The following is a 54,904-nucleotide window of genomic DNA, read 5'->3' as shown; positions in this document are numbered from 1 at the left end:
CCGTGTTGGTCCAGAGCAAATCGCACGAATGCAGCGTGATAGACGGTTCACGACTCATTGATGAAAGCCCTCGTCCGCTCGACGTCCCGCGACCGCCGCTGCGCGCCTCGTCCCTGCGGTGCTTGCGGGGTCGGGGGACGGCCGAGGCGGCCTCGCCCTTTCTGAGTCCACCAGGGCGGTGATTAGCTCACCAAGCGACATAGCCGGCTGGACAGGTGGGTACGTAGCGGCCCGCCCCGCTCGCCGCTGCCGCCCTCCGCGTCGCTCGTGACCGACCATTCCGGGCGTGCGGGCGCTCTCCGCACCGCCCGCGCCCGTTCCGGGCTAAAGTGCATGTGCCCTCGGCGCCAGCGGGTAAGCGCGAGGGGTTGCGCGGCGTAGCTGCTCACCCCGATTGGAAGACGTCTTACTGAGATTATTAAAAAGTTGTCATAACTATTATTTCAACAGTAACCTAGGCGAATGCGCTGATTAGTAGGCGTCTGGATAAAACAACACCGTAACCATCTCGAATTGGCCCTATTTTTCTGGCCCAACGACTAGATATTCGTCGTTTTTTCGAAGGTTCTCAATATGCGAATTGAGCGAGCCATTGTTGCTAATCTCTTTCAATTCCGCGCGGTAGTCTTTCGCCTTTGATTGATAGAGAGACTTCTCCAGCCAAAATCTGTCTTTTTCATCTTGCTTGAATACGGTAAGTACCATCAAAATGTGCAACCCGTCTACTTCGATATACGTGGCGAAAGCTCGGGTTTCTCCCCTGCGCTTCTTAATATAATCAATATCGTCGGTTACACTCTTTTCAAAAACATCGGTAGCGTTCCAGGCTCGAAGGAACTTCTCAATACGCTTTCTTATTCGCTTTTCGAGAGAAGCATCAAGCTCAGCCAAATGCTCACAAGCTTCGTTCAGATAAATAACGTATCTGGGTCGGCCAGTCTGAGCACTCATCTAGGGTCGCCAGTTAGTGATCTCCTTTCAAGGCCTGTCTGAACTCGTCACGTGTCGGAAGCTGCTGACCAGGTCGGGAGTCAGCCTCTGGACTTCTAAACTGGTTACTATTTGGAAGAAGATCTGCAGCACGACATTCGGATTCAATACGCTCCATACGGATTGAAAACCCATTAACCAGTTGCTCGAGATCAGAAATAGAACCATACAGAAGGGCTTCCTGGTTGGGCCCATGCATAGTGTGTAATGAGATAACCTTCGTAACGAGGTTCCACGCCCTTTCGTGGTAAAACTCCTCAACCATGCTAAGCTGGTACGATAAGTCCCCGGAAAACTCGTCCAAATCTTGCTGGGATATAGTAAAGTAGATATCGTCAACGAGATCAAGAAAGTCAGTTAGTAAGTCTGCTGGGTTTTCGTCACTGGACAGGTCTATGTCATACTCATCAAGGTGATCAGGAGACAGTTCTGAATGACTGTAGAGTTCCCTTTCGAAGGCTTCGAGGGTCTCCGCAAATGCCATGTATGCCTCATTATCGAACTGGCCAAGGTCATCTTCCGCGTATAGATGTAGAACCTCCTGAATCCGGACGTTTATCAAATATAGATCAACCCAGTCTTCAATCTCCCCACTGTACTCTGTGTAGAACTCTTCAAGCAGTGTCGCTCGACTAGCTTCCAGAATCTCGTTCAGAGATTCTAGAGATCCAATCGATATGGTTTTAAAGAACTCTCGATAGTCACTCTCATCCCAGACTGTCTTTCTGGAGTTGTCACCAGATGGGCGAGGCTGTTGAGGTTGTTCCGTCTCAGGTAGATCATCAAGTTCTACCGGACCAACGGTCCGTGTGCTAGGCACTAGAGTTCCAAGGTCGCCCCCATATCGATGCCAGCTATGTTGCATCTCTTCGTGGAGACCACGCTCGGCCATAGCCACGTACATCAGTTTGTTCAACTTGATATGGCCGTCATCAAATTCATCGAAAGACTTCTCTATAGAAACATCTGCGAGCGCAGCTTTTAGCCCCTTCTGAATCGCTGTGGAATAATACTCCTCCCAGCGTTCAGAGAGGTTATTCCGGGCCATAAATTCTCTTTGTAATTCTTATTCAGGGAACCTCCTAACTCTTCTGGTCGCTGTGTATCGTAGTCATTGTCTGTAATCCCCAAGTAGAGGTTGTGAAATTCCTCTCCCTGATGACCGATACACCTCTGTACTTATTGCCCCGAGCCAAGTATGACAACTGTTCTACGGCATCCGATTCTGACTGTGTAGTACGGTAGTATTTTTGAGCGCCTACAAAGGGTGCAGGCGCGTTCGGTCGTGCCTGCACAGCACAGGTGATTCGAGATGTGTTACCGCCGCCAGCGACAGGTGCACCGTCTGATAGAGGCGCGATGATCGATGTCAGTCGAACTGAACGAGATTGAGGCAGCCGAAGTCGAACTGGAGGAGTGGTTAGTCGAACAGGCCGAGAACGGTGTTCCGGAAATCGTCCTGATCGGGCTCCTCCGAGACTACGCGGACGACATCGAACACCTCGGCTACGTGCCGCGGATGTGGGGCAAGGCCGAACGATGAGGCGGACCAACATCTTCGAGGTCGTTCCGCAATCGGAACAGGCCGACACCGTCCTTCGACGTCTCCTCGATGCGTCAGCAAGCCTCTGGAACCAGCTGACGTATGCTCGCCGGCAACAGTTCTTCGCCGGCGAGAGCGTCTGGGACTGTGACGGCTACTACGACGAGTACGTCGACGTGTTGGGGTCGGCGACGACACAACAGATCACCCGCGTCAACGACGCCGCCTGGCGATCGTTCTTCGAGGCGGTCGAGGAGGCCGACCAGGAGGTCAGTCCACCCGGCTACTGGGGGAACCAAGCCGACGGGCGCGACCTGCGGACCTACATCCGCAACGACGCCTATACGATCAGCTGGGGCGAGCGCTCCCGGCTTGAGATTCCCATCGGCAGCCAGCTCAAAGACGAGTACGGCTTCGGTCGGTTCGAACGGCTCCGGGTTGCCGTCCGTGGTGAACCACACTGGCAGGGCGAGCAGGGCCGCCTCCACCTCACCTACGACGACGTCGACGAGACGTACCGGGCTCACCAGCCAGTAACGGTCGCCGAGAGCGAGCAGGCGACGCCGACGGGGACAGACACCGCCGCGCTCGATATCGGCGCGAACGTCCTCGTGGCGTGTACGAAGACGGCCGGTGACCAGTACTGGTACAGCGGCCAAGAGCCGTTTCGGCAGTTCCGTGAGACGACCCAGCGCATCGCCGACGCCAAAGCGAAGCTGCCGGATGGACAGCAGACCAGCAATCGAATCCAGCGGCTCTATCGGAAGCGGTCTCGACGCCGCGACCACGCCGTGAACGCGCTGCTTCGTGATCTGGTTGAGCGACTCCACGACGACGGTATCGAAACCATCTATCACGGCGACCTCACCGGCGTCCTTGGCGAATACTGGTCGGTCGAGGCGAACCTCAAAGCGCGTACCTTCTGGGCGCATCGGCAGTGTCTCGATCAACTCGCGAACGTCTGTGAGGAGTACGGCATTGAGGTGGCCTCACTCTCGGAGGCGTGGACCTCTCAGACGTGTCCGGAGTGTGGGGAGCGCAGGCGAACCCGCCGGCATCGCGAGACGCTGCGGTGTCCGTGCGGCTTCGAGGGCCACACTGACCTCGTCGCGTCGCGGACGCTGCTCGAACAGGCGACGAACATCGCGGTCAGGCCGACGGCACGGCCCGTGCGGTTCCAGTGGGACGACCACCAGTGGTATCCCGTCGAGGGAGCCACAGTGGCTCCCAACGAATAGCGCACAGACCCGCAAGGTGCCGCCGTGGTGTCGCCGCGACGCCAGCGAGCGGACGCTCCGTGAACGCGGAGTGGATGTCGATCCGCTGGTCGCTCGCTTTTCCAGCTGCTAGCGCTTTCAGTACCGCTCTTCTTGGGCGTTGTTTGGCCAGAATTCAGCAGTTGACCGAACGACTCAGCTGCGGTTTATTGAGCCGGCATTAGTCTCTCTCGGCTGGCTGGTGTGGTACTCTACGGCTCGCACCGCTCGCCGCGTTCCGCCCTCCGCGTCGCTCGCGACCGACCATTCCGGGCGGTCTGCCTGCAGTAGCGGGCGGACTGCCGGGCTAAAGTGCATGTGCCCTCGACGCCAGCGGGAAAGCGCGGGGGATTGCGCAGCGTGGCTGCTCACCCCCCACGCTTTCTCCGCTGGTCGCTCGCTCCGGGCGGGTCGGCGCGCGGTGCTGGATGGGTAATCTCCTCGGGCGCGCTCTCGCTCGCGCCCGGTAGGGCGCTCGCGAAGGCGCGAGCGAGAGCGCGCAGATGGTTCTGTCGGTCGGTGTCGTCGGAAAACTGCGATGTAGCAGCATCGCGGTGTCGGCGCGTGAGCGCCTTCAGTGGTACCTTGGTGTGATACCAATGTCTAGTAACAACGCTAGCGGAAAGGTCGTTTCGGTCGATGAACAGGCATTCGAGAAAGCGGGCGAGCAGGCGGTCGATGAGGACGGCTTCCCGGTCGTCGACGAGACGCCGGAGTTCGAGGCGGCGGTCGAGCAGGAGACGCAGGCGAAGGTGGATGCGAACCACCCGGACGGGATCGCGGACACGAGCAACGAGCGGATTCACGGCGTCACCCTCGAACAGGAAGAGCGCATTCGGGCGCGGGAAGCCGAACTGGAGCGCATCAGTGCCTAGGCCGAGCTGGGCACGCAGGAGGGTCGCGAGCAGCGCACGCGGGAGGTCGCTGCCCAAGGGAGCAAGGAACGCCGGCGGAAGTTCCAGAAGCGTGCCGCGAGCGTGGACCCGATGGCCGACCCTGAACGGGATGATCCCCGGGCGGAGCTCTCCCAAGATGAACTGGCGACAGTGAACACGGAGGCAGACCGACTCGCGACGCGGGTGGATGGCTGGTCACGTGCGGCGGTCAGTCGACGCCTGGCCGACGCGGTCGTCGACGGCACGGACATGACGAGTGCGGTCGTGCGGGTGTTCGAGGAGTTGCAGACGGCCCCGGGGGGCACCGTTCCCATCGACGCTCTCGAGGATGTCGATCGCAAAGAAGTGAGTGTCGAAGGGCAAATCGAGGTGCTCTGGGAGAGTGACTCGCCAGCCATCGCTCAAGTCGGGCTCATCGCAGACGAAAGCGGGCAAACGAAGGTGACGATCTGGGAGAAATCAAATGCCCCCTGGATCGAAGAAGGTGAACGGGTGCGTATCCACGGAGCGGCGAAAAATTGGTACGATGGACGCGTCTCACTAGCCGTCACTGGCTGGTCAACCCTTCATTTCCCGGAGCGCGGCCGCTGGTGGGACGAATAGCCGGTCAGAGCAGCCTCTTTTTTGCTATGTGCCGGACCGACCCAGACCCCGCCGCCCCACCCTCCGCTCCGTGCTCGCTTCGCTGCGCGCGCAGCCACAACCTCGAGACCCGGTCTGAGATTTATCCCTGAAACCGAGGGAAACGGTGCGCGACCGGGCGTGTTTGTCCCACCCCACGAGGGGTGCGGGCGTGCCCAACGCTCGGAGCTACGCATGAAAGTCGAAGGAGACTACACGTGCGACATCTGCGGCGAATCGTTCGAAACGAACGTCGAGATTGCTGCCCACATAGCAGGCCACAAGCGGTCAATCACACCAGACCACATCATTGAGGAGCTCAGACGCGTCGCCGAACAAAAAGGCCGAACGCCGATGCAACCCGAGGTCGAGGAAGAGACAGAGTTCACAGCTGGTGCCGTCCAATCAACGTTTGGCAGTTGGGAAGAAGGACTACACGAGGCGGGGCTTGAACCACTCGATCATTCCTACTCAGAAACGGAGGTAATCGAGGAGTTACAGCGCGTGGCCGAGATACTCGGTCACTCTCCGTCAGTATCGGAAATGAAGGCACATGGGGAAGTATCCCCAGCTGTGGTGAAACGGCGATTCGGATCGTGGAATACCGGACTCGACGCTGCAGAGCTATCGACGACGAAATCGGCCAAGGTTACACCGAAAGAAGTAATCTCAGCGATCCAGACTCTCGGAGAGGACCTTGGGCGACCACCGACCGCCTACGAAATGGATGAACAAGGAGCGTACGCAACGAAAGTCGCCCAGCGGCGATTCGGGAGTTGGAACGCTGCACTTCAGGAGGCAGGTTTTGACCCACATACGCGGCGAAATATCCCGGACGAGGAGTTACTGACGGAGCTCACTCGGCTCCGCGATGAACTGGGGTATGTCCCCTCAACTGTGGATATGAGAAAACACGGGGAAATCACGATCTACCCGTACATCCGAAGGTATGGCTCATGGAAGCAGGCCGTGGAGGCGGCCGGGATGGAATATCGCGGCCAGCCGAGCGGCCCAGAGCATCCCACTTGGAAGGGCGGCTACGGAGACATTTCGTACGGACCAAACTGGTACAAGCAGCGCAAACGCGCCCTGGAACGGGACGGCTTCGAGTGCCAGATGCCGGGCTGTCCGATTGACCGCGAGACCCACCGGGAACGCTGGGACCGCGACCTGAACGTCCACCACATTACGCCGCTTGGCGCATTCATCGATGCCGATGGCGTTCTGGATTACGAACGGTCGAACCGGCTTGAGAACCTGATTACGCTGTGTCAGCGCCACCATACGATATGGGAGGAGTTTGCTCCGCTCCAGCCCGATATTCGCTAACCGACTCCGGTGGTGTTTCTCGCCCCCAACGATGGGTGGCGGGGACACCAGCTTCCCGTCTCACTATGATCGATGACACGACGCTCACGACCCGTGAACGGCTTCGCATTCACCTCCGCGAAGCCCGCCGCACGACCGACTCCCCGATTGTCGAAGGACAGTTAGCCGCCGCGCTGGACGCCTGGAACGACCTGCCGCCGACACCCCTACGGGAGTGTCCCGTGTGTGGAAGAGTCGGGCTGCCAGAACGAATCCAACAACACAGGTGTAAGCCAGAACGATAGATAGCTCATTTTTGCCAGATATTATATCAATGATTCAAAAACGATAGAAGAGTCAGTACTGACCAGAGTCAAGGATTTCTAACCTACTCAATTACCTCAGCGTCTCCTCGACGCAACTCATCTGTCCATTTCTGGTTCATAGCCGTGGCAGCTCTCCATGCTATGTCGACTTTGGATGCGACATCCTCGATTGAAGATAGAGTTACTCGCTCGTGAGGGTCGTGGACCAGTGAATTCCGCGTTCTTCTGGTTTCAGCCATCTGGCTTTTCAGCCCAGGATCAATGACCCCCTCGGTAAACAGTAAATTCTCTCTTGTCGATTGACTCAAATATTCACGATCATCGTTGAGGTTCTCCAATATTTCAGTTGTGTCTTCCTCAGGCTGGTACTCTTCAGAATTGAAACGGCTCCACAAGATGTTATTTGAGTACCGCTCGATGGTCGAATGGACTAGGGTGAAATAGAGAAGAAGATCGTTCCCCAGATCTTCGTCCACTATTTCTTCGAAATCCTGCTCCGCCGCCTCCATATTCCCGATATCACCTTCTACAACGTCTTTCAAGCGCTCTACTTCCCGAATCGGGTTCGGAACCCATTGTATCTGCCCACCTTTTTCGCTCTCTCCCGTCATTCTGAACTAAGCTGTTTGGTCGGCTCCAGCCGCAAGGCATGATTGCTGTCCAGCATCAAATTAGAGACGACGACTCGATACAGGAAGTCCACTTTCTCTCTGAAACTCTCAGTATCCTCTTCCTCATCCTCAACTATCTCGTCTCCGATGTAAACCATGAGCGGACGGTTCTCACTCAGGATGTCGAAGTTCGAGTTATAATTAAAGTTAGCCGGGTCTGGGGAGTCACCGAACCACTTCTGCACAAGGTCCAATCCCTCGCTGCTGAGGAGGTAACCGTACTCAATCCCGGAATCAAGAGGCACCCAGTGAATCTTCACGACGTTACGTCCGGAAATCGCTATCTCTCCCATATTTAGGGTGTAGTCGTTCCTCTGCCGCCACTCGAATACTGTGTTGTGGAACTCAGTATCGAGCGGTAGGAAGAGATGGTCGGGGTTCCGAACTTGGCCACACCATTCCTGGAAGTTCACATGAGTTGGCTCATCGAACGGGATAGTCTCAATCTCGTTTCTCTCAGCCTTCTCATCAAGTTGATTCAGAACGTAGTGACGCTCTCCCAAGCGCAGTCGTCGGACAAAGCTCTGGATGACATCCAGAGGTTGTTCTGAATGAAGGATTTCCACAGGTGTCATACTACGTTGTCCGATCTGATTGTACTCCAAGCCGGAGTGCCCATGGTTTTCTCTCCGGGAGGGAAAATCCCAGTTCCCAATTGTCCCGTACCTCTCTGAGAACTTTTCCTGATAGAGAGTGACCTCACAGATCTCAGGCAAAAGGGTCTCCTCCGAGTACTGGTAGTGGAAGAGACGGATGAAATCCCGGATTTTGTCGAAATTCAGTTGTTGAGTCATTGTTTTACAAATCCTCTTCTACCTTTGTGGGAGCGGTTCATCTTCTTTAGCGATATCAGCCGGGGGCTCGGGTTCCTGACTAGCTTCTGCTTGGTCGCTTTCTAACTGCTCAACTTCAGCTTCTTTGGATAGCACGTCAGCCCGTTTTTCTCTCTCAAGAAGATCTCGATACTCCGATTCGTGTTGATAATCTTGATACATCAAGAACATAGAGATGCCGAAGAAGACAACTCCAGCACCTGCGATCCACTTAATCCACCAGTCGTAAGGGTAGTTTAGGTAGACGTGGGTGGAGTAGTAGATAGAGGCCGCTGAAAGTATGAGAAACACTATCGAAGTCCTCGATTTTCTGGCTTCGTTAGCTAATGGTCCTCCACCTGCCATAAACTCAGCTTTTCTACCGCTTGCTTTAGGCGGCCGCCATATAAATCTCTGTGAACGATTAGCAGTTCTCCCCATCAATTACTCTGGTTCTTCGTGTTCGGGACCTCTTCGGTCGTAACCGCCTTCTACAAGCTCGAAGGTTTCGCCAACAGGAATGATATTCGAGTCTTCAAGAAAGTATGCACCTCGATCGAATCCGTCTTCTAGGAGTGGACCTCACTTTGATTTCCCGGTGATATCGTTCACCCCCTGTACCAGGACGTCCTTCTCGACACCGCCTCAATCTCGGTGATAGAGGGTGGTGAACTCGGTAGGCTGTTCGTTGGATTCCAGGCCTGAATCTTTCTTAGCGATTCGTTCGTTAGTTGCGAAGGTGTACTAGTAAAGTTCTTTCAGGGAGAACTGTTCCCGCATAGTACGAAATCCCCAAGAGCGGCGTATTTACAACGTTATTCTCCACTTCTATATTTCTCCGTGGTCGAGTCGAGGGTGTGTTTATACGGGTTCGTTTGTAAGATGTAGTCACCAAAGGTATGGGTCGTGAGATAAAGAGGCAGCACTTCGTTCCCCGGTTTTACCTGAACACGTTCTCCGAGAACACTGAGGAGCCGTACTACCTCTATTGCTATGATCTGCCGGAGGATAGGGTGTTTGGCGCTAACACGATGAATATTGCGCAGGGAGAGTATTTCTATGACCTCTCTGACGAGCAGTTTATCGAGAACAAGTTTGCGGATTTTGAAGGAATATTCTCCCAGGCTTATGATAAACTGGTGGATAATGCTGACGTCACCACTCTAATGCCTGAGGAGAGGCACGTCATCTCCCTCTTCCTTTCCCACCAGCATATCCGGACCCGGAAGTTCCGGGAAGTCGTGAAGCAGGCATCGGAGCACACGCTGGAGACTGTCGACGAGGATGACGTCGGAGATGGAGAGGCACGGAAGGCCGTGGAAGCAGGTACGACGGAGGAAGGGGCGAAGCAGTGGCAGGCACAGCTAACTGCGAACGCTCTCGAAGGCTTTGCAGACCTTTTGTACCGGATGAACTGGTTCCTGTTCGTGAATAAGACGGAGTATCCACTGTGGACCTCAGATCATCCGATAGCGATCTTCAACCCAATTAACCCGGAACCGGATCCGGAGAGAGGGATTAAGCAACCAGGATCCAAGGTTCACGTCCCCCTGAGTACTGATCTTGTTCTGGCGCTGTATGATCCGGGGCAGTATTTCGTGAAGTCGAAGCGTGAAGAGTTGACAGAGAAGAAGCACGTCGATTTCCAGAACAAGCTGCAGGTTGAGCACTCACACCGCCAGGTCTTCTCCCCCGTAGAGGATTTCCAGTTCGCTAGAGAGGTTATCAAGGAAAATCCAGAATACGCCGAACTGGATTACTCGGACAGGTTCGTCGGATAACGCTTTGCCAGTCGGATTTGACTTCTGAGGGAACACCTATTACACTCTCGTCTCACCGATGAACTAAGAATGCGGATCTCTCGCGAATTTACCTCAGACCAGTATTCGAATGAGGCGGATTTAGCGGATGAGGAGTACAGTTTTCGGGTTGAGACGATCCTGAAGCTGGATAGTGACGAGAAGAGTTTTGACATCAGCACTCACGAGCAGTATTCCAGTGATGGGACGCCGACTCAGTCATTCGGTGGGACCTTCGTTTTCTCGGAGTGGACCGATCTGCAGGATGTAGCTGAGTTGCTTCAGCGGTATATTCGTGAGCAGGATAATCAAACACGGTCGATTACGGTTCCTTTGGACTCAGGGACAGGCTTCAACAGTCGACTTGGAAGATACATCGAGGATATTGAGGAGGCCACGTTCACTGTGAATGATTACCGGCTGGAGGTTGACGCAAATGGGCACCGTGGTGAGATACGTCACTATCGAAGATCTGTAGATCATGAGCAGCAGGATAGGAGAGGAGCGATGGCCTTCCTGGACATGGTCGATGAACTGTTCCAGGATACAGATGAGGAACCGATCCTTCACCTGGAGCACCCAGATTTACGCAGTGATGCTGTCCCTGAATACGTAGATGGCCACTACCAGAGTTGTGTTCGGACGGCCTTCCGAGTGCTTGAAGAACGGATCCGTGAGGAAGGCGGCTTTTCACAGGACGATACGGGTATGGGGATGGCTCAGGACGCGTTTAGTGAGGACGGTGGACCACTGACGTTCGCGAGTGTCGCGGCGGAGAAGAGAGGCTGGATGTATCTGTACGCGGGAGGTTTCGGTGCCCTACGTAATCCGCCGAGCCACAGAGACGAGGAGTCGATTGATCAGCAGCGTGCAATGCAAGTCCTGCACTATGTGGATCTACTTCTTAACGTCCTCGAGAGTGAAGTTGCTGATAGTGCCGGTCCATAGCTAGATCTCACTATCCGAACTGTTCTCTAAAACAAGAGGTATTGGACCCCTCTTTGAAATTTGATTTCGGTAAAAGGCACCTCCTTGTTCGTCTAAGCCATTAGCTGGCTTAATCTACGTCCGTGCCCGATTGCGTTTATTTGCCCCTCAATGGGTGAGGGGCTCGCTGTACTGGCGAGTTCCCGAAACACGGTGAGAACGATGGCAACCAGAGACATCTACGAGAGCGGATTCGACGAAGACGTCCGAACGGAATCGAGTGCGAACCAGTGTCCCGAGTGCGACGGTCGAGTCACCACGAACGCGGTCGAAACGGTCTGCGAGGACTGTGGCCTGGTCATCGACGAACAGCGCATCGATCACGGGCCGGAGTGGCGGGCGTACGACGACGAGAAGCGCGAGCGAACGGGTGCTCCACTCACTGCGGCCCGCCACGATCGCGGCCTGTCGACGGAGATCGGTCGCGGTACCGACGCAAAGGGGAACGAGATCTCCGGACAGAAGCGACGGCGACTCGCGCGGATGCGCCGTGAGCAAACCCGTGGGCGCTGGCGGTCGAAAGCGGAACGGAATCTCGCACACGGGTTGGGCGAGGTGCGCCGGCTGGCGAGTGCCCTCGAGCTCTCCAATTCGGTTCGCGACCAGGCGTGTCAGCTCTTCCGGAGCGCCCAGAATGAGGATCTGCTTCGTGGCAGATCCATCGAGGCCATCGCCGCGGCCAGCGTCTACGGGGCCTGCCGGTGCAACGGCCGCTCGCGGTTAGTGGATGAGGTCAGCGAGCTGGCCCGCGTGGCGGAGTCACGAGTCACGAACGCGTACAAAACGCTGAACGAGGAGCTGGGCCTCCTCGCTGAGCCCGTCTCCCCCAGCATGTTCGTGCCGCGACTCGCCTCGGACCTCGAGTGTCCGGACGAGATCCGACAGAGGGCCCGAGCCCTCGCGGAACAGGCCGAGGAGCGCGGCGTCACGACGGGCGTCCATCCGGCTGGGTTCGCAGCGGCCTGTCTCTACAAGGCTGGTCGCGAAGAGGGCCGATGGCTGACGCAATCCGAGGCCGCGGAGGTGGCGAACACCTCAACAACAACGATTCGGAACCATCGAGACACACTACAACAGCTGGACGATGAGCATAGAGTGGGCACCAAGAGCGATACAGAGAAGCGAGCAGCATCTGCAAAAAGCAGGGGTTAGATAAGCGTCCTCACAGAGGTTACCGATGATGGACGAAGGCTCGGAGTCGATCAGCTATTTGTCGGCTGCTGATATCCGTGACATCCACGAGTTGATCGTGGAGTCAAATGCAGACACGACCGCGGGCATCTCTTCACCAGGTGATATCGAATATACCGTCGAACATATCCAGGAAGGCCATTTCGGCCAAGTTCCCGAGTCGCTCCATGAGAAGGCATTCCAGCTGCTGCGCCTTATCGCGGCGAATCATCCATTCGTCGATGGCAACAAGCGAACGGCGCTCATGTCGACCCGAATTTTCTACGCGTTGAATGGCCGCCGTTTTGACTACAATCGGGAGATCAAAGAGATCCTGAAGGCGCTCGCGACAGATGAGAGCAGTGTCGAAGCGGACGACGTGATCACGTATCTACGAGCACACACAGAGCCGCTTGCTCCGGAGTACGAGGCGACCATCAACCTGTGGCTGGCACGGATTGAGGGAACGGACCAACTACCCACGGAACACGACACAGTCGAGCAAGACACGTATGAACCGAACGATTATGACGACGACGCCCATAGTGGGGAGTAAGAATGGCCGCTGAAAGTGAACAACCCGAGATCCCCGATGAGCTGTCCCCCGAGGAGGCACGGCAGTATCTCATCCGGTTCCTCGGCCGACAGGACCTCGACGAGCACGAGGAAATCTACGACGAACTCGCGACCGAATAGACGGCGGCCGGCAGTCACTCAGTCTTCGCAACGGCCTGTTTAGTTTCTCCTAACACCGAAGTCAACAAGGACAGCGAAGAGTACAGTGGGTACAGTACCCGTTAGGGCAGGTACAGGTCCGCGAGATGCAGCAGGTCGTGGCCCGAAGGTCGGTTACAAAGTCAGTCACGACTCGAGCCGATGGGTGATTCCATCTGAGGCGGAGACGCGGCGAACTCGCCGGCGCCGACTGTCTGGGCGTATCGGGATATTATGAAAATATATTTTTCTCAGGAAGCTATTTGTTTCTCGACTGCGTAGCTCCCAGTATGACCGAAACGTGGGATGACATCAACGAGCAGGTCAAAGCCGACTGGAAAGCCGACACCACGCCGTTCGAGCGGGTGTACGAAATCATCGAACAGACCCACGATGGGCAATCGGCAGCCGAGATCGCCGAGCGGGCCCTCGTGAGCGAGCCGACGGCGCGTCGCCACTGCAAGTCGCTCGTGAACACTGGGTTCGCGGAGACGGAACAGGACGGCCAAACAACGCTGTACAAGCGCAACAGCGACCGGGTGTTGATGTCGCGGATCCGCGAGCTGCGTGAGGAAGTTACTCGACCCGAGTTGCTCGACAGCATCCAAGAGATGAAGGCCGAGATCCGGCGCTACGAGGACCGCTACGACGTGGTGTCACCGGAGGAACTCGCCCAGCAACTCGACGCCGACGAGACGGGCGGCTGGGACGACCTCACCGCCTGGCGGACAACGCGACAGAATCTCGCCGTCGCACAAGCCGCACTCGCCTACGACGAGGCCAGCCACCAGCTCGCTGTATGAACGGTAACGACCGCGCCGGCGAGTTCGGGCCGATCTATCTTCCGGCACTCCAGCGAATTCGTGACCTCTGGCTCGAACTCGAGCCGTTAGTCGACGAAACGGCGTATGATGATGTCGTCGCCCCTACGGAACTGCAGATCAGTCTCAGCGATGGATTGGGCGACGCCGAGAACGCTCGGCTCGATATCCAGTGGAGCGAACTGGGGCTGTATTCGTTCCACTACGTCGATAGCAACGACGTCAACTGGCGCTTCGATCGCCATCCGAACACACACTCCCCCGAGATCCATTTCCACCCGCCGACCGAGGCCACGACGACGGACGCCGAACCGTCCTGTATCGACGTGACCGAGGTGTCACTCGTGACGCGTGCCGTCCATGCAATGTGGCGAACAGCGTACGAGGATAATGCACTAGATCGGCTGAATAGTGCGTCAAACCCACCGTAAAGATGGATGTAACCGAGGACGCAGTCCGGGACATCTGCACGGACGCAGTCTTCGAACGCGGCGAACGATACCGTGAGGAGGGCCGTATCCACGGGATTCACCGCATCGACACCACTGTAACCGCAGTCGTGAGCGGTAGCCGTCAGTACGATGTCCGTGTTGACCTCGCCACCAACGGGTTTGCCCCGTGGTGCAACTGTCCGTACGACGGGCCGGGAGCATGCAAGCACGTCGTCGCCGTGTTGCTTCGGTGTGTCGACGACCTACCTGCAGACGAAGGCGATCGACTCGACGCCACACTTGACGGTGCCGACGCCGACGAACTCCGCGCATTCCTGCGTGACGAACTCGCGACCAATACGGATCTCCGCGATCAGTTTCTCGCCCGCGTCGGCAAGCCGACGAGACAGTCGGCTGACGAGCTTCGCACCGCGATCGACCGGCGGTTCGAAGAGACGAACCCTGAGTACCATGTCGTCTTCGAGCCCATCAACTTCACGCAGTGGTTCGATCTCGCGAGCGAGTACCGCGAGCAGGAGCGGGACGCGTCGGCGGCGACCGTCTACCGGGCACTCGTTGAGTCGCTCGACGACAACATGGAGCGCGTCGACGGCGCGTACGACCACTTCTCGCGTGCGTTCAGTCGGGCACTCGACGGGTATGTCGACTGTGTCACGACCGCAGAACGGGACGCTGATGCAATCACTGACGCCGTCGCATTCCTCGACGAGCGGGCGACATCGGGAACGCCGCTCCTCGCGGAACATTTCGAGAAGGCCGCGGTCGAGCTTCGAGAGAAGCTGGGCGAGCAGTCCGACGAATAGCTGTGTCGCCCTATGACGCCCGCAGGTTCGACGACCGCGAAAATTAGTTTGTGTCACGGTCAGCCACATCGACCATCTGTTCGCGAGGGGCTTCGACATCCGAGTAGAGTGCCAACGCGTGCTTGATGAGTCGGCGGTTTTCCTGGTACTCCTCCCAACGTCCAATAACGTCGCGGCGTTCGCGAAGCTCGCCACTTGCGAGGTCGCCGTCGTCGAGCGACTGTTCGAGCTCCTCCCACGTCTCGACGTCGTAGGTCGCCTGCCACCCCTCGATCTCCTCAGTAATCGCGGCCAATTCGTTGCGAAGTTCCTCGCGCGGGTTCTCCTCGATGAGCGTACGGATCTCCTCGAAGAGCAGTCGCGTGTAGTCCGGCTGGTAGCGCGTCGCCTCGCCGGCCTCGACGCGGCGCAGCAGCCCCTGCTCGACGAGCGCTTGGAGTTCCTCGTTGGTTCTGCTCCAGGTGGCGTCGGCCTGCTCGCTGATCCAGTTAACCGATCGCGGTTCACGAAGCGTCTCGGCAACCGCTCGAATGCGTTCGCGGGCGCTCATCGACTCAGTTCACGACTGGACGCCATTCCGTGGGGATTTGGACATACTTGACACATCTAGCTCTGACTACGATATGGGAGCGTTGTCACGTTGAGGGCATCGTAGTGCCGGTCGTAGGTGAGGATGTGATCGACCCCCAGCTCATCCATGTGTGCGGCGACGACAAAGTCTGTAAAAGATGCATCTAGGTCAGTCCACTCAACGAACGTCGCTTTCGCGTCATCGAAAACGTCCACGGAGACGGCCTCGAACTGGTAGAGCGTACTCTCATCGAGCGTCGTCAGGAACGACGCGGCGTTCCGAATCGACGCTTGCTTTTTCAGCCGCGTGGCCGCCTCATCGACGATGTGATCGTTGACGATGAGGCGACGATAGGGGAGGTCGCCGTCACGAACGAACGCCATAAACGCTCGCGAGACTGCGTGCATCTGATCTTGGGGGTTGAACAATGCGTAGAGGAACTTCGGACCGACGACGACCTGATGGCGGACGTGACCTGGGCGAAAATGCTCAGGTGTAACCGTGCCGATCGGGGTGTCAACTGGTTCAGCCATCCGAGTTCAGGATTGCGCAGACGGGTCGTCGGCGAGCGTGAACGGTTCGTCGCTCCCGTGCCACTCGTCGACGAGATCGTCTTCCTCGCTAGCGTCCGTCGCCGCCGACGCTGGGAGCGATTCGTCCTCGAGGTCGTCGAGGACGGTGAACGCCGGGTCGTTGGGATCGGCATGCTGTTGGCGTTCGATCCACTCGATCAGCGCCTCGTGCCCGGCTTCTTTGAGCGAGAGGCCGTGTTCTCTCGCGAACTCGCGGAAGCGTTCGTATTCGTCCTCGTTCAGTTCTGTTTGGACGTGCTTGGTGTCGTTACTGCTCATAGGGACCCCAGTTGCTACTCCCATCTACTTGCTCATGAAGTATAAGATGTACGCATGACTTAGTTTATGTTTCACACTCAAACTGGAGACGGAGCGGACACTGGCCCTGACGTTGAAATACGAATCCGGGACAAACCACACCAACCGATGCACAACCGATATACTGACTTTGCAGAACTGCGGCCGACTGGTGAGGCGTCCCACATTCCGGACACGAGGCTGGACGACGGGTGTGAGAGTGCCCCCCGACGGCAACGCGTCGCGACGAACTCTGATGGCTACCCTGATGCGCCGACGGAAACCGACGGCGAGTGTCGGTCCTGTGGGGCGTCAGTCCCAGACGGCCAGACGAAATGCCGGTTCTGTCTCAGCAACCATCTCGGGAGTGACGCCACTAGCACGAACGAGACAGCGTCGACGACGTGCCTCGGCATCGTCCACCTGGTCGTCGAGTCGACCACGTTCTACGGCGCCGTGGCGAAGGGCGGCGCGGCGGCGAACCTCCTCTCCGCCAACGACGCGGAGCCGGCCGTCGACGACTACACACTCCTCTACGACCTCGACGAGGCACCGGCGCGCCAACTGGCCGAACAATGGCCCTCACTTCCCGACGCGGTACAGGTGGCGTCAGCGGAGGGAGAGCGGCTTCTCAGTGTCGCCCGTGACCGGACTGGGTGGCACGGGCAGGAAGCGTCGGAGGATCCGGAGCAGGGCCCGACACGGCTCTACGACCAGCGTGGGGACGGCATCCGCGACGCGTCGCGTCTCGACGCGGTCCTCGACGACGCCGACGACGCGGTGTGGCTGGTTCCAGCGATGGGGCTGACCGAATCCACTGGCGAGGCTGCGGCTGATCGCCAGGTGTCGTCGGTACCGACGACCCAGGAACTCGACTGTCAAAACTGTGGACGGGCGACCGACCATCGGTTCAAGACTAACGAGTCGGTCCCGGATGAGGCGTGGACGGGGCAACCGATCTGGGTGTGCCAGGTGTGTGGCTCGGCTCGCTACGGCCCCAGTCTCGAGTAGGGCCAGTGCTGGGCGTCGATTAACCAACGACCTGCGAGTAGCGTCGAGGTTCGTTGGTTAAGCCTGTGATCTCCTGCAAGCCCGGCGCCAGTCTCGATGGGGAGTTTTTCCGCGCCGGCGAGCGGTGAGGCGCTTCCGATGGACCAACAGTTCAAGCAAGGCTACCGGATGCACCGTGTCCTCAGCAATCTCAACCGGCTCGATGTCGACCGGTTGGACGAGGCGGATCGAGAGCGAGTCGAGACCGCGAGAGATCTCTTGGAAGAGGTGAGCTTTCTCATGTGGCCGGGCGACGGAGCCGGGGCGGACGCCCACGCAGACTCCTAACTGGCGTCGCGAGAGCAGCTCACCGACATTTGCGTATCGGAACACCGAGCCGGCGCGCGAGCCGTCCTGCATCGAGCGCCGGACTCCGACCGGTACAAATGGCGTGGGGCAATCCTCGTCGACGGGAGAGAACGAAAAGATACCCGAAGACGAGCAGTACACCGATCGCAACAAGGGCGATGTTGGTTTCATCCGAGACCGTGATTTCGGACATCCATTGGCGAACAGAACGGACGAACTCAGTCAGCATTTTGCCTAGGAGTGAAAGCTTCGATATGACATCCTGCACGGGCACTATTCGCGTAATCGTTCGCCAATGGTATCTTCATTAAGCACGGTTTCGGATAGCGAAGCCCAGAGTCCCATTAACAAGGAACGGACTCAAAACCCAATCTGGGGCTCTGTTGAAATCCTCAGTCGCTGATAGTTTGTTGAGGACGTGCTGCATGGCGAGCGCGTATCTCGCACGAACCTACCGATTGCCCGTTGGCGGTTTCTGCCTTCGACTGCGAGTCCCAGCGTCAGTGATTCCATAGCTTGGGTTCTCTGGAAGATAATAAACAAGCCTCTCAGGGTGAGGCAGCACTGATAGGGAATCTCCACCCGGACTATGATTGATGACTAGTCCGACGAAGGCTACGGCTGATCTCGGCCGTGGCTACGCACAGGTACTCGCCACTCGACTCAGAGCAGTTCCCGTCCCCGCATGGATTGCCGCGGCTGTCGGCGGGTTCCTCGGGAGCGTCCCGCTTGGCCTGATGATGCAGTACGGGAACCCCGAACCCTTGATCGCGCTCGCCCTGCCGATGATGTACGGCCTCCCCGGGTCAGACCTGCTCGCTGGATGGGTGATTCACCAGTTCCACGGCGTCGCACTCGCAGTGATGTACGTCGCCGCCGTCCAATGGGAACCACTCACCGAGTACCCAAGGACGCTCCGTGGAGCCGTTGTCCTCGCAGTTGTCGTCGGCGCTGTTTCGACGGTGCTGCTCTCGGTGCTATTGATGCCGCTTTGGCTCGGTGCAGTCGGCTACCCGTTCACGCCGGCGTTCCCCGATCTTACGATGCCCGAGAAGCTCTGGAGTATCCTCGGTCATGTCATCTACGCGCTCCCAGCAACGGTCGGGTACGCGCTCGTCATGAGGCGGTGAGGCCCCTGTACTTGTTGAGGACATCTCCCTTTGGCCTCCTCTCCTCGCCGGATTTGCAGCGCTGTTCGCCGGTGTTGGCGCGTCCATGACGAAGATACGGCCGAGCGACACTCCTGGGGATGTCGACTGGGCCGCAATGGTGTTGCTCGTCGGCACTGGTATCGGTCTGAGTTCGCTTGGGACAACACAGTTCCTGTCTGGTGCGGGGTTTGGGACGGAGATGCTCGACCTCTCGGGGATTTCGTACGGATAGACATCGAGATTCTCTAGTTAGCTCTTTGAGCAATGTGTGGTTCTCGGGTGTCTAGATTGGTCAGTAGAACTTTCGAAAATACAGTCATCTGACAAGTGCAGAGAAAACACGTTGTTCGACTTTTCGGAGATGCTCGCTCACAGTCGTAGTTGCGACACCAATCTGAGTCGCAATCTTCTCGTGAGTGGTTCCTCTCGGTGTTTCGTAGTATCCCTCCTCAACTGCCAGAGTGAGTACCTCTACCTGGCGCTCAGTCAATAGTGAGATGATCTCATTCTCCCCTGGCTTACGCTCTCCCTTTCTGAGGAGGGTGAGTTCAATCTCTGATGGAATTTCCGAGATGACACGATGAAGCGTTTGTTCATCTCCGCTCATCGTGATCTTGAGTCCATTATCAGTATGTGTTATGGGTGTCTCGAACACGATTCCGTGTGACCGGGCAAGAGAGAAAAATTCACGAATCGGCTTGAGTGGGCGACCGTGGATGTACACAAGCCCATTTCCGTTCTCTGGCACATCACAGGTGATGACCTCTTCGTGGTCCGTAAGGTACGTTCTCACCTGAGCGAGGTCGCCTCGAAGATGGTAGAGCAAAATAATCGTCCCGTCTTCGAGAATAGTAACGTGGTGCAGCGATTCACGGATTATCGACGGATCCGCTGCGAGTAACTGATTCGCCGGGTGGAATCCGCCTTCGACTGAGATCTCCAGCGTAATCGACTTCATGAGATTACTCCGATTCCTTTGACTAATAAATCAGCCTGTCTGAGTGAGGCAGCATTGACATACAAATTCCACTCTAACGGTAGTTTGCCTCATGAAGAGACAAAGCCTTGGTTGGCGTCAGTTCCATATTAGACCGTTATGGAGAGCAGTATCTCCTCGCTCTGTAAGTAACAGTACGAGCGGAAAGATCTGAGATGGATGTTCGAATCAGCGAGTCCGAGAGCGTTCCCGCCACGTTGCGTAGCCGAGACGCAATTCTCCCTGGAGCGATGACGGTGATCTTGGTTGCGGCCTTTACCTATCTCTCCCCAGGATTATCACTGATCACTACGTTCGTTCCTGCTATTATTCTCGCATACGTGTGCTATCTATTAACGAGCTTTCAACGAATGCCTGATCCAAGTCGGGTGCTCCCCGTCTACTTGATCGCATTTGCTGTCCAGTTCTTGCACTTCGCCGAAGAGTTTTCGACTGAGTTCTACAGCCGCTGGCCGGTTGAGGTTTTCAACGCAGCCCCGTTCGAGCTCACGACGTTCGTTCAGATCAATATGGTCTCATACGCTGCGTTCGCTCTCGGTGCGGTCGCCATCCACCGTGGTATCAAGGGTCCAATGCTCATCGTCTGGTTTTTCACCCTTATGGGGGTCATCGGAAACGGCGTTCTACATCCCATCTATCCGATCCTCGCGACCGGCGAGTTCGGCTACTTTCCCGGACTCTATACGTCCGTCATCTATCTGATTTTAGGCCCGATCCTGTTTCATCGTCTGTGGGAAGTCCGAAGCGATAGTGGTAGTGCTGTGAACCATGACGTTGAGACGAACAGCAACACTGGGAGCAGTCAATGAGGCCTTTCAGCGACCAAGATACTGTAGAAACAATGAAACACCAAGCAGGAGTCGTATCCAATGTCGAACAAGGTAACTAGTATGAAGTTCGTCGACTTGAGTCACACGTTCGAAGACGGGATGCCCGGGTTCCGTCAAAAGAACGATGACGGGACACACACAGAGTACACTGCAGAAGTATATCCGTTCTTCACACACGAGGAGTCTCGGGAGAAGTACGAAGGCGAATCCGCGTTCGAGGTTACCGAAATGCGGTTCCAGACGTCCTTGGGGACGTATCTAGATTCACCGTATCATCGACATCCGAAGGGTCGTGACATTAGTGAGCTTGACATCGGCGAACTGGTACTTCCTGGGACAGTCGTCGATGCTCGAGGGCTTGCTGGCGACGAAGAATTGACTGTCGACGCACTTCCCCAAGAGTCTGCCCTCGCAGGTACCGCCGTCCTGTTCAATTTTGGATGGGATAAACACTGGGGTACAGAGCAGTACCGATCCTACCCATACATCTCTGAGGCCGTCATTGAGAGACTAATCGATGCAGATGTTTCTCTGGTTGGCGTAGACACGCTAAACGCCGACGACCACCAGAACCCCGCCCGCCCGGCCCACACTCGACTCCTTGACGAAGAGATCTTCATCGTCGAGAATCTCTGCAACCTCGATTCGCTCGGTGGTGAGTCATTCCGATTCTTCGCTGTGCCGATCAAAGCCAAAGACACTGCTGCAATGCCCATTCGTGCGTTTGCCGAAGTTGACTAGTGAGACGAGAAGACGGTATTCGCAATGTGTGGCAGAAGATACGGCCCGGATTAAGCGATTTAAACAGCACGTTTCCCCACTAGTTGTCTGTCACCCCAGCTACCCGTCTCGTAGTAGCAGTCAGGTGGTGAGTTCGCTGGTATACTGTTGTTCCCAGTCGTCACGGGCTTCGATTTCTCGGCGACCTCTGGCTGTGATCGCGTAGATGTTCGTTCGGCGGTCCTTTTCGCCCTTGTCGAGCAGTCCCTTCTCAACGAGTGTATCGAGATTGGGGTACAGCCGGCCGTGGTGGATCTCGTTTTCGTAGTAGTCCTCGAGTTGGTCTTTGATTGCGAGGCCGTGTGGCTCGTCCAAGCCGGCGGTGACGTACAGCAGGTCGCGTTGGAACCCGGTCAAGTCGTACATTTTGCTGTCCGCAGCTAGTTTAAGAATACATATACATTTGTTGGCCATCGGCCGGGTTTCAGAGTGACCTCGCTGGACGAACGTTTATATCCGAACGTACAGCCACGACGTGGTATGCCGCCCTCCCGTGACCCGGCCGCGGAACTTCGACTGAACGAAGACGCTCGTTGGTGAGGTGCAAGTAGCATTCGGCCACGTCCTGCTGCGATTGAAAACGGGCTTGAGACGAACTTTCCCACACGAGAGTTAAGCACCGCGTGAGATGGCGTTGAATACCGTCCAAAGAAAGGGTACGGACGAAGTCCTATCGCTAAAAAAGCTCAAAGCGGTGCTGAGTGTACGGAATCTGACTGTTGGGGGACGTCCCAAACGCTAAGCTTTAACATTGTTGGGATTATACCACAACATAGGAAAACGATGCCTGCAAGGGTTGTGTACCGGGACGAAAACGAGAAGCCAGATGGAAGTCGGTATGAGATGGTCGCGTGGCAGGTTCCCTCAAGCGAAGACTTCCCGCAGGGACTGAAATACAGCTTTCAGTACATGGACGCTGACGGCGACACACTCCTGCGGTATGATAACTCGCCGTACCACTTGGATGTTGGTCGACACCACCGACATACACCCGAGGGCGACATCACGAAGTTGGAGTTCACAGGGCTGTCCGACCTAGTCAACGATTTCCAAACCGAGGTGAACGAGATCTATGAGCAACGAACCAACTGATACTGAACCGACGCACGACGAATTCACTCCCGACCCGGACGAGGTCGAGTATCCTTCGACTCTCCGTATCACATCGCTCCCAGCAGAACAGGCACAGGCGGCGGCTCTTGAGCGGGCCGAACGGTGGGAGCAGGGTGAAGAGGTACCGCATGTCGTCAACTTCGAGGATCGGACGCGGCTCCGCCAACTGCTAACCGACCGGCGGATGGAACTCCTCGAAGAGGTGATGGAACGCCCGCCCGAGAGTATCCGCGCACTGGCTAGTCGCTTAGAGCGCGACGTCCACGATGTGCACGACGATCTACACCTACTAGCTGAGTACGATATCGTCCACTTTGAGAAGGATGGTCGCGCAAAGAAGCCGTACGTCCCCTACGATACGGTCCGGATTGAGGTTGAGTTCGGTCTGCCGCGTGATGAGGGGTCTTCGTCGCCCGCATCAGCGTAGCCGGAGATTCGCGGTTACGATTTTCTTGAACCTGTTGAAACCTTCTTGGTTCTCCCGGTGGTACGACGCTGCTGGGACGCAGATTACTGAGAACTCTCGTCGTGAGCAGTTGCTCTCGGACTCGGAGACGTGGGTTGTCCCAGCGATCGCGCTTCGGTGAGGGTCTCCTGACTCTTCACCATCACAGTCGTCGTCAACCTCGCTGACACGGCAATTGCTCCGCTGTCAGTCGTGTGGTAAGCAGACACCGCATCGGTTCGACTCACGCGACGACAGTCCGCCTGCAGCGTGGGCTGGTGAGCCGGTCTGGCGGTGTTCTGTGTGTCGAACACCGCGGTATGGGGGCGGACTGTTGGAGTAAGTCTCTTTGCAGAGGGTTGACGCACAGATTTATTATAAGCTGTTGCATAAAATCAGATAGTGTCCGAGAATACAGAACAAGGGATAAATGTCTGCGTGCCGGTTGATCCACGTGGCGACACGGGAGTGTTTCGGCTGCCTGCGGCCGATGACGTGGTACGTCATCTCATTGATGCACACCAGTCTGAGTTCACACTCAAAGAATTGAGTGAGATAACAGACCGGAGTCGGTCGACAGTTTGGCGAGCAGTTGAGTTCCTTGAAGCTCTTGATATCGTACAGGTTCGACAGACAACACAGCGTAAGTACGTCTCAATCAACCCCGCTCGACTGCAGAAAGACGACCCTGTTCTGGGGATTCCGCAAGTGGAGTATCACGCACCGGTTCGAGCGTTCGTTGAACGGGTCAACGCCGCAATCGAACAGACAGATGCAGTCACGAACGTACTCGGCATTCACGTCTTTGGCAGTGTCGCCCGTGGTGAAGCCGACCGTAAAAGCGATATTGACGTCTTTGTGCTCGTTGAGGGTGACCGAACTATCGCGCGACGCGTCATCTCGACGGTGGCCGCTGACTTGGGCGAAGAACGGTTCGACGGCGACCGCTACACGTTTGAACCGTTTGTCGAGTCCGAAGCCAGCGCACGTCGAGCGAGCGAGAAACTCCACGAGATCTTTCGCGACGGTGTCACCGTCTATGGTGACACGGAGTTCCAACATGTTCGAACGGCGGTGATGATCGATGAGTAGTACTCGAATCGAGACGCTCGTTGATGAAGTACAAGCCGCATTCGATCATCGTCCTAGTACGATTGAATCTGGACTTGAGACGACGAAGCAGATATCCTTCAGTTGCGGAAGTCATGTCGTCTCCTCGCTGGTGCGACGGTGCTTCTAGAACAGGGTTTCTACACACTCGTGATTGAGGCGTCGTTCGTCGCGATTGAGCGTGTGATTGAATTCAAACTGCTCGAGGGAGGTCTCGAACCTCGTGACCTCCCCGGTACACAATCCAGGTGTGTATACAGAAGCGGCGAGACGCGGTATTATCTCGCACCATGTCGCTGAGAATCTCCAGGACCTCTGGCGGAATCACCGCGCCAAAACCTACTATCAGGATGGACTTGCTTCAAAAAGCCGTGCGGAGAAACTGTTCGAACTCGCACGAGAGACACACGAATACGTAGTGAACCAATCCACAAAGAAATACGAGTGCATTTGCTAAGTAGGGGGATATCACCGGTTCAGGGATTCTGAGGGACGATTTCATAGACTCACGGGACACCCACCACCGTTTCAGTATTTCTCCGGAGTCATGGATGGGGCTGGAGCCAGAACACTACTCACAGTTGGTTAGTCTCGCTGACTGAGCGCGTATTTTATTGCGCCGGCGATGGGCGCCGGCGCAGGGGGTCGGACAGACATCGACTCCTGAGTCGGCGAGGTGACGACGAATGCACCAAGTAATCTACGCACTCGTGACTGCATCGACAACAGACGACGCCCTCTCGCGGGCCGCTGACGTATTCGACCAACTGGTGCGGGTCGCCCCGCACGCCGACGCGGTGTTCGACTATTATGTGACGTTCGATGACGACTCAACAACGGTCGCCGGCAGCGCCCGGTGGGGCGACCTCCCGGTTGCAGTGCCCGTTGGTTCGGAGGACGGCCAAGAACTGCTTGAGCGCGGCTGGCAGGCGACCACTCGTGAGTTTGAGCGGAATCTCGAACGTGTTCGAGAGGGTGTTGACGAGCTTGACGCTGCGGCGATCATGCGCGATGAGGACCTCGTCAGGCATGCGTGCCACAATCTCGGGGCGTCCCGTGGGCCGGCGGTGTACCTCTACGACGAGTTCGCTGACGGGGTTCGGCACCGCGAGCGGCTTGAGCAACTCGTCGGGTCGAACGACCATCTGTGGATCGTTCCCGCTGATGTCCATTACTAAGTCGACGCTGTGCCCAACGACGCTCCTTCGAGAGACGCTTCCTGATCGCGGTATCGCTGTTCGGATCATCGTCAGTTAATCACTTACTCTGCTTGCGGATGCGTGAATCGATGGATGCTTATCTTTTCACAACTTATGGCACTGTCTAGTTAAGCCAGTTTGAGGAACGAGCAGGTCGTTGAGTGTGTTTGGGATGAAGCTCGCAGACCTGCTCAGCGAGTGCTTTGCGGCGGATTACGAAGAAGCTTGGGAGCGTGAGCGGGGTAGTGTTCAGATAAGCTGATTCCATGCGAAGCTGAACGATCTGAGCCACTCGTCGGCGGTTTCTGCTTCGGCGTTGCTGAAACAGTTTGAGAAAGAGATAGTTCGTCGTTTTATCTCTCTGAATACACGTTCAATAGCGTTCCGATTTCCATGTTTCTCGTATCTGAAATCGAATCCGTGGCGTTGACATGCATTCTGTAATGAATGCGAGCCATCGACGAGAAACACGGCGTCGGAGACATCGTGTTTCTCGGAGTTCAGTGAGAAATGAACGAGCGAGAACCTTCGTAGTCGTCGGCTCAAGCGTTGTATGGAGTACTTCGTTTGTTTCAGGATCGACAGCGGCGTACAGCCAGTACTGCTCGTCGTTGAGTTGGATCACAGTCTCATCAACCGCGACGTGATCCGGACACCGACCAGATTCGGGCTGTATATCGGCCTTGTGAATCCAATTATGAACGGTGTATCGAGCACGTTCGACACCGAATACCTCAAGAATAGAAACAGTATTCGAAAGAGATAATCTAGTAAGATGCAGCTGAATACTGAGCTTCATCAACAATCGCGGTGTCGCTTCTGGTTCAACAAACTCTAAGTTGATCTCGTCTAAACAACCGGTGAGGCGGTCGTTTTTGGGTATAGATCACTCAGAAAACGAACCGCCTCACTCTTCATCCTTATCTGAACACCGCCCATTCGACCACGTCCTCGACCGCATTCACGGGGGAAACAAGTGACCCGCTCCTCATTGGGAGCACGGGCGTGTCCAGTTAGAGAGTGTTCAAAAGCCCTGTCTCACTAAGAAGATCGAAGTCACGGTGAGAACGAGCAGAACCGCCCATGAGTACTGGATAGGCGAAATGAACATCGCGCTGAATGGAATCACCCCAATGAAGAGTGCAGTAACAACGAACCGACCCCACACCCAGCGAGTAGAATTCGTTTCTGATTCGCCGTGGACCGAAACGTTGTGACGTTGGAGGAACTCTCGAAATTGCGGTTTTTTGTCTGGGGGAATCAGAAACGAACTCGGTTTGACGCTGAATGTTTTGTTGTAGTGTAACCGGACCATCGGCTGGCCAGCAAGTGAGAGGAATCGAGCGGATTCTACGTCTTCGAGCGAAACGGTTGCTTCCTGGTCACTCCGGAAGAGGGTAGGGTCGCCCATGTGGAACGTGGTCTCGATGCTTCCGTTATCGTGCTCAAATTCGATTGTCGTGTTGATGTACCGCTCAGACATCTGGACGAGGAACATCATCATGCCAGCACAGAAGAGATTGTACGGCTCTATGAGGCCGTCATCGAAGAATATGACTCCGGCGAAAAGGACCGCAGGGACGACGGCGAACAGAGACCACCACAACACACGGCCGAAATCGGCGACGTTGAACCAGAGGCGATGAGGGAACCTCTCAAATCCACTCAAGTCTGTCGTCCACGTTGTCACTGACGACTTCTGACCTTTGACGTCGTGTTCATCACTTTGGAGGGCAGACATCTCTAAGATACTCTCTCAACTTCGTTGAAATACTCTCGGATGTCCTGAAATGCGGTTTGCCACGCAGTCTAACTTCTCGACAGTGACTGTGCAACTCAGAAAATCCCAACAGAACGTTTCCGGTCAATGAGATAGAAAGCAGCGACGAGCCAGCACACACCGAGGAAACTGAGGGCCTCGACAGGAGCGTCCCATGCGTTAAACTCCGCTGCGTAATACCCGATGAAGAACGCGGCGAAGGGAGCGCCGACGTACGCGGCAACGTTTGGAATCCACGGAGAATGACTCTCATGGAGCTGTTCTGCATCCTTGTACACTGCAACGAGCAGAAGTATTGCTGCGATATACGTGATCACCAACAATACTATTGCAAAGAGTATGCTGACGATACTCTGCGGGCTGGTAGAAAAGTAAAATCCAGCAGCCACAGGCATGACTAAGACGTACAGAACCACGTATTTCGGCCATTTCGAGTTGCTCGTTCCTCGCCAGTCTTCGCTCGTCGTATCCTTCACTTCGGCGCGCCACGACCGCACAGCAGCAAGTCGATCGCCGATAAAGGCAGCCACACGCACAAAGAACACAACGATTACAACTCCGAGAACGGTCGCGATGGGAGTTCCAACCACTGTGAAGATTGTTGCTCTCAGGGAAGACGCGCTTAGGGTCGAGAACATGGTCGCGAGATACACGATGACGAGCCCAATGGAAGCAACAAGCCCGGTTCGTGTACTTGCTCGGCGTCGACTCGTTGGTCGACGATAGTAGAGGTACCCAACTAAAAAACCAGCGACGACGAACGCACCACCAGAGACGGTTCCACCGGCAACTAACGATTCGTCGGTTGCTGTTCGCCACGATAGTGGCACGGTGAGTAGTGCCGACACGAGCCCGATGGCTGTTGCGAGCCGAAGCTCCGGCTCAGTCAGCTCTCGGTAGATGCGTGTGTGGAGGGGCATTTTCCGAATAGATTACTAATTGCAACCATCAAGAGTGTTGTCAAGGAAATATTACAAAATAGACTTCCTGTCATTAAACTCTGACTCTCGATTTACGCGGTCTGTACACGCAAGTGTAACCAAGTGACGGGCAGGCCGACACAGTTTTTTATTTGTACACACAACGTATGTACATGAGCACAAAACGAGTCAACTTCCGACTGCCCGAGGAGTTGGTGGCACACGCCGACATTGCGGCTGAGGTCACTCACAAGAATCGAACAGAAATCCTCATCGAAGCCCTCCGACAGTATCTCGAAGAGAAAGAGTCTGATGAGAGCTTTCGTGAGGCCGTTGTCGAGCTGTATCTAGACGACCACATCGAGTTCGAGAAGCTTGTCGAGATTATCGGGCGGCAAGATGCCGAAGCCGTCCGCGCTTCGAAAGAGGTACTTGATCGTGGTGAAGAACTCGCAGACAAACTCGCAGACCTCTAAATGCTCGTTGTAGACACGAGCGCATTCATCTCTCTTTCAGTCGGCGAAGTTCTCGACGTCTTCGTCACCGAGTTTGACGTCGCAACCACAGAGGCAGTTCTTGAGGAACTCCAAAGAACTGCTGAGTACGATGACCGCCATGGCAAAGTCGCCACTGCCGTCCTCGATACGGCCGACGAGTTCACCGTTGTTGCTGTCGCTGGTGGTGAGTTTGTGACGAGCCGAATCGACGATGGTGAAGCCAGTTGCGTAGCTGCAGTCCGTGAGGTGGATGCAGCGTTCTTGATTACCGACGACTACAGAGCTCTTCCTGAACTTCGAAAACTAGTGAGTGCAGAAGTTGCGCTATCTCCGATCGTTCTCCGGGCGCTGGTCAAGCGCGATGCTCTCAGCGAGGAGGAAGCAAGAGTCACCTTCGAGGCAATGGCAGAAGGACGTGATTGGCTCGGTGCGCCGATCTACCGGTACGCTCGACAGCTCCTCGAAGGTACCTCAAAGTAAGGCATCTCTTCTCAAACTCTCCTTCTGACTCTACTGCTACAAGATGATTGGTACGGAACTAGTCCATCCTCTGAAACTGTGTGTCGACACATCCTCGGAGAGTGGATGTGTGTGGGCCTTCTCAAAGACGGTCTCGAGCTTAAATAAAATCTGATGGCGAGTTATCTGGCTCTGTTGAAATCCTTCAGCGTTGACATTGAAAAGAGCGACTCTTCCCACCGGCTTTCGTCGATCCGGTTAGAAACTAGCCTCTCCGCAAATCGCAAGACGTGAAGAGGATTTCAACAGAGCCACTGGGATGGTTCTGAACGAGATATCTACAGGCGAGCAGGCTTAATGGCTCGGGGGTTGAATTCGTGTTTAGCACTTACTACTCCGTGGACTCGTATCTAGACGGCATCTCCGACAAGACCGCAACTTACTGTCGGGTCTCGACCGGGAATAGAAACCATGGTTCGGAACGGACGGGTCTCCGTCAGTCTACGTATACGCTAAATTCGGTCGGAAAAGGACAGAGACGGTCCAGTCGTTCACTTATCCATATCGTGTGAGTTGATCAGCGCCAGGAGGTCTTGTTCCAGTTCACCGCCAACAAACTGGACGTGTCCCGCGTTAGTCTCGTAATCGACCATCTGAACCTCCGCCAGTTTCGGGAGATGAACGTGGTGAAGTGCGATCTGGACGCGTTGTCGGTGTTCGTCAGATTCTCGATCTGTGTTTTCGTCTCGAAGCATCTCTGCAACGCGGTCTACGAGCGTATCGTATTTCAGTCTCTTATTGGATGTGCTAGTCAGCGAGTTGAGAACGGCCCGCCGGTATTTGCTCGTTACTGCCGACAGAAGACTATCCAGAGAGATTGGTCTCTTTCGTTTCGCAGACCCGGAGACGCTATCGATATCCTGTAAATCAGGTTTCCCTCGCTCTTGCGTCTCATCCATACTCATGTACTGTTGCTCCACCCGCATGTGTCGATTCCATGGTGTACAATGGAGGCAGTCGAACCACCTACGTCTCAGGTTCGGGGGTGAGGAGTGCACGTCGAACGAACGCACCGATGGCCCGACGCAACCGTTCCGTCACTGCTTGGTCTGAAATTCCGAGTTCGCTCGCAAGCTCTTGGGTCGTACAGCCACGTGGGATATCGTAGTATCCCATCTGAACCGCAAGCGTAAGCGCTTCTCTTTGTGGCTCGCTCAGGCCGTACCACTGACTAACCCCGGGGTCCGTGGGATTGTACACTCTGATGACATCCAGGTTGATGTGCGCGTCTTCACAACACGTCCGAAATTCACTCAACGCCTCGCGCTGGGAGAACCGTATCTCGAAATCCCACCCTTCAGACGTTCCGGTCGCACTCGATATTTGTCCCCCTTGATCCAAGATGCATTGAAACAGATGGTCCTGGCTCGCATCCCAATCGAGCCTGAACAGGGTCCGGTTATCGAATACTTCCACCTCTGTTACATTGTCGACAGTCGGATAGCGTCGAACAGTCTCGAGAAAATGGTCTCTGACCGGTTCGTAGACCCAGAAGAGCGGCACAGTCACGTCACCACTCGGGACGAGCGTTTCGAGTTCGATAGCCGACGCCTCGTCCAACTCGAGTATCTGTCCGAGTTCGAAATCACCAGGCGATATTCGAACCTCCGTTATCACACTCATGCTCGTTTGTGAAACTATATTACTCAGAGCCACACAAAAGAAGAAGGCATGGTATACCATGTCTGAACGGGCGAAAAAAGGACCCTTCGGTTGAAGAACAGACGATACTGGTCACCTGTGGAGTTTTGTCTGATCTCGAAGCCATGGTACACCATCCACGCCGATTATGCTCCTGTCGGCCGAAAGCTTCCGCATGGCGACCGTGATGGAATTTACAGGTCCAGTCGAGGAGTTTCCGCTAGGAAGTGTCTTCGGGAGCTTGCCGGGGGTAGAGGTCGAACTGGAACGACTTATTCCACACGAGAAGCTGATTATTCCGTATTTCTGGGTGCGTGGAGTGGAAACCGAAGACATCGAAGCAGCGTTCAAATCACACGTTGGCGTGACGAACATCCGACTAGTCGATAGCGTCGAAGACGAGTATCTCATGCGTGCCGAGTGGGAACAAGAGTATTTCGGCGTTCTGAGTGCTCTTGCCCGGGCGAAGGTAGTCGTACTCTCCGGAATTGGAACGAAAGACGAGTGGCGATTTGAGGTGCGCGGCGAAAATCAGGAAGCACTCGCAGAGTTTCGAGACTACTGCCAGAAAAACGATATACCGATCACAATCACTGCGGTCCACGCCATGCTTCCTGTTCAGGGAGTTGGCTTCGATTTGACTGAAACTCAACGTGAGGCGCTGGTATTGGCTTACGAGCGTGGCTACTTCGACACCCCACGCAAGGCATCACTCGAAGAGATCGCTGACGAACTCGGCATCACACAGCAATCACTTTCGTCACGACTTCGACGCGGACATCGACGCCTCATCAGAGCGACCTTGGTCAGTGTGTCGTAGTCGTTCTAGCGAATACATTTTTAAATCCTCTGTATAATCAGTACCCCTATTCAACCGATTCAGGCCAATAGAATAGGTAGATATGGACGCAGTGGTGTCTGGAATTGGGGTGGAAGCAGTCGAGTATCATCTTGACTCCACGACTGTTCGTGCCCAGTTCAATCAGGAATACACTCCCGCAAGCATGGGCGTTATCGCGATGCTGGCGGAAGTGATAGTCGCTGATCCGGTTGAACTGGACCTGCTCCATTCGACGGTTGACCCAGACGCGTTAGATGCGCTCGTCCGTGACGGGCTGAACGGAGAAATCCACGTCACATTCACGCACGAGGGTCGTGCGATAACCGAGTACAGCTACGGTGTGGTCACTATTCCACCGACGAACGAATCAAAAGCGGGAAACTACAAGAGGAACCTTGGAAGATGACGTCTGAGAAGGGCTCTCTCACGTCGAAAGCGGAATTGAACACCGAGCTAAAGGGGCTCTTTCTCAGAGCCTACGAGAATGGAATCGATGTGGAAGGCGCATTCGAATGCCGAAATGGAGTCGAGTATCCGGACTGGGACGTAATTGTCACTGAAGTCGAAAAGAACGAGCATACGGACTGAAACCCGTTCATTCGGGCGTACTTGGCTCAGTGTCGACTCCCAAACCCGTCCCGCTGCACTATAGTAGCCGTTAGAACTTTTTGCACGGAGACTGTTGCAAGAGATAGTGAAGCATCTCGACGAGATCACCGTCGAGGAATTGCACGACGCCCTCGACAACGTGGACGGAAAGAAGCCGACACAACGGCTCTTAGCAGCTATCGCGTACAAGAACGGAGTCACACAGACTGAGCTAGCCGAGTGGTACGGCGTTCAGCGCCGGACAATCTACAGTTGGCTCAAGCGACTCGAGACTGACGAGTCGCTTGAGCAAGCCGTCTCTGATGATAAGCGAACCGGGAGAAAGCGAAAACTCTCAGAAACACAGCAAAAAGAATTCGAAGAAACTCTTCACGAACCACCCCAAGAAATCGGCATCGACGCGCCGGCGTGGACGCCGGCGCTTGTCCAAGATTTTCTTAAAGAAACCTACGGTGTCGAGTATTCAATCCCAAGCTGTCGGCGGTTGCTGAAAGAAGCGGGATTGAGCTATCAGAAACCACGCCGTACAGCCGCCGAAGCTGACGAAGACGACCAAGAAGCGTTCTACGAAGAACTCAAAAAAAGCGGCGGGAGATGGACGCCACCGTAGTTTGTATCGACCAAACCAAGAAATCCGTGCAAGTCGAGCCGCGTGCCGCGTGGTTTCCGCGCGGCACGCGGCCCTCGGTCAAACTCTCTGGTCAACGCGACTGGACGTGTCTGCTGGGCGCGATCACCGAGGACGGTGATCGCGGTGATCGCTTCTTCTCACGATTCGAAGAGTACGTTACCGCCGAACACGCGAAATATTTCATTTTAGCACTATGTAAAGAATTTGAAGATGACCTGCTCGTAGTGCTGGACGGAGCGCCGTATTTCCAGGCGTCGGCCGTCACGGACCTGCGGCCCGTGACGACCTCGCATTCGTGAGGCTTCCTTCGTACTCGCCGGAGCTAAACCCGGTTGAGGAGTGTTGGAGACAATTTCAAGCAGCTCTGAGTAACCGGTTCTTCGACTCACTTGACGAGCTAACAACAGCGATTGATACTGCCCTTGAGCAACTTTCAGTTCCAAACGTAAGTGATTACTTCTAATGACTACTATAGTGCGAGGTATCTGCGAGAGCAACTCGTATAGGATGTGTCTCGGGATAGATCACGGCCAACCCTCCGATAACTCCTCTCGGTGCTCGTTCATCAATCGTAGGAATGGTTCGATTTCTCCGAACCGAGAGCCACGTGCAAGCGTTTCTGTTTCGGGCGCCCAGTTGACGAATCCCTGGTCGTCTAACTTTGGAAGGTGAGAGTGGACGAGTTGAAGCCGAAGAACATCAGGTTCGCTATCTTCTCCCGGCCGTCGGTTCACTATGAAATTCTCCCCACCTCGTGACTCGTGGCCAGCGAGTGCCCAAAGGATGCGACGGTGGTACTCATGGCTGAGTACGGAGAAGATTTCGTTGAGTGGAGTGGCTGCGCCAGTTGTTTGCTCATCTGTCATTATCTTGGTGATCCATTTGCGGAACAAGTCGTTCGTAGATGCGTTCCACGCGACCACCGCGCGAAGAGAACTGGAATCTGTCGAACGGGGAATTCCCGTTCAAGTGACCCTTGTAATACTCGGAGTCGAACGCACAGCACCTGTTGTCCGTGGTAGAAATAACTGTTCGAGAGCGTAAGTAACTGTTGTCGGTCCTTCTTCAATTTCTGTCGCGTCGCTCAAGACGGTCTCACTGAAGAAAAGCATATAGAGTGTTAACTCTGTACGGGTCATACGCGGGTATGTCGTACTACAAGGCTTCTTTCAAGACCGAATCCGTGGTGGACTCGAATGCAACCCGGCGCATCTTAGCGCTGGCTACGACACGATTCGAGAAGAACCGCGCGCCGCCCGGGAGGGTTCGGAAGATGCAAGTAAACTCCTCGAATCGTTCAAAACGCTCCGAGGTCCAGCCAAGTCTCCATCACCTGGCATGCTGACCGTCACTTACCGAAGGTCCGACAAAGAGTTCGGTTCATCGACAACCCATGACTGAGGTTCGAGGCATCCGAATCACGCTCGTTTTTCTTCGAACTCGAACCGTTGTACACCAGTCGTCTCAAGTGATGTCTTGGGCTTCCGTCTCGAATCTGAGTGAACTGACAGGGCCGAACCAGTCGGACTCGGCTCCCCAGTGTGCTACGTCGTCAGCGAGACGGTGTGGATACCAGACCTTTTGCCTCGCAAGCGTCACCTGTCTGTATGCCCTTTTTTTTACCATCTCTGGTAAGCCAGTTCTTGGTTTCAACTTCTGTGACTGCCGAGATGCTTGTCGTCTTCATGCTCATTCTCCTCGCACTCGTTCTCTTCGCACTCGTTCTCTTCGCGACCGAGTGGTCCCCAATCGACGTCACTGCTATCTTGGTGATGGTACTGTTGATGGTTCTCGAACCGTGGACACAGATTTCCCCGCAAGCGGGCATCTCGAGGTTCGCCAACCCAGCCACAATTACTGTGCTGGCTATGCTCATTCTAAGTACAGGAATCAATCGAAACGGAATCGTCCAACTTATCGGCCGGAAGATGGCCGCATTCGCTGGGGCTGACCGGCGCAAGCAACTCGCTGCGACGGTCGGCATCACCGGCTCCGTCTCGGGGGTCATCAACAACACGCCGGTCGTCGCGATTCTGGTCCCGATCATCAACGACCTCGCACACAACGGCAAGACCTCACCCTCGAAACTGTTGATGCCGCTGTCGTTCGCGTCGATGCTCGGAGGGACGCTCACGCTCATCGGGACGTCGACGAATATCCTCGCGAGCGATATTGCGGCTCAAATCGGTGCAGAAACCCCGAGCTTGGTCTCCACGCATTCGGAATGTTCGAGTTCACCAAACTCGGGGTGATCGCCTTCGCGGTGGGTGCAGTCTATCTGATGACGGTCGGCGTTCGACTCCTCCCCGAACGAATCCCAGCCGATGAGGATCTCGTAGAGGAGTACGCTCTCCAAGAGTACCTCGCAGACGTCGCCGTTCCTGCGAACTCGCCGTTGATCGGACAGACAGTCTCAGAGGCACTGGGTGACGACGAACTCGATATCGACGTGTTACAACTAATCCGATACGGTGAGCGCTTCTCGGAACCGCTCGCCCGAAAGGAGATTCGCGAGAGTGACACACTTCGACTCAGGACGAACCGAGAGACGCTCGAACAGATCATGGACGCCGAAGGTCTCACACTCGCGGGTGGCCCTCGCTCCGAGGGTGACTTGCATCCGGGCGAGGAAGAACCGGTTCTCGTCGAGGTCGTCATCCCGTCGGGCGTTTCTCGTCGGTGAATCCCTTGCGAGCTCGACGTTCCGGCAACGCTACGATGCGAACGTCCTCGCCTTTCGAACACGGGGCGATGTCGTCCGAGACCGATTTGAAAACATCCGTATCCGTGTCGGAGACACACTCTTGGTGCAGGCACCGCCGGACAGTCTCACCCGCCTCGTCGAGAACGAGGATTTCATCGTTGCCCACGAGTTTGACGAGGTGACCTACCGCACGGAGAAGATTCCGTTTGCGGTGGCGATTATCATCGGTGTCGTCGCGCTGCCTGCCTTGAACATCTTCCCCATCGTCGTCTCGGCGCTTGCCGGTGTTGTTGTGATGGTCTTCTCCGGCGTCCTCAAGCCGACAGAACTCTATTCGTCTGTCGAGTGGAACGTCATCTTCCTCCTCGCGGGTGTCATCCCACTCGGTATCGCACTGCAGCAAACGGGTGCAGCGGCGCTACTAGGCAATGCTGTCGCTTCGACTGCGGCGTTCTTACCAGCGATCGGTGTCCTCTGGGTGTTCTACGTTGCGACTGGACTGCTGACGAGTGTCATTAGTAACAACGCGAGCGTCGTGTTGATGATTCCCGTAGCTGCCAGCGCCGCCCAGTCGATTGGCGCGAACGCGTTCGCGTTCGTTCTCGCCGTGACGTTCGCTGCCTCGACGGCGTTCATGACACCGGTCGGCTACCAGACGAACCTCTTCGTCTACGGGCCTGGTGGCTACAAGTTCTCGGACTTTCTGCGGGTTGGTGGGCCATTGCAGTTGCTGCTGTCGGTCGTCACTGTCCTTGGAATCGCGTTCTTCTGGGGGGTCCGTGTTTGACGCGAGTGTTTTAACTCAGCAGTGAGAGCATCCCCAAAGTAGTCGTGAATTTTGTGGACTCTGGGTCCAGAGCGTCTCTTGGCCGTGTGGTCTACTCGCCAATTGTGAAGTGTGGGTCGGTCATCTTTACTGTATAGACACGCTCTCTCGGAATGTACGTGTACTCGTCGTCACCGTGGTGAATTTGCTAGTGGTCCTCTCGGTAGTTCAGTTGCTCGTCGTCGATCTCTTCCGAAACAGTGTCGTCCTCGCCTTGATAGACAATCATCGCCATACACGACAGTATGCGGGCCGCGCGGATAACGTGGCGGGTCATCAAGAGGTACTAGATTATTTTTGACGCTGTCGTTTAATCTAGGTAACAACATGCGCATCGTACTCTCACTCGGCGGGAGCATCCTCGTGCCGACGCTTGACCTAGAGCAATTTCGAGAGTACGCAGCCGTCATCACAACACTCGCCGAGGAGCACGACGTCTGTGTCGTCACCGGAGGTGGGTCTCCTGCATGCGAATTCATCGATGTAGGGCGAGCTCTCGGTGCGAACGAAGTCGAACTCGATCAAATTGGTATCGGGGTTACTCGGGTGAGTGCCCGACTTCTCATCGCGGCGATCGGCGACGACGTCGTCTCGTCGCCATCAAAAGACTACGAAGCGGCGGGCAGAGCGCTCCGCGGCGGAGATATAGTCGTAATGGGTGGAACAGCACCCGGTCAAACTACTGACGCGGTGAGCGCACTCCTTGCTGAATACATCAACGCAGAACTTCTCATCTATGCGACGAACGTGACTGGTGTCTTTAGCGCGGATCCCCATACTCACCCAGACGCAGAACCATTCAACAAGTTACGCGCGAGCCAACTCGTTGAACTCATCCTCGATATCGACAGTACTGCCCGGGGTAGTGTTCCGATCGGCATACTCGCCGCGAAGATAATCCAACGTGCAAACTTCGAAACAGTAGTTATCGACGGAACCGATCCTGAGTACATCCTCTCCGTTGTGCGATCCGGTGAACTTGACGGGACGAGAATCACCTCAGACGGTGACGATGACACGCCGCCTGCTGAAACATGACTGCTGTTATCCTTGTGGAGAACGATATCTGCGTATGTCTCGTCACGTGGCTTCCTTCGAAATTGACTCACAAACTGATTCGTATGCCGCTCGACGCATCCTGGAGCGAGTATACGATACGATTCGAGAAGAGTCATCGAGCGGCCGGGAGGACTCACCCGACACGAGTGAACTCCTCGAATCGTTCAAAGCGCTTCGAGATGCAGCGAAACGTCCGACAGCAGGCAAGCTGACGATTACCTACGAACAATACGACGACGAGTTCGAGAACTGAACTCGCAGACCAACCGTTACCGAAAGCCGTACGTCTCAGTCGGCAACCCGCCAACGCCCCCAAGTGTCTCATGTTCGTAATCGTCGGCTAGGTGTCGAGTACACCGCCGCACTGACACACCCACCATCCGTAGATGTTGTACAAACGTTCATTCGCCTTGCACCCCTTCTAGAATCATGGCCGAGTTTCCAGACGAACGACAACTCGTACTCCGGGCGCGTTCCCAGTTAGACCAGTGGACGAGAAGTGCCCGGATGGAGGCGTACACTGAATTGTTCGAAAGTGACGACTCCATCCTCTCCCCCAAAGAGGTACAGCTGCTCGATGCGCTCGACTCCGAACTGGAGCGAGAGGGCGGCGATGGTGTCTGGGGAAGCGATCAGTACGGCATTCACACCGCAGGGACCTCGAGTTCGGATATCTCACTCGGCGTCGTCTGTGTGTACCACCCACAGATCACCAAAGACTCCGTCCTCCGTGGGGCCGACGAACTTGACGATGAGGCCGAAGAGCGACTCAACGCAGCACTCTGGCAATATAGTGAACGGGTTGCCACACTCATCGAAGAGAAACTCCACGAGTTCACCCGTCAAACGCAGAGTTAGGTCCCGGTCAGATCGACTTTCGAGTGATCGTACGTATCTATTGTATTTTGGCGAGATAATCCCGGCGTCGATAGTGCGAAGGATATCACCCGATTTCCGCTGACGAAAAGCACTGCCGAGAATCCCAATCGTCGGAGAATGTTCGTTACACCGGTTATGTCACTTATCACCTTCACGAGCGTAGTTGGTAACATGGCTCGTGAAATCAAGTTCAGCGACATTTCGACCTTGCTCGATGAGATTGATTATCCCATCGGACGGACTACAGCATCGGAAGAGCTCTCCGATGTTAGGTTGATATTGGCCGACGGTGAAACAAATCTCGGTAAATTGGTTTCAAAGACCTCTCGTGAGTCATTCGAATCGGCGGCCGATATTGAGTCCGAACTCCACAACGTACTTCCGCGGGAGGCGGTTGGGGAACCATATCAATCTGAGGGAGACGCATAACGACTCAGATTCCGGGACTATAAGATGGCGGATTTGCCCGGGTCCAGCGACTAACAGCCCTTTTGCATCCACTGTTATCCGACTCGGGCGCATTGGAAAGGATGCCAGACGACAACCGGAGCCGAGATGATAATACAGACGACGAAAAGCGACAACAGCCAGCGCGCGAGGTAGAGACGGTACGTGATCGCGCCCATGAAGCCCGAGCGATGAGCGGTGACCCTCGTGGAAGGCTTGGTGACCTCGATGAGGCACTCGAAACCCACAGCTATCCAACCTCGACAAACGAACTGGTCGAGGCCTATGACGACTACGAGATCGAAACGCAGGGCGGGACGGAATCCCTCGAAGAAGTGCTTGGCCCAACCGAGAATCAAACGTACGACTCCGCCGATGATGTTCGAAGTCGGTTGCTAGGACTGATACATCGGTGATCGCTGTTGTCTCGATATCCACTTCTCGGTTCACTCCTCGGCCACAGTCTCCACGTAGTCCTCGAACTGACGGCTGACATCGAGACGGTAGTTTTTCAGGATATCTCGGCCGAGCAGGAGTGGGTAGGTCATGTGAGTGCGGTCCTCGATATTCGCCGCGACAGTGTGCTGATGCCCACCGATTCCGATAACGAAGTCTACGACCGCTCGTGCTTTCGATTGATTCGAACTCGCCGAGCGCACACGCGAGACGGTGTGAATCGGTCCCGTTCCGATCTCCGCTGCGAGCCGGAGGTCGATACTAGTCCTGGCTGCCCCAGAGTCCGATTTGGCGGTAACGGTCTTTGTCCCGCTGGTTCCGCTAACCACGACCGACTCGGTCAATCCGATGGTAATCGGCTCCTCTGAGATGGCTCGGATCGGAGCCGGTTTGGAGGACGGCACCGAGTCGTCGAGCGTAGACGCTAGCTTCTCTACTCTGTCCGGATCGACCGATCCCCCTGCGCGCTCTATGGCTAGCCTCGCGATGTGCGGCGCTGGGCTTTGGCCTGTTGCACGATACAGGCCTCTGAACCCGGCCGTGGGATTGACCTCCAAGATGTACGTCGTCACCTTCGATGAGGTCGACGCCAGCGTAGTCGAGTTCGAGTGTCGACGTCGCCCGACAGGCAAGGTCGAACACCGCTTGCGGTGCTGCGTCGGTTGCATCCTCGACGCGTCCACCGAGCGCGACGTTCGTTCGCCAGTCGCCCTCGATGGCATACCGATACATGGCCCCGACCACCTGACCGTCGACGACGTACACTCGCAAGTCTCTGGGGGTCTCGCCTGTTCGTCCGACGAACTCCTGGATGAAGGCGCGCCGATTACCGACACTGGCAGCGAGCGAGTCGTCCACACGTACCTTCCAAGTTCCACCGCCGTGGGTGCCGATGGCCGTCTTGTAGACGGCCTCCTCGGCGAACTCGTCGCGAATCTGGTTGAGATGGTGGCTACTGAGCGAGAGGACGGTCTTCGGGACGGGGAGTCCGTCGTTGGATAAGGCGACCGCTGCGGCGGTTTTGTGTGTGGCCCGTGCGGTCGCATCTGGTGTGTTCAGCATCGGTTTAATCCCGGAGAGGGTCTGAGCCAGTCCCAGTTCCTCGAACGGTCGGTCGGTGTTTGAGAGGAGGTGTCGGTTGGCCACCACATCCACGTCTGGACTGAGCGTGGTCTCCCCACCTTCTAAGCGGACAATTATATTCTCCAACCGAAGCCACTCAGTCTCGTGACCCAGCGCCTCTACGGCGTTCAGGATAGCCTTGGTCTCCTTGCTGTCATGGAGACTCAAGACACCGACACGGACCGGACTCTCGTTCAGTGGTGTGCCTCCGTCCGGGAGCGAGGACGTTCGAACACCTGGTTCGAGCGGGCCATCTACATCTCTCGTCATAACCGTTGATACGGGATGGAGAGCGGAATAGTCCTCCGTGCTACCCAAGCGTGACTTCGACCAGGGACATCTCGTTCGCAGGAACGACACGTTCGAGGACTGTCTCGACCTCGACACACGTCTCTGGCCGGTAGCTATCGATTCCGAAGCTCTCGGCGAATCGCTCGAAGTCGGGGGTCGTCAGTTCGGTTCCGAAGTGTTCACCGGTGTGTGCCACTTGATTCTCCGAGATGAGGCCGTATTTTTGTGACAGACGATAGTGAATTCGCTTGCTTCGGAGAGTGACTCGTAGGGTGACCGAACCGGACCCATCGTCCTATATTTTAGCGGACAGGTGAAAGAAGAAGAGAGACATTTCACAGGAGCACGACCTGCGCCAGTCCAAGGAAAATAAAGAACCCGAGGACGTCAGTTGCGGTCGTGATGAAGATGGTCGCAGAGGTTGCCGGATCGTAGCCAAGTCGGTCCAGTACGAGCGGAACGAGCGCGCCGAAGAATCCGGCGATGACGAGGTTCAACACCATCGCGATGCCGAGGACCAGTCCCAACATGGGACTCTGGTTGAACAGGGTGGCGATGACGGCCACGATACTACCGGTAATCACGCCGTTTGCACCCCCCGCAAGCACCTCGTTGCCGATGGCACGTCCCCCTGACCGAAGCGAGATTTGCTCTAGTGCGATTCCGCGGACCATCACAGCCATCGACTGCGTGCCGGCATTCCCACCCATTCCAGCGACGACCGGCATGTAAATCGCCAGCAACGTCAACGCCGCGATTGTATCTTCGAATAATCCGACAGTCGCCGCAGCGAGAAAGGCGGTCCCGAGGTTGATGATGAGCCACTTGTACCGCCGGCGGATCTTCTCGAAGGAGCCATCGAGAACGCTCTCCTGCTCGTCGACACCGGTGAACTCATAGAGCGTCTGGCCGGCCGCTTCCTCGATGGCCTGCAAGAGGTCGTCCGCGTAGATGACTCCGAGAATGCTGTCGTCTTCGTCGAGGACGACGATTTTACTCTGAGGGTTGGCCCTGAACGCCTCGATGACCTCAGACTCGGGCTGTGCGTATCGAACCGTTGGGGTTGGGCGGAGATACTCGGTGATGACCGCCGACCCGTGACCAACTAGGGCAAGAGTATGGCCAGGTAACTCTCCCAACACCTGGTCGCCGTCGGTGACGAAGACAGTCGGGAAGCGCCCTGTTCGGGCCTCGTGGCGTCGGACGAGCCGTGCCACCTCCTCGAACCCTCGATCCTTGTCGACGGTGACGTAGCCGAGATCCATCATACCGGCGGCGCTGTCCGGACTGAACTTCAGGAGGAACTCGATCCGCTCTCGTCGGTCGGAATCGAGCTGACCGAGCACGGCCTCCTGAGTGTCTCCGTCGAGTAATCCAATCGCATCGGCCGCATCGTCGGGGTCGAGTCGACGGACGAATCGCCGTACCTCCTGGCGGTCCATGTCGTAGAGCAGGTCTCGCTGAATCGACTCGGGTAGCTGGAAGAACACGACTCGTTGTCGTGTCCAGGGCAGTGCTTGGAACTCCTCACCAGGAGTCTCCGAAGTGGCTATCTGCTGTTGGACGTCAATTGCGGAGTCTTGCATACGGTTACCTCACCTCGCGTCGCATAAATTCAGGAAACAGACGTGGCGTAGCGGAGTGTGGAGGATTCGAACCAATCTCGGGAGATACGTCGGGCATCACGCATCACTTTTTCTACCCACGGGACCGCTCGTGCTCCGGTGCGAGATTTAAAAATACGTCTTCCTCGGCTCCACACTCCGGACAAGTGTGGACGAAGTGGAGACCATCCTCATCGCGCTTTTCGATCCGCCACTCCGACTGGGCACGAGCTTCGTTCCCGCACACTGGACAGCGTTTGGGGTGGTCCTGGAGATATGTGCTCATGAAATCGATGAAGGACTTCGTCCCGTGATGGTGTGACCGCATTATCTTTGTGTGTACGGCGGCCACGCTATTAGTTATTATTTCTTGAGTTGACTGTTTGCACGCGAGAGAATGGTCGATACGTGTTGTAGAACTCGTCGAACAGGGTTCAGTATGACTCCCCGGCATCGATAGCCAAGATTCGACTCAAGGACTTGTTTTAGCTGAAAGTCTGTGTGGGAGTACGGACAGTATGTGTGTACTGTGAAAACAGACGACAGGGTGAACTGTCTCCCCAGTGTATACTACACAGGGAGATGAATGGGCCGTGTCGCCCCGCCTTCTCCTCTCTGCGTCCAGTACGCAAAGCCACCAACTATGACTGAACATACAAAGAAAACGATTGAAACGCGAACGATAGACGGCGTCGAAGCACTGGTCAACGTAGATCCGGAAGAGATCTTTATCGATCTCCCGGCGTCGAATCCACGGTATATCCGTGTTCAGGAAGGCGACCGCATCCAGGAAGGTGACGTCGGTACTCAGTCGACGGCTGAGATGGCCGGGCCGCTACTCACCCATTGGGTCGTCGAATCGATAACCGAAGAAACCGTGATAGGAAGGGATACCGAGACCAACGAGACACGGGAGTGGGACCGCGAACAGCTGGTTCAGCGCCTTGGGATCGGTGGACTCAGTGCAGAGCTTTCGACGTTCGATCGGGTAAGCGTCACCGAACTCGAAGAGTGGCGCGGGAGGCACACCTCCGAAGGTTCTGAAGAGGTTAAGCCGTATGTTGTCGTCATTGCGTACGGCAACAACGGGGGGAAGTTCACGCAACTGTATGCGGCAACCGAAGCCGGTGACTGGGATTCGCTAGAAGTAGTACAGCAGGATTCACACGTCCAGGCATTCAGCGACGAACTACGGACACACTTCGATGACGCCGTCCGCGAGGCGCTCGAAGTCGAGCAACGGTATCATTAGATTCAACATTGGTACAATCGGTCTCTCACAGACTACCAACCAATCGACGCACACCGTTTCTTTCGATCGGCTCCTTCCACCCTTCCCTGGGGGGAATGGAGTCCGTTACCCGACGAGCCACCATCCGTAGAGGTGCTCTTGAGCATCAGCGTCGGTTCGCTTCTTCGACTGACCGTAGGTCTTTCCCTTGAGAAGTTGGCGTTCGACGGCGTTCGCTGCGAGGCGGAGGGCGTGGGAGGCACCGTAGCCTTCTCCATCTGCCGTGAAGTAGCCACGGTCGGTAACTAGCCGAATTCGTGCCAACACGAGTGGGACGCCCCGGTTCTGTTCCTTGTGCTCCTGCAGTTCGATGCTGGCCTTGATGACGGTCATCTCACCGTACTTCGAGGTCATGTTCTCTATCAGTGCGGAAACATCGTCGTAGTCCATCCCCTCCAGCAAGTCGAGCCCAAACACTTGGACTGCGTTCCGGTCCTGGCGCTCCCAGGTGAGTGCCTCGATGACGTCTGTCTTGGTAATGATACCGACTGGGTCGTCAGTTTCGTCGGCTGTGACGACGAGCGATGAAATCTCATGCTCAAACATCGTCTCGACGATTTCGTCGAGCGTCGCGCTCCGCTTGACCGTCACGACTGTGTCGGACATCAGATTCCGCACCGGCAGGTCGAGCATCCGGTCTGAGTCTCCCTCACGGGCTCCGAATCCACCGTGGCTGCCCTCAGAGCGTCCCCGGCCACCAAAACTCCCCGGCGAACCACCCTGGCTCTTGCTCCCACCTCGCGTCGTAAACTCGATAACGTCGTACAGGCTCACCACCCCCACGAGTTCGTCTCCGTCGATAACGGGGAGGTGGGCGATACCGGATTCCCGAAGCATGTTGAGCGCTTTTCCGATTGTCGTGTCGGGGGTCGCGCTGACTAGCTTCGACGAATACGCGTCGTCGACGGTCACAGCGTCGAGAAACGGACGCACAGCCTCGAGAACAGCATCTGCAGTCACCACACCGACGGGATGGTCGCCATCCAGTACGGGAAGTGTTTTGGTGTCACTCCCGATCATGAGTCGTGCGACTTCGCGGACGTCCTCGGTACGTTTGACAGTCGGGACGTGCTGTACCTGTGAGCCGACCTTCGCAGATGGTTGGTTGGACGAGGACGCCAGCTGTCGGCGACTAACGATGCCGCGATACTCGTCGCCGTCTGTTACGACGACGGCATCGAGTTCTTGATTCTCGAATGCGCCGGCGACCTTCGAGAGCGGTGTCCCAATATCGAACTCGGTGAACTTCGTGGAGAGGATCTCTGAAATATCCATGAGTAACTCTCTAGCGGGAGGGGTGCAGGACGGTTATGTCTGTCTCACCCCTAAGTCGAGTAATAGAGACGTCCGAAGGGCTGTCATGGGAGAGGACGAGCGCCAGCAGTCCACTGAGGATGGGAATTGCGCCCCTGTCTTCTTGTAACTCAAGGTCGCATACGCGATGTATGGTCGTAGCAGGTATTCGAGAAACACGATAAGCCCGTAGACAACGAACATGGCATATCCGACAGCGACGAACCCAATTCAGCGATTACGTTCATCTTGCCACGCGAGGTAGCTGAGTGGGCTGAGGCCAGTGACGAAGACGAAGATGCCGAGACCGACGAGCTTTACAACCTCGGAGGATGGAAACTCCCCCCGCTTTTTGATTTTGTATAGCATTATACAATATATTGGATATTGCCTCCCTGGCAGCCACACTTTACTAATTGCGGTTGTGTGTAGACCACTCCTGCACAAGCCAAAGTATTAACTCAACAGGAGAAAGTCGGTGAGTAATGAAAATCACCGATTCAAAATCACCCCAACACGCAGCGAGCGGGTTACTCCCCGGTGAGAAAGCGTGAATCCGGAGGCTGACTCCCAGGGTTTGGAGGCTGAAGAGACAACCTCAGACGAGGGACCGAGAGAAAAACGCTACAAATGGTCCCAGATGAGCCTCGACGAACTCGTCGACGTCTACTGGCAAGACATCGCACCGAAGCGATATCGTGACGGGTTCGACGAAGACCGTGACGTTCCGACCTACGAGTGGCTCACTAAACACGGATACAGTGGTATCGCGTACGCGCTGCGCGAGCATCACGACCTCACGCCCAAGCAGTTCTTCGTCGACGTCGTCGGCCTCGAAGACGAAGGGTCTGAGGAGTGGGAGTGGAAGGTCGACCACGACGCTACTGTCAATTCTCTAGAAGTATACCTCAACTCGATACAAACTCGTGGTGGACGTGCAAAGAGTACAGTCGAGACTCACCGGACGCGACTAGCGAAGTGGGTTCGGACGTACCGAGAACTACACGAGACGGATGCATTGCTCGAACCACTGTCTGAGTTAGAACAGCAGCCGCGTGAAATCGAGCGATGTCTCGCCGTCCTCGACGTGTTCGACGAAGAGCTATCGACTGATCGGTCGAAGCTCGAGTACCTACACGTCGCAAGAGCGTGGTACGCGTTCGTGAAACGCCGGAAGTACGCGAAGTACAATCCACTCTCGGAGGCTGGCGAAGAGTTTGGCTGGGAGGCCAGTGGGCCAGACCCTCAGGCATTGTCGGCGTCGCAGGTGCGCCGCATCTACAGTGAAGTGGATTCGCCCGAAGCAGAGTTACTCGTGGTTGCGCTTGCTGGCTGGGGGTTACGACCTTCAGAGGTTGCCGCGTTGCACGTCGACCAGGTGGTCTTGAATTCTGAAGATCCACACCTGTCGTTCGGTGATGGTGAGCGGAAGAACGGCCCTGGTGAGGTGACGTTGCTGTACGGCGTGGATGTCGTCGCTGATCGGATTGACGCGCTGTCTGACCGTGAGAAGTGGAACGGGTATCTGTTCCCCTCCCGGTCTTCGTCGACGGGCCACGTGTCAGTTAGTACGATACGTCGTCGGTTCAAACATCTAGCTGATACTGCTGGCGTGGTTGTCGATGGAGATACGCCCACACCGAAGATGGGCCGGCGGTTCTGGTACTCGGCGTATCAGGAAGCAGTTGGTGAGGTTCTAGAGGGACTGGAGGGGGTTGCCGAAGATCAAGGGAGTTCGTCGACGGAGGTTGTGCTTCGTAACTACCTGTCGAGAGAACAAGAACGGAAGGCTCGGCGAAGAAGGATGTACGAGAAATTAGAAGCGGCATTTGAATCCTGAGTCCACTCCTCCCTTCGATTACGACAGATGGCCCACGTGGTTTGTTTAGGCGGATCACTGAGGAAAGCGGTGTGGAAGTCGAACACCCCAAGCACGAGTATCTCGCCCCTCACGGTGGCCTACTACTGATCTTGTTCACCTGATGCTGATGGAAGTCTCCCCCGCCGACCGATGGGGGATCAAATGCTGAGGGCTACTCTCCGCTTGGTATCGACAGTTTATCCCGGTAATCATGCCCCCAGAGCGGATCACGGCCCATCTCAAACAGAACCCGCTCAATAGCAGGAACAACCGCCTCCACATCCTCCTCGTCAGCTTCGGGAATCATCTCGACAACACTCTTCTCAAGCGCTCCTCGCACAGAAGCGACGTACATCTGGAGCACATCGTCCAGAAGACTGTGACCGTATTCATTGAGGAACTCTTGAACCGCTTCATCAGTGTACGCCTCTCCGACCAGACCGATAATCTTCGGCCCGACCAAGCTGCCATCGCCCACCTTTTCCACGTTCTCTGCCTCGGCCTGGAAGAAATTCGCTTTGTACCCCGTAGGCTGGCCCTCCGATGCAACCTCTACCGCACCGATTTCCTCCAATTCATCTATGTCGTTATACAGCGTCGACTGCGGGGTATCTCCGTCAAGATACTCCAGTAACTTGGAGACGGTGATCCCATCCCACAAGAACGGGTCGTTATCCGATTCATCAACCACGACGTTCCCCTCTACATGGAGGGTGAACCAAATATGGGCTAACCGAGGAGAATCAAGAAGCCGACCAATAGCCACCAAGTCGTCAACCGTATTCCCAAGCGAATCAACTGTCTCACGGCCAATTCCATCCATACAGCGTACTTTCCAAGTTTCTTATAAAATTATACCGCTTCACTGTCAAATGTGAGATCACTTTTTACTCAGAGTTGCCACCGACACCAATCAATCAGACAGATATAAACATTATCTCGCGAGATTATCTCAACGACCAGAAGGCACAGTTTCGGAGTTTGGGTTCTGTTGTATGGCTTATTTTCACGTAGATTAGATCTGATTAGGTTCTCACCTTGCGTTTGTCGAATTCATGATAGTGAGATTGTTCAGAAAAATTATTGAATGACATGAAATCAAAATCGATGGACAACTCCTCTTTCATTGTAGTAATTCATGAACAGAAGGCACGAAACAGTTCCACCCTCCAAGATTGTGCCGGGAGATCTCAAAACAGAATGTAGTGATCCTCGTTACTCTGAGATCTGTTCGATCCGCTCAAATGCCTCCCGCTCGCCAACGCGAGTCAGTCGGACCTTGGTTCCTCTCCCGTTACCACTTTGGCGGAGGCTTTGATTCGCTACACTATAGTCGTACATCTGGTAGAGGTTGTTCGTGCTGACGCCTGAATGTTCAAGCGCATCCTTGAGGTCGGAAACCATCACTGGTGACTCATCATAGCACTCTTTCCATGCGCAGAGTAGCAGAAGCGAGCCGGTAAGCTGTTGGTCTTTCACAGTCTCTCCAAGTTGCTCAGTATTGGTGAGGATTAGTGGTGGCTCTTCAAGTCCTGGGTCAATGTCTATGACTTCACTTACGTCTCGGAGGGATACATCCACCTTCCGCAGCAAGCTAGACAATGGACCGGTGTAACCCGTTGATGCCGCATCTTCAGTCTCCTCCTCTTCTGATTCCGTGTCCACCTTCTGGTTGTCATCAAGCCGTTCCGAACCCGATTGACCACTGTCTTCAGTTGGCACCGCCGATTGCACACTCAATTGACTGAGGGTCGACAGCTGCTCCTCGCGACGTTGGATGAAGTCCATTAGCTGGACCAGCTCTTTCTCGTAGTCTTCTTCGCTATCGGCCGTAATCTCTGCCTCTAGCGGCCCAATTTGTAGCGAGAGGTGTATGTCCATTCAAATGAACGATAGAATCATCATGTTATAGTTATTTGCTTCAGATATCGACTTCTAAAATTGCCCAATTAGAACTCATAGTATAGCAAATAGTTATATTAATGCTGTCAGTATTGACTTCATGGAGATTAATATCACATTCCGAGACGGTCCGATAGACGTTGAGATTACAGCAACCGAGGAGGAATCGTATACTGACGTTCTCGAAGAGCTTGGACAGTTTGTGGAGAAGTATGACCCAATCGGCTACCAGACGCAGAAACGACCTGACCAAGAGAATCCTAGTGAGGAGACTGAGGAAACCTTACATGAGGGCGGCGAACAAGGGAGCATCTCAGAGTTCACCGAAACTGATGATGAGAACTCCTACTTCGAGGTAGTGGATGCGACAGATTCAGAGCTCCTTCGAGTTCTCACACTCGGCTCAACTGACGGTGATGATATTGATGAATTCCCGCAAATTATCGGCGACGTACAAGTACTGGGTGACTCGAACCAAGATCGCCTGTTGAATGGTTCGAGCGTCTTGCTAACTGTGCTGAGCGAAGTCCACGGTGTTTCTCGAGCGAGCACTTCGGAACTCAAGAATGCACTCGACGAGTCAGGAATAGACATCGGTAATTGGGCAAATGTCGGCCGGCCTGCAAATGCGGATGTCTATCTCAACCGCCGTGGCTCTGGATCAAGCGCAACGACTGAAATTAGAGAGCCAGGCAAAGAAGACGCCTATGAGCAGATACAGGCTCTCGTCGACAATCTTCAGAGCCAAGAACCAGCTGCAGAAAAGTAATTCTACGACAGTTTAGAACAACTCACACACCAATAGAATTATGCTGATAGTCTCTCTCGGTCGGTTCGAAATGAGCGATAGCGAAGAGGATCCCCTTCAACGGGTCGTCGTGGATAAAGAAGCGATCAGCCGCGAACAACTCGCCGATGCAATCGACGGTGTCCTGGGTGTCGATGGTGACAGTGGTGAACTCGTGCCTCAGGCCGACTACCATGAATTAGATAACAAGTCGAGGTTCGTTGCACGCCTTTTGGCGCGACGCGCTGCAGTCGCTCTCGACATCATCGATGAAGAGGAAGTCGGGGCCTCAAGTGGTGACCTCGCGGAGCGAATGGGTCCGAGCTCAAGCACTATTCAGAACTACGGAAGCTTAGATTTCGTCACTAACGACGATGACCACGGTGGATACTACATCCCAAGCCACTCGGTCGGCCTCGCGATCGAATATCTTAGCGACGACGCCGAAGAATAACCACCGCTAGTCATCTACTTCGACTACACACAGCTACTCTGCTTCGAGGCAGTCCAGCGCCTCTTCTACCCTGAAGCCGGGAATGTGGTACTCTCCGTTGTTCTCCCCGTCATAGATAAAGCTGTATTCGTTGATGATCTGTCGAACTCGCGTCGACGTAACATCTGCGCGCTCACTCGACGAGATCCAGTTTGCGGTCAACCCTTCTTGCTCAGTAGCTCCGATATCTACGGCTGCGCGCTGAGCGACTAGAAGCACAATCACCTTCTCTTTGGCCGTCGCCAGTTGGCTAAACCCACGGCTCGGGTGAATCCCTCCGCCGTTAATTTGCACAAGGCCATCCAGTGCATCGCGCACAGCTCGGCGGTCGAAATCATCTGACGATGTCTCGAGTTCCCGGAGGGGGTTGCCCTCAGTAACTGGTTCGGAGAGTTCCTCGATTAGTGCCCCGATCTGCTCCATGTTGTCGGTCTCATCACCATCTCCGTAGACTCGCAGGACTTCGGCTAGCATCCAGGAACACATCGCAATACCAGCCTGTGTGTCCGCATGGTTGACTGGAACCTGAAGATTTACGTGGACCGAATCACGGTTGTTCCGGATATCATAGGCCGCTCGAATTACATTAGGAACTTGCACCCAGATACTCTTCGGCTCGTCAGTACCGTACTTCCCTGAGGTGGATCCGTTAACAAAGCCGGTGACATCAGGCCGCGCTTCGACTGATTCACCCATTGCATCCAAAAGGATGTTCACCATGTTCTCACAGAAGTTCCCGATGTGAGTTCCCGCCTCGTCGTATTCTCCTTCTTGGATCCGCCTTTGCATCGACTGGTAGTGATTCAGCAACCGTTCTACGGACTCCTCGTGGAGACCACCTTCAAGGAGCTCCTGCTTAACTTTCTCCAAGCTCATTACTGAGTACCACTGGTAGGTTCATTGAAACATTTGTGATTGTGGCTTTCCATTAGATTGAGTTTATGTACGCAACAGAATACCTGCTCAGTGTGCCCACCCCTAATAATTCAACCACAAGACATATCGTCTTTGCACGTGACAAAACCACATGACGTGACACTCATAAGGAACACCAATGCCTAACAATGAGCTATATCCTCTCGAAGAAATTATAGATGCAATCGAGAAGTTACATGATCACCAACCATTCGTTACGACCAGCGATGTTGCCGAGATAGTCGGCTGTTCGAGAGAAACTGCTAGGCAGAAGTTCCACGAACTCGTCGACGACGGTGCGCTCGAATCTCAGAAAATCGGGGCTCGAGCAAAAGTCTGGTACGACCCACGATTTATAACGCACCGTTCCCAGTTTGTTTCGGACGACCAAAAGAATGAACCTGAAGCTGCTGCCGAAGAAGCAATCCCTGACCGGCAGGATCGCAACCCTTCCACGAACCAAACCCTTGACGAGGGTGACGAGCGTGTCCTCTTTTTCCCGAGTCGTCGTGAGGTCGTTATCGATTCTCCAACCGACCACAGCCAACGAATTCTCTCCCAGACTGCCCATTTGATCGACTCAACTGGGGACGGCTACCTCTACAAGATCGGACAGGTCGACATCTGGAACGCACCGTATGATTCGTTTGAGGGGCTACGACGAGACCTTCTCGAACTCATTGGAGACGACAATTGGGATGGGGGATTCGAAAGCCGGATCAAGGACGACTGGGATCGTGCCCATCAGTTCCGCCTGTTCACACATCCTGACGGCTACGTTGTACTCGGGGCTGCGGACCCAGAAGTCTTCGAAAACGTCGCGAAGCGGAAGCTCGAATACGGCGATCACTACAGCCAGTTTATTTCGGACACCCAACTCCGAGTGACAAACGGAAGTGCTGCGGCAGTCAAAGAGGAACTGTATGACGCAGGGTACCCAATAACGGACGAACGTCTGCTCGAGGAAGGATCGAAACTCAGTATCCAACTCTCCAGTAACATCCAGCTCCGTGACTACCAGCAGGATTGGGTCGATCAATTCTCGATTCGCCGTAGCGGCGTGTTCGTAGGTCCTTCTGGGAGCGGGAAAACCATTGCAGCTATCGGCACGATGGAGGCCATCGGTGGAGAAACGCTCATTATCGTTCCGAATCGGGAACTCGCCCAGCAGTGGAAAGACGAACTCACGGAGAAGACCACGCTCACTTCCAGACAAATCGGACAGTACCACGGTGGCACGAAGCAAATCCGACCAGTGACGATTGCTACCTATGATACTGCATCGATGAGCCGTCACCGTAAGTTGTTTAACGAGCGCGACTGGGGGCTTGTGATTGCTGACGAGTGTCACCACTCTGCCGCCTCGACATGGAAGCGCTTCCGGGAGATTCAATCAAAAGCACGCCTTGGTCTGTCTGCTACTCCGGTAAGGGAAGCACAAGATTCGAAAGAGATCTACACGCTTATCGGGCCACCGATCGGGACCGATTGGGGCTCGCTGTTCGCGGAAGGGTGGGTCGAGAAGCCCGATGTCGAACTGATCCCAGTGCCGTGGGACAGCAAACAGGCTCGGGACCGATACCAGCGTGCTTCGGGGAGCAAACGGCAAATCGAAGCGGCGCGTAATCCGAAGAAACACGATGTGATCCGGTCGCTGCTTGAGAGCCATGACGGTCAAAAGACGCTAATCTTTGTCGATTGGATCAAACAAGGAAAAGATCTCGCGGACGACCTGGGCTTGCCATTCGTCTACGGCGATACAGATCATAGCGATCGTGAGGACATCTACGATGCGTTCCGGGCTGGCGACCTTGAGTCGCTCATCATCTCCAGAGTTGGTGACGAAGGGATTGATCTCCCGGACGCGGAGGTAGCAATTCTCGCGTCAACGATGGGATCGTCACGGTCTCAGACCGGGCAACGGGCGGGGCGGACCATGCGGCCGCTCGGGGACGCTTCCGTCTATATTCTTCTCACGAAAGGGTCAGGCGAAGAGGACTGGGGCCGAGAGAGTACCCAGTACCTCGCCGAGAAAGGCGTGGATGTGACGAAAACTGCGTGGGACAACGCGTAGCGGAATGATGCTAATTCGATAACAAATAAGAGCCAGTAATCACTGGTTCTATCTATGTCCGACGATCCCGATTCTGAGAGCCTACGACTCCACGTTAGCATTGGAGATGTCACGATTGACGTTGAGGGCCCGGTTGACGAAGCCGAGACGTGGTTTGAGGGGCTTCGCGAAGATTACCTGAGCGATGTGGGTGCGGAGACTGTTCAGGCCGCTGCAGACGGCTCTGGCTCCGTTTCAGAGTCACCTCCCAACCAGTCCGAGCAGGATTCAACGACAGCCACGTCGGGCAAATCTCGGTCGCTCACGGAATTTTACAGAAGTGCAGATAATCCGACGAAGAAGGATGCTGCACTCATCGTTGGATGGTACCTCGAATACCACGAAAACAAATCTGACTTCACTTCCTCCGAGATCAAAGAGATGGCACAGGACGCCAAGATCAGCTTAGGAGCCAATGTGTCCCGTGACCTCTCAAAGCAGATAGAAAGTAGTCATATCGAGAAGGTTGATGAACGAGACGGCAAAGATGCGTATCATCTCACGATCACGGGAGAGAGATACGTCCAAGACAACCTACTTGGTCTGTAACTTCCGGTAAGCTGATTAGACAGTCTTAACGACATTTTGGTATGGTTGACAACGCAGATCCCTTAGAGGGGCTATACATGAACCGTGATGACTTCGACCGAGAGCGACTATTCAGTGCCCTCTCAGAAATCGTGGGGATCGATGAGGAAACGGGCTCCCCAGTGTTTCTTGAGCCGTATTACAACCTCTCGAATAAGGAGCGGTTCGTCGCTCAGCTGCTCTACAGACGGGCAGCTACCTCGCTTGGGGAACTTGGCGAAGACAAAGAAGGGGCGAATGCATCTGAGTACGCAGAGTCGTTGGAATCCAGCAAGAGCGCGGTTCAAAACTACGGTAGTGAACTCTCGTTCGTTGAGTCAGACGACGAACGAGGTGGGTATGTGATTTCTGACCACAGTGTAGGTGCAGCAATCCAGTTCTTAGAAGACGAGAAATAATCACACCTCACAAAGCATCTTTTACTACCGCTTCTGAAGCCTGAATGCTGTATTGGAGCGGTTGCACTGGCGGCCTCGACGATTGTTCGATGACCTGAACTTTCTTCACACGCACTCGGAGTGGCTCGTGGCCTCACTACGGTGACCCCATCTCACGATACTACTCGCAACGATTTCTAAACTGAAAATACCACAATTTGCTTCGATTGCAGTCGTGATTCAGAACACTTGTAGTGAGATATCCTTGTGGTCATCGAGGTACTGCTCAGTCTGCCCTTCTCGCCAACCGAGTGGCGAGAACACGCTCTCAGCGGCACGGGGTAGCTGCGTACATCAAACTCGTCCAGACCCCCAGAAGCGATCCCAACGCGGTCAGATGACTGCTTGCTGTCGTCGACGACATACTCGACTCCTATCCCGGAGACCGCACCACACCACGACTCTCGGCCCGCTCCAGCGCAGCAACGTTCCGGGTCGACTGAGTATACTCATCGAGCGGTTTCGATACACGGTTCTTTACAACGAGATCCACAACATCCACTCCCCGGTCTGTAGCTTCTGAACCCACCCGCATCAACCACTCACAGACCACCTCCACATTCCAGTGTTCGTTGAGCGCTGCAATCAGGTTTTTCTGCACATCCTCTCGTACGGGCAGATATCGAAATGAGGGTCCCGGCAGTTACAACAATTCCGTTGTGCTAGCACTTTTCCACCTAAGCGAGGTTATCCGGACAAGTTCAACTAAGCATACTACTTGAACAGGCCCTCCATTTATATATAAAGTATAAGTAATTGGGCGAACTTACTCTTTAGTATGCAAAGTAGCACGAATATAGTCCAC

59 protein-coding genes and 8 pseudogenes are annotated in these 54,904 nt (G+C 55.3%); 43 read left to right on the top strand and 24 right to left on the bottom strand.

From position 1 onward, the window contains the following. Nucleotides 1-519: 519 nt before the first annotated feature. A complete protein-coding gene (locus DVK03_RS18045; RefSeq protein ID WP_147298740.1) occupies nucleotides 520-951 on the bottom strand; it encodes a hypothetical protein in 432 nt (143 codons plus the stop codon). Between the two features lie 13 nt (nucleotides 952-964). Next, nucleotides 965-2,038, bottom strand: coding sequence for a hypothetical protein (locus DVK03_RS18040; RefSeq protein WP_115803419.1), 1,074 nt, complete (start codon nucleotides 2,036-2,038; stop codon nucleotides 965-967). Between the two features lie 318 nt (nucleotides 2,039-2,356). On the opposite strand from DVK03_RS18040, the gene DVK03_RS20165 reads away from it, so the two are divergent. From DVK03_RS20165 to DVK03_RS18020, 4 genes and pseudogenes are all read left to right on the top strand, one after another. Then, nucleotides 2,357-2,533, top strand: coding sequence for a hypothetical protein (locus DVK03_RS20165; protein WP_199505999.1), 177 nt, complete (start codon nucleotides 2,357-2,359; stop codon nucleotides 2,531-2,533). After that, entirely contained in the window at nucleotides 2,530-3,771 is a 1,242-nt protein-coding gene (locus DVK03_RS18035; protein ID WP_115803418.1) for an RNA-guided endonuclease TnpB family protein, read from the top strand. Before DVK03_RS20165 ends, DVK03_RS18035 begins: the two co-directional genes overlap by 4 nt. Nucleotides 3,772-4,388: 617 nt before the next feature. Beyond that, nucleotides 4,389-5,288: pseudogene (locus tag DVK03_RS18025) on the top strand (SOSS complex subunit B family protein). 213 nt (nucleotides 5,289-5,501) lie between these two features. Then, on the top strand, nucleotides 5,502-6,635 hold the full coding sequence (locus tag DVK03_RS18020; RefSeq protein ID WP_147301754.1) for a homing endonuclease associated repeat-containing protein: 1,134 nt from the start codon (nucleotides 5,502-5,504) through the stop codon (nucleotides 6,633-6,635). A gap of 367 nt (nucleotides 6,636-7,002) precedes the next feature. Here DVK03_RS18020 and DVK03_RS18010 read toward each other — a convergent pair whose 3' ends face one another. Genes DVK03_RS18010 through DVK03_RS19760 form a run of 3 tightly spaced genes read right to left on the bottom strand, consistent with a single transcriptional unit; the run spans nucleotide 7,003 to nucleotide 8,789 of the window. Beyond that, complete coding sequence (locus DVK03_RS18010; RefSeq protein WP_147301753.1) at nucleotides 7,003-7,551, bottom strand: hypothetical protein; 549 nt, start codon at nucleotides 7,549-7,551, stop codon at nucleotides 7,003-7,005. Next, nucleotides 7,548-8,405 carry a hypothetical protein gene (locus DVK03_RS18005; protein WP_115803414.1) on the bottom strand — a complete coding sequence of 286 codons (858 nt, stop codon included), beginning with the start codon at nucleotides 8,403-8,405 and terminating at the stop codon, nucleotides 7,548-7,550. Before DVK03_RS18005 ends, DVK03_RS18010 begins: the two co-directional genes overlap by 4 nt. Before the next feature lie 18 nt (nucleotides 8,406-8,423). Next, nucleotides 8,424-8,789, bottom strand: a complete 366-nt coding sequence (locus tag DVK03_RS19760) for a hypothetical protein (protein ID WP_147301752.1) — start codon at nucleotides 8,787-8,789, stop codon at nucleotides 8,424-8,426. Nucleotides 8,790-9,322: 533 nt separating this feature from the next. Between DVK03_RS19760 and DVK03_RS18000 the strand changes: the two genes are divergently transcribed. The 8 genes from DVK03_RS18000 (at nucleotide 9,323) to DVK03_RS17970 (ending at nucleotide 15,169) form a co-directional block, all read left to right on the top strand. Beyond that, nucleotides 9,323-10,204, top strand: a complete 882-nt coding sequence (locus tag DVK03_RS18000; protein ID WP_115803413.1) for a DUF4238 domain-containing protein — start codon at nucleotides 9,323-9,325, stop codon at nucleotides 10,202-10,204. Between the two features lie 69 nt (nucleotides 10,205-10,273). Next, nucleotides 10,274-11,170, top strand: coding sequence for a TIGR02391 family protein (locus tag DVK03_RS17995; RefSeq protein ID WP_115803412.1), 897 nt, complete (start codon nucleotides 10,274-10,276; stop codon nucleotides 11,168-11,170). A gap of 201 nt (nucleotides 11,171-11,371) precedes the next feature. Continuing rightward, a complete protein-coding gene (locus DVK03_RS17990; protein ID WP_233521833.1) occupies nucleotides 11,372-12,361 on the top strand; it encodes a transcription initiation factor IIB family protein in 990 nt (329 codons plus the stop codon). 28 nt (nucleotides 12,362-12,389) lie between these two features. Then, on the top strand, nucleotides 12,390-12,935 hold the full coding sequence (locus DVK03_RS17985) for a type II toxin-antitoxin system death-on-curing family toxin (RefSeq protein ID WP_115803692.1): 546 nt from the start codon (nucleotides 12,390-12,392) through the stop codon (nucleotides 12,933-12,935). A 2-nt stretch (nucleotides 12,936-12,937) separates the two neighbouring features. After that, nucleotides 12,938-13,075 (top strand): hypothetical protein, encoded by a 138-nt coding sequence (locus tag DVK03_RS20160; RefSeq protein ID WP_004043292.1) that lies wholly within the window; start codon nucleotides 12,938-12,940, stop codon nucleotides 13,073-13,075. A gap of 308 nt (nucleotides 13,076-13,383) precedes the next feature. After that, nucleotides 13,384-13,896, top strand: coding sequence for a winged helix-turn-helix domain-containing protein (locus tag DVK03_RS17980; protein ID WP_004061500.1), 513 nt, complete (start codon nucleotides 13,384-13,386; stop codon nucleotides 13,894-13,896). Further along, the gene (locus DVK03_RS17975) at nucleotides 13,893-14,345 is read left to right on the top strand and encodes a hypothetical protein (protein WP_115803411.1); all 453 of its coding nucleotides are present in this window, start codon (nucleotides 13,893-13,895) and stop codon (nucleotides 14,343-14,345) included. The genes DVK03_RS17980 and DVK03_RS17975 overlap by 4 nt, the downstream gene beginning before the upstream one ends. Before the next feature lie 2 nt (nucleotides 14,346-14,347). Beyond that, nucleotides 14,348-15,169: an SWIM zinc finger domain-containing protein gene (locus DVK03_RS17970; protein WP_115803410.1), complete on the top strand. Its 822-nt coding sequence runs from the start codon at nucleotides 14,348-14,350 to the stop codon at nucleotides 15,167-15,169. Nucleotides 15,170-15,212: 43 nt separating this feature from the next. On the opposite strand, the gene DVK03_RS17965 is transcribed toward DVK03_RS17970, so the two are convergent. From DVK03_RS17965 to DVK03_RS19850, 3 genes are read right to left on the bottom strand one after another with little or no spacing between them, the layout of a single operon-like run. Then, the gene (locus tag DVK03_RS17965) at nucleotides 15,213-15,719 is read right to left on the bottom strand and encodes a hypothetical protein (protein WP_115803409.1); all 507 of its coding nucleotides are present in this window, start codon (nucleotides 15,717-15,719) and stop codon (nucleotides 15,213-15,215) included. A 56-nt stretch (nucleotides 15,720-15,775) separates the two neighbouring features. Then, entirely contained in the window at nucleotides 15,776-16,273 is a 498-nt protein-coding gene (locus DVK03_RS17960; protein WP_233509335.1) for a type II toxin-antitoxin system VapC family toxin, read from the bottom strand. Nucleotides 16,274-16,279: 6 nt separating this feature from the next. Then, on the bottom strand, nucleotides 16,280-16,591 hold the full coding sequence (locus DVK03_RS19850) for a hypothetical protein (protein WP_158543178.1): 312 nt from the start codon (nucleotides 16,589-16,591) through the stop codon (nucleotides 16,280-16,282). Between the two features lie 147 nt (nucleotides 16,592-16,738). Between DVK03_RS19850 and DVK03_RS17950 the strand changes: the two genes are divergently transcribed. From DVK03_RS17950 to DVK03_RS19845, 4 genes are all read left to right on the top strand, one after another. Beyond that, nucleotides 16,739-17,620: a hypothetical protein gene (locus DVK03_RS17950; protein ID WP_115803407.1), complete on the top strand. Its 882-nt coding sequence runs from the start codon at nucleotides 16,739-16,741 to the stop codon at nucleotides 17,618-17,620. A 138-nt stretch (nucleotides 17,621-17,758) separates the two neighbouring features. After that, the gene (locus tag DVK03_RS17945) at nucleotides 17,759-17,947 is read left to right on the top strand and encodes a hypothetical protein (protein WP_042664918.1); all 189 of its coding nucleotides are present in this window, start codon (nucleotides 17,759-17,761) and stop codon (nucleotides 17,945-17,947) included. A 617-nt stretch (nucleotides 17,948-18,564) separates the two neighbouring features. Then, nucleotides 18,565-19,098, top strand: coding sequence for a hypothetical protein (locus tag DVK03_RS17940; protein WP_115803406.1), 534 nt, complete (start codon nucleotides 18,565-18,567; stop codon nucleotides 19,096-19,098). 85 nt (nucleotides 19,099-19,183) lie between these two features. Beyond that, entirely contained in the window at nucleotides 19,184-19,351 is a 168-nt protein-coding gene (locus DVK03_RS19845) for a hypothetical protein (RefSeq protein WP_158545162.1), read from the top strand. 84 nt (nucleotides 19,352-19,435) lie between these two features. Here DVK03_RS19845 and DVK03_RS17935 read toward each other — a convergent pair whose 3' ends face one another. After that, nucleotides 19,436-20,077: a helix-turn-helix domain-containing protein gene (locus DVK03_RS17935; RefSeq protein WP_115803405.1), complete on the bottom strand. Its 642-nt coding sequence runs from the start codon at nucleotides 20,075-20,077 to the stop codon at nucleotides 19,436-19,438. 407 nt (nucleotides 20,078-20,484) lie between these two features. Between DVK03_RS17935 and DVK03_RS17930 the strand changes: the two genes are divergently transcribed. Together DVK03_RS17930 and DVK03_RS17925 are read left to right on the top strand one after the other, a co-directional pair. Continuing rightward, a complete protein-coding gene (locus DVK03_RS17930; RefSeq protein WP_233565950.1) occupies nucleotides 20,485-20,925 on the top strand; it encodes an HXXEE domain-containing protein in 441 nt (146 codons plus the stop codon). Nucleotides 20,926-21,006: 81 nt separating this feature from the next. Then, nucleotides 21,007-21,687 (top strand): cyclase family protein, encoded by a 681-nt coding sequence (locus DVK03_RS17925; protein WP_115803403.1) that lies wholly within the window; start codon nucleotides 21,007-21,009, stop codon nucleotides 21,685-21,687. A 120-nt stretch (nucleotides 21,688-21,807) separates the two neighbouring features. On the opposite strand, the gene DVK03_RS17920 is transcribed toward DVK03_RS17925, so the two are convergent. Continuing rightward, nucleotides 21,808-22,092 (bottom strand): PadR family transcriptional regulator, encoded by a 285-nt coding sequence (locus tag DVK03_RS17920; protein WP_115803402.1) that lies wholly within the window; start codon nucleotides 22,090-22,092, stop codon nucleotides 21,808-21,810. Nucleotides 22,093-22,509: 417 nt separating this feature from the next. On the opposite strand from DVK03_RS17920, the gene DVK03_RS17915 reads away from it, so the two are divergent. The 6 genes and pseudogenes from DVK03_RS17915 to DVK03_RS17890 form a co-directional block, all read left to right on the top strand. Next, on the top strand, nucleotides 22,510-22,818 hold the full coding sequence (locus tag DVK03_RS17915) for a DUF6516 family protein (protein ID WP_049896049.1): 309 nt from the start codon (nucleotides 22,510-22,512) through the stop codon (nucleotides 22,816-22,818). Beyond that, the gene (locus DVK03_RS17910; protein ID WP_004062178.1) at nucleotides 22,799-23,266 is read left to right on the top strand and encodes a transcriptional regulator; all 468 of its coding nucleotides are present in this window, start codon (nucleotides 22,799-22,801) and stop codon (nucleotides 23,264-23,266) included. The genes DVK03_RS17915 and DVK03_RS17910 overlap by 20 nt, the downstream gene beginning before the upstream one ends. 420 nt (nucleotides 23,267-23,686) lie before the next feature. Then, a complete protein-coding gene (locus DVK03_RS17905; protein ID WP_115803401.1) occupies nucleotides 23,687-24,376 on the top strand; it encodes a nucleotidyltransferase domain-containing protein in 690 nt (229 codons plus the stop codon). Then, nucleotides 24,369-24,851 (top strand): annotated as a pseudogene (locus tag DVK03_RS20550) (hypothetical protein). Before DVK03_RS17905 ends, DVK03_RS20550 begins: the two are co-directional and overlap by 8 nt. 229 nt (nucleotides 24,852-25,080) lie before the next feature. After that, nucleotides 25,081-25,572 carry a hypothetical protein gene (locus DVK03_RS17895; RefSeq protein WP_115803400.1) on the top strand — a complete coding sequence of 164 codons (492 nt, stop codon included), beginning with the start codon at nucleotides 25,081-25,083 and terminating at the stop codon, nucleotides 25,570-25,572. A 193-nt stretch (nucleotides 25,573-25,765) separates the two neighbouring features. Beyond that, nucleotides 25,766-25,834: pseudogene (locus DVK03_RS17890) on the top strand (IS6 family transposase); the annotation flags it as partial. Nucleotides 25,835-25,842: 8 nt separating this feature from the next. Here DVK03_RS17890 and DVK03_RS17885 read toward each other — a convergent pair. The 3 genes and pseudogenes from DVK03_RS17885 to DVK03_RS17875 form a co-directional block, all read right to left on the bottom strand. Further along, a pseudogene (locus DVK03_RS17885) lies at nucleotides 25,843-26,476 on the bottom strand (IS6 family transposase). Between the two features lie 141 nt (nucleotides 26,477-26,617). Further along, entirely contained in the window at nucleotides 26,618-27,334 is a 717-nt protein-coding gene (locus DVK03_RS17880; protein WP_115803399.1) for a hypothetical protein, read from the bottom strand. Between the two features lie 95 nt (nucleotides 27,335-27,429). Beyond that, nucleotides 27,430-28,293, bottom strand: coding sequence for a DUF5518 domain-containing protein (locus tag DVK03_RS17875; protein ID WP_147301751.1), 864 nt, complete (start codon nucleotides 28,291-28,293; stop codon nucleotides 27,430-27,432). Between the two features lie 167 nt (nucleotides 28,294-28,460). Here DVK03_RS17875 and DVK03_RS17870 point away from each other — a divergent pair, with 167 nt between their 5' ends. Both DVK03_RS17870 and DVK03_RS17865 read left to right on the top strand, forming a co-directional pair. Further along, on the top strand, nucleotides 28,461-28,769 hold the full coding sequence (locus tag DVK03_RS17870) for a ribbon-helix-helix protein, CopG family (protein ID WP_115803397.1): 309 nt from the start codon (nucleotides 28,461-28,463) through the stop codon (nucleotides 28,767-28,769). Continuing rightward, on the top strand, nucleotides 28,770-29,270 hold the full coding sequence (locus DVK03_RS17865; protein WP_115803396.1) for a PIN domain-containing protein: 501 nt from the start codon (nucleotides 28,770-28,772) through the stop codon (nucleotides 29,268-29,270). Nucleotides 29,271-29,800: 530 nt separating this feature from the next. Here the strand turns inward: DVK03_RS17865 and DVK03_RS20155 are convergent. Beyond that, nucleotides 29,801-30,208 carry a hypothetical protein gene (locus DVK03_RS20155; RefSeq protein WP_199505998.1) on the bottom strand — a complete coding sequence of 136 codons (408 nt, stop codon included), beginning with the start codon at nucleotides 30,206-30,208 and terminating at the stop codon, nucleotides 29,801-29,803. Between the two features lie 67 nt (nucleotides 30,209-30,275). Then, nucleotides 30,276-30,932, bottom strand: coding sequence for a helix-turn-helix domain-containing protein (locus tag DVK03_RS17855; protein ID WP_115803689.1), 657 nt, complete (start codon nucleotides 30,930-30,932; stop codon nucleotides 30,276-30,278). A gap of 193 nt (nucleotides 30,933-31,125) precedes the next feature. Here DVK03_RS17855 and DVK03_RS17850 point away from each other — a divergent pair, with 193 nt between their 5' ends. The 5 genes and pseudogenes from DVK03_RS17850 (at nucleotide 31,126) to DVK03_RS17825 (ending at nucleotide 36,522) form a co-directional block, all read left to right on the top strand. Further along, nucleotides 31,126-31,770 (top strand): helix-turn-helix domain-containing protein, encoded by a 645-nt coding sequence (locus tag DVK03_RS17850; protein WP_115803688.1) that lies wholly within the window; start codon nucleotides 31,126-31,128, stop codon nucleotides 31,768-31,770. Between the two features lie 82 nt (nucleotides 31,771-31,852). Then, nucleotides 31,853-32,197, top strand: a complete 345-nt coding sequence (locus DVK03_RS17845) for a HalOD1 output domain-containing protein (protein ID WP_115803395.1) — start codon at nucleotides 31,853-31,855, stop codon at nucleotides 32,195-32,197. Next, nucleotides 32,194-32,379 (top strand): hypothetical protein, encoded by a 186-nt coding sequence (locus DVK03_RS17840; protein ID WP_115803394.1) that lies wholly within the window; start codon nucleotides 32,194-32,196, stop codon nucleotides 32,377-32,379. Before DVK03_RS17845 ends, DVK03_RS17840 begins: the two co-directional genes overlap by 4 nt. A gap of 106 nt (nucleotides 32,380-32,485) precedes the next feature. Beyond that, nucleotides 32,486-33,494: pseudogene (locus tag DVK03_RS17835) on the top strand (IS630 family transposase). A 1,207-nt stretch (nucleotides 33,495-34,701) separates the two neighbouring features. Next, a pseudogene (locus tag DVK03_RS17825) lies at nucleotides 34,702-36,522 on the top strand (SLC13 family permease). Between the two features lie 187 nt (nucleotides 36,523-36,709). Here DVK03_RS17825 and DVK03_RS20455 read toward each other — a convergent pair. Then, entirely contained in the window at nucleotides 36,710-36,838 is a 129-nt protein-coding gene (locus DVK03_RS20455) for a hypothetical protein (RefSeq protein WP_255409756.1), read from the bottom strand. A gap of 50 nt (nucleotides 36,839-36,888) precedes the next feature. Between DVK03_RS20455 and pyrH the strand changes: the two genes are divergently transcribed. From pyrH to DVK03_RS17800, 5 genes are all read left to right on the top strand, one after another. Beyond that, nucleotides 36,889-37,599 carry a UMP kinase gene (gene pyrH, locus DVK03_RS17820; protein ID WP_115803393.1) on the top strand — a complete coding sequence of 237 codons (711 nt, stop codon included), beginning with the start codon at nucleotides 36,889-36,891 and terminating at the stop codon, nucleotides 37,597-37,599. A gap of 34 nt (nucleotides 37,600-37,633) precedes the next feature. After that, complete coding sequence (locus tag DVK03_RS17815; protein ID WP_115803392.1) at nucleotides 37,634-37,873, top strand: hypothetical protein; 240 nt, start codon at nucleotides 37,634-37,636, stop codon at nucleotides 37,871-37,873. Between the two features lie 176 nt (nucleotides 37,874-38,049). Beyond that, the gene (locus DVK03_RS17810) at nucleotides 38,050-38,478 is read left to right on the top strand and encodes a hypothetical protein (RefSeq protein ID WP_115803391.1); all 429 of its coding nucleotides are present in this window, start codon (nucleotides 38,050-38,052) and stop codon (nucleotides 38,476-38,478) included. A gap of 192 nt (nucleotides 38,479-38,670) precedes the next feature. Continuing rightward, entirely contained in the window at nucleotides 38,671-38,928 is a 258-nt protein-coding gene (locus DVK03_RS17805) for a hypothetical protein (RefSeq protein WP_115803390.1), read from the top strand. A gap of 101 nt (nucleotides 38,929-39,029) precedes the next feature. After that, nucleotides 39,030-39,362, top strand: a complete 333-nt coding sequence (locus DVK03_RS17800; protein ID WP_115803389.1) for a hypothetical protein — start codon at nucleotides 39,030-39,032, stop codon at nucleotides 39,360-39,362. 30 nt (nucleotides 39,363-39,392) lie between these two features. Here the strand turns inward: DVK03_RS17800 and DVK03_RS17795 are convergent. The 3 genes and pseudogenes from DVK03_RS17795 to DVK03_RS17785 form a co-directional block, all read right to left on the bottom strand. Next, nucleotides 39,393-40,722 (bottom strand): annotated as a pseudogene (locus tag DVK03_RS17795) (RimK family alpha-L-glutamate ligase). A 112-nt stretch (nucleotides 40,723-40,834) separates the two neighbouring features. Then, nucleotides 40,835-41,035, bottom strand: a pseudogene (locus DVK03_RS20485) (thiamine pyrophosphate-dependent enzyme); the annotation flags it as partial. Between the two features lie 115 nt (nucleotides 41,036-41,150). After that, on the bottom strand, nucleotides 41,151-42,401 hold the full coding sequence (locus DVK03_RS17785) for a magnesium transporter (RefSeq protein WP_115803388.1): 1,251 nt from the start codon (nucleotides 42,399-42,401) through the stop codon (nucleotides 41,151-41,153). Nucleotides 42,402-43,005: 604 nt separating this feature from the next. Between DVK03_RS17785 and DVK03_RS17775 the strand changes: the two genes are divergently transcribed. Then, a complete protein-coding gene (locus tag DVK03_RS17775; RefSeq protein WP_147438235.1) occupies nucleotides 43,006-43,671 on the top strand; it encodes a hypothetical protein in 666 nt (221 codons plus the stop codon). 105 nt (nucleotides 43,672-43,776) lie between these two features. Here the strand turns inward: DVK03_RS17775 and DVK03_RS17770 are convergent, their stop codons facing one another. After that, nucleotides 43,777-44,985, bottom strand: a complete 1,209-nt coding sequence (locus tag DVK03_RS17770; protein ID WP_115803385.1) for a CBS domain-containing protein — start codon at nucleotides 44,983-44,985, stop codon at nucleotides 43,777-43,779. Between the two features lie 658 nt (nucleotides 44,986-45,643). Between DVK03_RS17770 and DVK03_RS17760 the strand changes: the two genes are divergently transcribed. After that, the gene (locus DVK03_RS17760) at nucleotides 45,644-46,843 is read left to right on the top strand and encodes a site-specific integrase (protein WP_115803384.1); all 1,200 of its coding nucleotides are present in this window, start codon (nucleotides 45,644-45,646) and stop codon (nucleotides 46,841-46,843) included. A 193-nt stretch (nucleotides 46,844-47,036) separates the two neighbouring features. On the opposite strand, the gene DVK03_RS17755 is transcribed toward DVK03_RS17760, so the two are convergent. Then, on the bottom strand, nucleotides 47,037-47,687 hold the full coding sequence (locus DVK03_RS17755; protein WP_115803383.1) for a hypothetical protein: 651 nt from the start codon (nucleotides 47,685-47,687) through the stop codon (nucleotides 47,037-47,039). A 392-nt stretch (nucleotides 47,688-48,079) separates the two neighbouring features. Beyond that, the gene (locus tag DVK03_RS17750) at nucleotides 48,080-48,745 is read right to left on the bottom strand and encodes a hypothetical protein (protein ID WP_115803382.1); all 666 of its coding nucleotides are present in this window, start codon (nucleotides 48,743-48,745) and stop codon (nucleotides 48,080-48,082) included. 121 nt (nucleotides 48,746-48,866) lie between these two features. Between DVK03_RS17750 and DVK03_RS17745 the strand changes: the two genes are divergently transcribed. Next, the gene (locus DVK03_RS17745; protein WP_115803381.1) at nucleotides 48,867-49,535 is read left to right on the top strand and encodes a hypothetical protein; all 669 of its coding nucleotides are present in this window, start codon (nucleotides 48,867-48,869) and stop codon (nucleotides 49,533-49,535) included. 70 nt (nucleotides 49,536-49,605) lie between these two features. After that, complete coding sequence (locus DVK03_RS17740; RefSeq protein WP_147301750.1) at nucleotides 49,606-50,007, top strand: hypothetical protein; 402 nt, start codon at nucleotides 49,606-49,608, stop codon at nucleotides 50,005-50,007. A gap of 33 nt (nucleotides 50,008-50,040) precedes the next feature. On the opposite strand, the gene DVK03_RS17735 is transcribed toward DVK03_RS17740, so the two are convergent. After that, nucleotides 50,041-50,922, bottom strand: a complete 882-nt coding sequence (locus DVK03_RS17735; protein ID WP_115803379.1) for a hypothetical protein — start codon at nucleotides 50,920-50,922, stop codon at nucleotides 50,041-50,043. 178 nt (nucleotides 50,923-51,100) lie between these two features. Between DVK03_RS17735 and DVK03_RS17730 the strand changes: the two genes are divergently transcribed. From DVK03_RS17730 to DVK03_RS17720, 3 genes are read left to right on the top strand one after another with little or no spacing between them, the layout of a single operon-like run. Next, entirely contained in the window at nucleotides 51,101-53,035 is a 1,935-nt protein-coding gene (locus DVK03_RS17730) for a DEAD/DEAH box helicase (protein WP_199505996.1), read from the top strand. Nucleotides 53,036-53,089: 54 nt separating this feature from the next. Beyond that, nucleotides 53,090-53,623, top strand: coding sequence for a hypothetical protein (locus tag DVK03_RS17725; RefSeq protein ID WP_115803378.1), 534 nt, complete (start codon nucleotides 53,090-53,092; stop codon nucleotides 53,621-53,623). Nucleotides 53,624-53,664: 41 nt separating this feature from the next. Beyond that, on the top strand, nucleotides 53,665-54,060 hold the full coding sequence (locus DVK03_RS17720; RefSeq protein WP_115803377.1) for a hypothetical protein: 396 nt from the start codon (nucleotides 53,665-53,667) through the stop codon (nucleotides 54,058-54,060). A gap of 412 nt (nucleotides 54,061-54,472) precedes the next feature. On the opposite strand, the gene DVK03_RS19755 is transcribed toward DVK03_RS17720, so the two are convergent. After that, nucleotides 54,473-54,700 carry a hypothetical protein gene (locus DVK03_RS19755; RefSeq protein ID WP_147301749.1) on the bottom strand — a complete coding sequence of 76 codons (228 nt, stop codon included), beginning with the start codon at nucleotides 54,698-54,700 and terminating at the stop codon, nucleotides 54,473-54,475. Nucleotides 54,701-54,904 lie beyond the last annotated feature (204 nt).

Origin of the sequence: Haloferax sp. Atlit-109R (genome assembly GCF_003665865.1) — an archaeon.
GTDB classification, from domain to species: Archaea; Halobacteriota; Halobacteria; order Halobacteriales; family Haloferacaceae; genus Haloferax; species Haloferax volcanii.
This window is presented reverse-complemented; position numbering and strand designations above follow the sequence as displayed.

Coding starts and splice junctions, on each gene's coding strand:
- DVK03_RS18045 (WP_147298740.1), bottom strand. CDS start 951: ATGAGTGCTCAGACTGGCCGACCCAGATACGTTATTTATCTGAACGAA.
- DVK03_RS18040 (WP_115803419.1), bottom strand. CDS start 2,038: ATGGCCCGGAATAACCTCTCTGAACGCTGGGAGGAGTATTATTCCACA.
- DVK03_RS20165 (WP_199505999.1), top strand. CDS start 2,357: ATGTCAGTCGAACTGAACGAGATTGAGGCAGCCGAAGTCGAACTGGAG.
- DVK03_RS18035 (WP_115803418.1), top strand. CDS start 2,530: ATGAGGCGGACCAACATCTTCGAGGTCGTTCCGCAATCGGAACAGGCC.
- DVK03_RS18020 (WP_147301754.1), top strand. CDS start 5,502: ATGAAAGTCGAAGGAGACTACACGTGCGACATCTGCGGCGAATCGTTC.
- DVK03_RS18010 (WP_147301753.1), bottom strand. CDS start 7,551: ATGACGGGAGAGAGCGAAAAAGGTGGGCAGATACAATGGGTTCCGAAC.
- DVK03_RS18005 (WP_115803414.1), bottom strand. CDS start 8,405: ATGACTCAACAACTGAATTTCGACAAAATCCGGGATTTCATCCGTCTC.
- DVK03_RS19760 (WP_147301752.1), bottom strand. CDS start 8,789: ATGGCAGGTGGAGGACCATTAGCTAACGAAGCCAGAAAATCGAGGACT.
- DVK03_RS18000 (WP_115803413.1), top strand. CDS start 9,323: ATGGGTCGTGAGATAAAGAGGCAGCACTTCGTTCCCCGGTTTTACCTG.
- DVK03_RS17995 (WP_115803412.1), top strand. CDS start 10,274: ATGCGGATCTCTCGCGAATTTACCTCAGACCAGTATTCGAATGAGGCG.
- DVK03_RS17990 (WP_233521833.1), top strand. CDS start 11,372: ATGGCAACCAGAGACATCTACGAGAGCGGATTCGACGAAGACGTCCGA.
- DVK03_RS17985 (WP_115803692.1), top strand. CDS start 12,390: ATGGACGAAGGCTCGGAGTCGATCAGCTATTTGTCGGCTGCTGATATC.
- DVK03_RS20160 (WP_004043292.1), top strand. CDS start 12,938: ATGGCCGCTGAAAGTGAACAACCCGAGATCCCCGATGAGCTGTCCCCC.
- DVK03_RS17980 (WP_004061500.1), top strand. CDS start 13,384: ATGACCGAAACGTGGGATGACATCAACGAGCAGGTCAAAGCCGACTGG.
- DVK03_RS17975 (WP_115803411.1), top strand. CDS start 13,893: ATGAACGGTAACGACCGCGCCGGCGAGTTCGGGCCGATCTATCTTCCG.
- DVK03_RS17970 (WP_115803410.1), top strand. CDS start 14,348: ATGGATGTAACCGAGGACGCAGTCCGGGACATCTGCACGGACGCAGTC.
- DVK03_RS17965 (WP_115803409.1), bottom strand. CDS start 15,719: ATGAGCGCCCGCGAACGCATTCGAGCGGTTGCCGAGACGCTTCGTGAA.
- DVK03_RS17960 (WP_233509335.1), bottom strand. CDS start 16,273: ATGGCTGAACCAGTTGACACCCCGATCGGCACGGTTACACCTGAGCAT.
- DVK03_RS19850 (WP_158543178.1), bottom strand. CDS start 16,591: ATGAGCAGTAACGACACCAAGCACGTCCAAACAGAACTGAACGAGGAC.
- DVK03_RS17950 (WP_115803407.1), top strand. CDS start 16,739: ATGCACAACCGATATACTGACTTTGCAGAACTGCGGCCGACTGGTGAG.
- DVK03_RS17945 (WP_042664918.1), top strand. CDS start 17,759: ATGGACCAACAGTTCAAGCAAGGCTACCGGATGCACCGTGTCCTCAGC.
- DVK03_RS17940 (WP_115803406.1), top strand. CDS start 18,565: ATGACTAGTCCGACGAAGGCTACGGCTGATCTCGGCCGTGGCTACGCA.
- DVK03_RS19845 (WP_158545162.1), top strand. CDS start 19,184: ATGACGAAGATACGGCCGAGCGACACTCCTGGGGATGTCGACTGGGCC.
- DVK03_RS17935 (WP_115803405.1), bottom strand. CDS start 20,077: ATGAAGTCGATTACGCTGGAGATCTCAGTCGAAGGCGGATTCCACCCG.
- DVK03_RS17925 (WP_115803403.1), top strand. CDS start 21,007: ATGAAGTTCGTCGACTTGAGTCACACGTTCGAAGACGGGATGCCCGGG.
- DVK03_RS17920 (WP_115803402.1), bottom strand. CDS start 22,092: ATGTACGACTTGACCGGGTTCCAACGCGACCTGCTGTACGTCACCGCC.
- DVK03_RS17915 (WP_049896049.1), top strand. CDS start 22,510: ATGCCTGCAAGGGTTGTGTACCGGGACGAAAACGAGAAGCCAGATGGA.
- DVK03_RS17910 (WP_004062178.1), top strand. CDS start 22,799: ATGAGCAACGAACCAACTGATACTGAACCGACGCACGACGAATTCACT.
- DVK03_RS17895 (WP_115803400.1), top strand. CDS start 25,081: ATGCACCAAGTAATCTACGCACTCGTGACTGCATCGACAACAGACGAC.
- DVK03_RS17880 (WP_115803399.1), bottom strand. CDS start 27,334: ATGTCTGCCCTCCAAAGTGATGAACACGACGTCAAAGGTCAGAAGTCG.
- DVK03_RS17875 (WP_147301751.1), bottom strand. CDS start 28,293: ATGCCCCTCCACACACGCATCTACCGAGAGCTGACTGAGCCGGAGCTT.
- DVK03_RS17870 (WP_115803397.1), top strand. CDS start 28,461: ATGTACATGAGCACAAAACGAGTCAACTTCCGACTGCCCGAGGAGTTG.
- DVK03_RS17865 (WP_115803396.1), top strand. CDS start 28,770: ATGCTCGTTGTAGACACGAGCGCATTCATCTCTCTTTCAGTCGGCGAA.
- DVK03_RS20155 (WP_199505998.1), bottom strand. CDS start 30,208: ATGGATGAGACGCAAGAGCGAGGGAAACCTGATTTACAGGATATCGAT.
- DVK03_RS17855 (WP_115803689.1), bottom strand. CDS start 30,932: ATGAGTGTGATAACGGAGGTTCGAATATCGCCTGGTGATTTCGAACTC.
- DVK03_RS17850 (WP_115803688.1), top strand. CDS start 31,126: ATGGCGACCGTGATGGAATTTACAGGTCCAGTCGAGGAGTTTCCGCTA.
- DVK03_RS17845 (WP_115803395.1), top strand. CDS start 31,853: ATGGACGCAGTGGTGTCTGGAATTGGGGTGGAAGCAGTCGAGTATCAT.
- DVK03_RS17840 (WP_115803394.1), top strand. CDS start 32,194: ATGACGTCTGAGAAGGGCTCTCTCACGTCGAAAGCGGAATTGAACACC.
- DVK03_RS20455 (WP_255409756.1), bottom strand. CDS start 36,838: ATGACCCGCCACGTTATCCGCGCGGCCCGCATACTGTCGTGTATGGCG.
- pyrH (WP_115803393.1), top strand. CDS start 36,889: ATGCGCATCGTACTCTCACTCGGCGGGAGCATCCTCGTGCCGACGCTT.
- DVK03_RS17815 (WP_115803392.1), top strand. CDS start 37,634: ATGTCTCGTCACGTGGCTTCCTTCGAAATTGACTCACAAACTGATTCG.
- DVK03_RS17810 (WP_115803391.1), top strand. CDS start 38,050: ATGGCCGAGTTTCCAGACGAACGACAACTCGTACTCCGGGCGCGTTCC.
- DVK03_RS17805 (WP_115803390.1), top strand. CDS start 38,671: ATGGCTCGTGAAATCAAGTTCAGCGACATTTCGACCTTGCTCGATGAG.
- DVK03_RS17800 (WP_115803389.1), top strand. CDS start 39,030: ATGCCAGACGACAACCGGAGCCGAGATGATAATACAGACGACGAAAAG.
- DVK03_RS17785 (WP_115803388.1), bottom strand. CDS start 42,401: ATGCAAGACTCCGCAATTGACGTCCAACAGCAGATAGCCACTTCGGAG.
- DVK03_RS17775 (WP_147438235.1), top strand. CDS start 43,006: ATGGGCCGTGTCGCCCCGCCTTCTCCTCTCTGCGTCCAGTACGCAAAG.
- DVK03_RS17770 (WP_115803385.1), bottom strand. CDS start 44,985: ATGGATATTTCAGAGATCCTCTCCACGAAGTTCACCGAGTTCGATATT.
- DVK03_RS17760 (WP_115803384.1), top strand. CDS start 45,644: ATGAGCCTCGACGAACTCGTCGACGTCTACTGGCAAGACATCGCACCG.
- DVK03_RS17755 (WP_115803383.1), bottom strand. CDS start 47,687: ATGGATGGAATTGGCCGTGAGACAGTTGATTCGCTTGGGAATACGGTT.
- DVK03_RS17750 (WP_115803382.1), bottom strand. CDS start 48,745: ATGGACATACACCTCTCGCTACAAATTGGGCCGCTAGAGGCAGAGATT.
- DVK03_RS17745 (WP_115803381.1), top strand. CDS start 48,867: ATGGAGATTAATATCACATTCCGAGACGGTCCGATAGACGTTGAGATT.
- DVK03_RS17740 (WP_147301750.1), top strand. CDS start 49,606: ATGAGCGATAGCGAAGAGGATCCCCTTCAACGGGTCGTCGTGGATAAA.
- DVK03_RS17735 (WP_115803379.1), bottom strand. CDS start 50,922: ATGAGCTTGGAGAAAGTTAAGCAGGAGCTCCTTGAAGGTGGTCTCCAC.
- DVK03_RS17730 (WP_199505996.1), top strand. CDS start 51,101: ATGCCTAACAATGAGCTATATCCTCTCGAAGAAATTATAGATGCAATC.
- DVK03_RS17725 (WP_115803378.1), top strand. CDS start 53,090: ATGTCCGACGATCCCGATTCTGAGAGCCTACGACTCCACGTTAGCATT.
- DVK03_RS17720 (WP_115803377.1), top strand. CDS start 53,665: ATGGTTGACAACGCAGATCCCTTAGAGGGGCTATACATGAACCGTGAT.